The 43,612-nt window shown below is 73.9% G+C and carries 30 protein-coding genes; 10 read left to right on the top strand and 20 right to left on the bottom strand.

What is annotated here, in order from left to right:
- Positions 1-51: 51 nt before the first annotated feature.
- The 5 genes from sucD to ACFWU6_RS25960 all read right to left on the bottom strand — a co-directional run bounded on the left by sucD (position 52) and on the right by ACFWU6_RS25960 (position 7,307).
- Positions 52-942: a succinate--CoA ligase subunit alpha gene (gene sucD / locus ACFWU6_RS25980; RefSeq protein WP_383812805.1), complete on the bottom strand. Its 891-nt coding sequence runs from the start codon at positions 940-942 to the stop codon at positions 52-54.
- Positions 943-963: 21 nt separating this feature from the next.
- Positions 964-2,142 carry an ADP-forming succinate--CoA ligase subunit beta gene (gene sucC, locus ACFWU6_RS25975; protein WP_383812807.1) on the bottom strand — a complete coding sequence of 393 codons (1,179 nt, stop codon included), beginning with the start codon at positions 2,140-2,142 and terminating at the stop codon, positions 964-966.
- Between the two features lie 298 nt (positions 2,143-2,440).
- The gene (locus tag ACFWU6_RS25970; RefSeq protein WP_383983346.1) at positions 2,441-3,667 is read right to left on the bottom strand and encodes a VWA domain-containing protein; all 1,227 of its coding nucleotides are present in this window, start codon (positions 3,665-3,667) and stop codon (positions 2,441-2,443) included.
- Positions 3,668-3,897: 230 nt separating this feature from the next.
- Complete coding sequence (locus ACFWU6_RS25965) at positions 3,898-6,204, bottom strand: DUF5682 family protein (RefSeq protein ID WP_383983344.1); 2,307 nt, start codon at positions 6,202-6,204, stop codon at positions 3,898-3,900.
- Positions 6,201-7,307 carry an AAA family ATPase gene (locus ACFWU6_RS25960; protein WP_383983342.1) on the bottom strand — a complete coding sequence of 369 codons (1,107 nt, stop codon included), beginning with the start codon at positions 7,305-7,307 and terminating at the stop codon, positions 6,201-6,203. The genes ACFWU6_RS25965 and ACFWU6_RS25960 overlap by 4 nt, the downstream gene beginning before the upstream one ends.
- A 134-nt stretch (positions 7,308-7,441) precedes the next feature.
- On the opposite strand from ACFWU6_RS25960, the gene ACFWU6_RS25955 reads away from it, so the two are divergent.
- Both ACFWU6_RS25955 and ACFWU6_RS25950 read left to right on the top strand, forming a co-directional pair.
- On the top strand, positions 7,442-8,785 hold the full coding sequence (locus ACFWU6_RS25955; protein WP_383983340.1) for an SWIM zinc finger family protein: 1,344 nt from the start codon (positions 7,442-7,444) through the stop codon (positions 8,783-8,785).
- 298 nt (positions 8,786-9,083) lie between these two features.
- A complete protein-coding gene (locus tag ACFWU6_RS25950; RefSeq protein WP_383983338.1) occupies positions 9,084-10,664 on the top strand; it encodes a DUF5691 domain-containing protein in 1,581 nt (526 codons plus the stop codon).
- Between the two features lie 232 nt (positions 10,665-10,896).
- Here ACFWU6_RS25950 and ACFWU6_RS25945 read toward each other — a convergent pair whose 3' ends face one another.
- Positions 10,897-11,298 carry a cobalamin B12-binding domain-containing protein gene (locus ACFWU6_RS25945; protein ID WP_383812944.1) on the bottom strand — a complete coding sequence of 134 codons (402 nt, stop codon included), beginning with the start codon at positions 11,296-11,298 and terminating at the stop codon, positions 10,897-10,899.
- A gap of 185 nt (positions 11,299-11,483) precedes the next feature.
- Between ACFWU6_RS25945 and ACFWU6_RS25940 the strand changes: the two genes are divergently transcribed.
- Positions 11,484-12,254: an esterase/lipase family protein gene (locus tag ACFWU6_RS25940; protein WP_383983336.1), complete on the top strand. Its 771-nt coding sequence runs from the start codon at positions 11,484-11,486 to the stop codon at positions 12,252-12,254.
- A gap of 223 nt (positions 12,255-12,477) precedes the next feature.
- Positions 12,478-14,037: a M23 family metallopeptidase gene (locus ACFWU6_RS25935; protein ID WP_383983334.1), complete on the top strand. Its 1,560-nt coding sequence runs from the start codon at positions 12,478-12,480 to the stop codon at positions 14,035-14,037.
- A gap of 51 nt (positions 14,038-14,088) precedes the next feature.
- Here the strand turns inward: ACFWU6_RS25935 and ACFWU6_RS25930 are convergent, their stop codons facing one another.
- Entirely contained in the window at positions 14,089-16,740 is a 2,652-nt protein-coding gene (locus tag ACFWU6_RS25930; protein WP_383983332.1) for an ATP-dependent DNA helicase, read from the bottom strand.
- Positions 16,741-17,041: 301 nt separating this feature from the next.
- On the opposite strand from ACFWU6_RS25930, the gene ACFWU6_RS25925 reads away from it, so the two are divergent.
- Complete coding sequence (locus ACFWU6_RS25925; RefSeq protein WP_383983331.1) at positions 17,042-18,121, top strand: NlpC/P60 family protein; 1,080 nt, start codon at positions 17,042-17,044, stop codon at positions 18,119-18,121.
- Between the two features lie 87 nt (positions 18,122-18,208).
- Here ACFWU6_RS25925 and ACFWU6_RS25920 read toward each other — a convergent pair whose 3' ends face one another.
- The 3 genes from ACFWU6_RS25920 to ACFWU6_RS25910 form a co-directional block, all read right to left on the bottom strand.
- A complete protein-coding gene (locus ACFWU6_RS25920) occupies positions 18,209-19,312 on the bottom strand; it encodes an alpha/beta hydrolase (RefSeq protein WP_383983350.1) in 1,104 nt (367 codons plus the stop codon).
- Positions 19,313-19,462: 150 nt separating this feature from the next.
- Positions 19,463-20,155 (bottom strand): LuxR C-terminal-related transcriptional regulator, encoded by a 693-nt coding sequence (locus ACFWU6_RS25915; protein ID WP_383810244.1) that lies wholly within the window; start codon positions 20,153-20,155, stop codon positions 19,463-19,465.
- Positions 20,152-21,453 (bottom strand): PspC domain-containing protein, encoded by a 1,302-nt coding sequence (locus tag ACFWU6_RS25910; RefSeq protein WP_383983329.1) that lies wholly within the window; start codon positions 21,451-21,453, stop codon positions 20,152-20,154. Before ACFWU6_RS25910 ends, ACFWU6_RS25915 begins: the two co-directional genes overlap by 4 nt.
- A gap of 131 nt (positions 21,454-21,584) precedes the next feature.
- Between ACFWU6_RS25910 and ACFWU6_RS25905 the strand changes: the two genes are divergently transcribed.
- Both ACFWU6_RS25905 and ACFWU6_RS25900 read left to right on the top strand, forming a co-directional pair.
- Positions 21,585-22,892 carry a PspC domain-containing protein gene (locus tag ACFWU6_RS25905; RefSeq protein ID WP_383983327.1) on the top strand — a complete coding sequence of 436 codons (1,308 nt, stop codon included), beginning with the start codon at positions 21,585-21,587 and terminating at the stop codon, positions 22,890-22,892.
- Positions 22,879-23,145, top strand: a complete 267-nt coding sequence (locus tag ACFWU6_RS25900) for a hypothetical protein (protein ID WP_383810236.1) — start codon at positions 22,879-22,881, stop codon at positions 23,143-23,145. The genes ACFWU6_RS25905 and ACFWU6_RS25900 overlap by 14 nt, the downstream gene beginning before the upstream one ends.
- Here the strand turns inward: ACFWU6_RS25900 and ACFWU6_RS25895 are convergent.
- The 4 genes from ACFWU6_RS25895 to guaA form a co-directional block, all read right to left on the bottom strand.
- Positions 23,049-23,561, bottom strand: coding sequence for a DoxX family protein (locus ACFWU6_RS25895; protein WP_383983325.1), 513 nt, complete (start codon positions 23,559-23,561; stop codon positions 23,049-23,051). The genes ACFWU6_RS25900 and ACFWU6_RS25895 overlap by 97 nt on opposite strands.
- A gap of 18 nt (positions 23,562-23,579) precedes the next feature.
- Complete coding sequence (locus tag ACFWU6_RS25890; RefSeq protein WP_383810231.1) at positions 23,580-24,836, bottom strand: hypothetical protein; 1,257 nt, start codon at positions 24,834-24,836, stop codon at positions 23,580-23,582.
- A 102-nt stretch (positions 24,837-24,938) separates the two neighbouring features.
- On the bottom strand, positions 24,939-25,778 hold the full coding sequence (locus tag ACFWU6_RS25885; protein WP_383983323.1) for a class II aldolase/adducin family protein: 840 nt from the start codon (positions 25,776-25,778) through the stop codon (positions 24,939-24,941).
- A gap of 116 nt (positions 25,779-25,894) precedes the next feature.
- Positions 25,895-27,481 carry a glutamine-hydrolyzing GMP synthase gene (guaA, locus tag ACFWU6_RS25880; protein WP_383810224.1) on the bottom strand — a complete coding sequence of 529 codons (1,587 nt, stop codon included), beginning with the start codon at positions 27,479-27,481 and terminating at the stop codon, positions 25,895-25,897.
- A 302-nt stretch (positions 27,482-27,783) separates the two neighbouring features.
- Between guaA and ACFWU6_RS25875 the strand changes: the two genes are divergently transcribed.
- Positions 27,784-28,086 (top strand): chorismate mutase, encoded by a 303-nt coding sequence (locus ACFWU6_RS25875; protein WP_383983348.1) that lies wholly within the window; start codon positions 27,784-27,786, stop codon positions 28,084-28,086.
- Positions 28,087-28,489: 403 nt separating this feature from the next.
- On the opposite strand, the gene ACFWU6_RS25870 is transcribed toward ACFWU6_RS25875, so the two are convergent.
- The 6 genes from ACFWU6_RS25870 to ACFWU6_RS25845 all read right to left on the bottom strand — a co-directional run bounded on the left by ACFWU6_RS25870 (position 28,490) and on the right by ACFWU6_RS25845 (position 41,446).
- Positions 28,490-30,340, bottom strand: coding sequence for a GMC oxidoreductase (locus ACFWU6_RS25870; RefSeq protein WP_383983321.1), 1,851 nt, complete (start codon positions 30,338-30,340; stop codon positions 28,490-28,492).
- A 9-nt stretch (positions 30,341-30,349) separates the two neighbouring features.
- On the bottom strand, positions 30,350-31,981 hold the full coding sequence (locus ACFWU6_RS25865) for a succinic semialdehyde dehydrogenase (RefSeq protein WP_383983319.1): 1,632 nt from the start codon (positions 31,979-31,981) through the stop codon (positions 30,350-30,352).
- 103 nt (positions 31,982-32,084) lie between these two features.
- On the bottom strand, positions 32,085-33,800 hold the full coding sequence (locus ACFWU6_RS25860; protein ID WP_383983317.1) for a protein kinase: 1,716 nt from the start codon (positions 33,798-33,800) through the stop codon (positions 32,085-32,087).
- A gap of 125 nt (positions 33,801-33,925) precedes the next feature.
- Positions 33,926-36,940, bottom strand: coding sequence for a protein kinase (locus tag ACFWU6_RS25855; RefSeq protein WP_383983315.1), 3,015 nt, complete (start codon positions 36,938-36,940; stop codon positions 33,926-33,928).
- Positions 36,941-37,016: 76 nt separating this feature from the next.
- Positions 37,017-39,293 carry a serine/threonine-protein kinase gene (locus tag ACFWU6_RS25850; RefSeq protein WP_383810209.1) on the bottom strand — a complete coding sequence of 759 codons (2,277 nt, stop codon included), beginning with the start codon at positions 39,291-39,293 and terminating at the stop codon, positions 37,017-37,019.
- A gap of 446 nt (positions 39,294-39,739) precedes the next feature.
- Entirely contained in the window at positions 39,740-41,446 is a 1,707-nt protein-coding gene (locus ACFWU6_RS25845) for a glycerol-3-phosphate dehydrogenase/oxidase (protein ID WP_383810206.1), read from the bottom strand.
- 256 nt (positions 41,447-41,702) lie between these two features.
- Here ACFWU6_RS25845 and ACFWU6_RS25840 point away from each other — a divergent pair, with 256 nt between their 5' ends.
- Both ACFWU6_RS25840 and ACFWU6_RS25835 read left to right on the top strand, forming a co-directional pair.
- Positions 41,703-42,932, top strand: coding sequence for a nucleotide sugar dehydrogenase (locus tag ACFWU6_RS25840; protein WP_383810203.1), 1,230 nt, complete (start codon positions 41,703-41,705; stop codon positions 42,930-42,932).
- Positions 42,933-43,048: 116 nt separating this feature from the next.
- On the top strand, positions 43,049-43,522 hold the full coding sequence (locus ACFWU6_RS25835; protein ID WP_383810200.1) for a hypothetical protein: 474 nt from the start codon (positions 43,049-43,051) through the stop codon (positions 43,520-43,522).
- Positions 43,523-43,612: the final 90 nt, after the last annotated feature.

Below are 43,612 nucleotides of genomic sequence, written 5' to 3'. Positions count from 1 at the left end.
GCACCCAGGAGGGTGCGGGCCACGCCCGTACGTGCGTACTGCCGGCAGGAACTACTGCGCGGCGTTGAGGATGGCGCGCGCCAGCTCCGCCGTCTCGGTCGGCGTCTTGCCGACCTTGACGCCGGCGGCCTCGAGGGCCTCCTTCTTGGCCTGCGCGGTGCCGGAGGAACCGGAGACGATGGCGCCCGCGTGGCCCATGGTCTTGCCCTCGGGGGCGGTGAAGCCCGCGACGTAACCGACGACCGGCTTGGTGACGTGCTTGGCGATGTAGTCCGCCGCACGCTCCTCGGCGTCGCCGCCGATCTCGCCGATCATGACGATCAGGTCGGTGTCGGGGTCCGCCTCGAAGGCCTCGAGCGCGTCGATGTGCGTGGTGCCGATGACCGGGTCGCCACCGATGCCGACGGCGGAGGAGAAGCCGATGTCGCGCAGCTCGTACATCATCTGGTAGGTCAGCGTGCCGGACTTGGACACGAGACCGATGCGGCCGGGCTTGGTGATGTCGCCCGGGATGATGCCGGCGTTGGACTGGCCGGGGGTGATCAGACCCGGGCAGTTCGGGCCGATGATCCGCGTCTTGTTGCCCTTGGCGGTCGCGTACGACCAGAAGGCGGCGGAGTCGTGCACCGCGATGCCCTCGGTGATGACGACGGCCAGCGGGATCTCGGCGTCGATCGCCTCGACGACGGCGGCCTTGGCGAAGGCCGGCGGGACGAAGAGGACGGACACGTTCGCGCCGGTGGCCTCGATCGCCTCCTTGACCGAGCCGAAGACCGGGACCTCGGTGCCGTCGAAGTCGACGGTGGTGCCGGCCTTGCGCGGGTTGACGCCGCCGACGATGTTCGTGCCGTCAGCCAGCATCAGCTTGGTGTGCTTCATGCCCGTGGCACCGGTCATGCCCTGGACGATGACCTTGCTGTCCTTGTTGAGGAAGATAGCCATGTGAGTCTGTGACCTCTGCCCTTACTTCGCAGCCGCGAGCTCGGCGGCCTTGTCGGCCGCGCCGTCCATGGTGTCCACGCGCTGCACCAGCGGGTGGTTGGCGTCGGAGAGGATCTTGCGACCCAGTTCGGCGTTGTTGCCGTCGAGACGGACGACGAGCGGCTTGGTGACCGCCTCGCCCTTCTCCTCCAGCAGGGCCAGCGCCTGGACGATGCCGTTGGCGACCTCGTCACACGCGGTGATACCACCGAAGACGTTGACGAACACGGACTTGACGTCCGGGTCACCGAGGATGATCTCGAGACCGTTGGCCATGACGGCGGCGGAGGCGCCACCGCCGATGTCCAGGAAGTTGGCGGGCTTGACGCCGCCGTGGTTCTCACCGGCGTACGCGACCACGTCGAGGGTGCTCATGACGAGACCCGCGCCGTTGCCGATGATGCCGACCTCGCCGTCGAGCTTCACGTAGTTGAGGTTCTTCGCCTTGGCGGCGGCCTCGAGCGGGTTCGCGGCCGCGTGGTCCACGAACTCCTCGTGGCCCGGCTGGCGGAACTCGGCGTTCTCGTCGAGCGAGACCTTGCCGTCGAGCGCGATGACGTCGCCGTTGGCGACCTTCGCGAGCGGGTTCACCTCAACGAGCAGCGCGTCCTCGGCGATGAAGGTGTCCCACAGGGTCACGAGGACCTCGGCGACCTTCTCCGCGACCTCGGCCGGGAACTTCGCCTGGGCGACGATCTCGCGGGCCTTCTCGATGGTCACGCCCTCGTTGGCGTTGACCGGGACCTTCGCGAGGGCCTCGGGGGTCTTCTCCGCGACCTCCTCGATGTCCATGCCGCCCTGCACCGAGGCCATGGCCAGGAAGGTGCGGTTGGTGCGGTCGAGGAGGTACGAGACGTAGTACTCCTCCAGGATCTCGGGAGCGGTCTCGGCGATCATCACCTTGTGGACCGTGTGGCCCTTGATGTCCATGCCGAGGATGTCCGTCGCCCGGGCGACGGCCTCGTCCGGGGTCGCCGCCAGCTTCACGCCGCCGGCCTTGCCTCGGCCGCCGACCTTCACCTGCGCCTTGACGACCGACTTGCCGCCCAGCCGCTCGGTGGCCTCGCGAGCCGCCTCAGGCGTGTCGATGACTTCACCGGCCAGCACCGGTACACCGTGCTTGGCGAAGAGGTCCCTCGCCTGGTACTCGAACAGGTCCACGCGCGTCCGTCCCTTGTCTTCAAAGATTCGCAGTGATTCGCGGTTTTCTGCTATCTGCGTGGGCGTGCCGCGGAGGGCAACGTGACGGCGCTGTCACAAGGAAGGCGCACACGGTGACCGTGGACGCGGCATGTCCGTCCCGCAGGTTATCCCCGTGGGACGTGGGTCCCTAAATCGCAGATCACACCTGAGCGGTGATACCTGTCACAGATCGCCTCACGGTTGAGCTGGAACTTCGTGTGATCTGCCGATTCCGCACGGTCGCGGCGGACGGCGTCGCGACGCCGCCGGTACGCCGTCAGGGCACGGGCAGCGGGCGCTTCTCCAGCGCCGCGGCCATCACCTCCGGGAACAGGTCGGGGGTGCAGGCGAAGGCGGGGGCGCCGAGCGCGGCGAGGGCCGCGGCGTGCTCCCGGTCGTAGGCGGGGGCCCCCTCGTCGGACAGCGCGAGCAGCGTCACGAACTCGACTCCGGAGCCCTTCATCGCGGCCACCCGGCCCAGCATCTCGTTGTGGATGCCGCCCTCGTAGAGGTCGCTGATCAGGACGACCACGGTGTCCGCGGGACGGGTGATCTTCGACTGGCAGTAGGCGAGGGCCCGGTTGATGTCGGTGCCGCCGCCCAGCTGGGTGCCGAAGAGGACGTCCACCGGGTCGTCGAGCTGGTCCGTCAGGTCCACGACCGCGGTGTCGAAGACGACGAGGCGGGTGGCGATCGAGCGCATGGAGGCGAGGACCGCTCCGAAGACGGAGGCGTAGACGACCGACGCCGCCATCGAACCCGACTGGTCGATGCAGAGGATCACCTCCTTCTTGACGGACTGCGCCGCCCGGCCGTATCCGATCAGGCGCTCGGGCACGACGGTGCGGTGTTCGGGCAGGTAGTTCTTGAGGTTGGCCCGGATCGTGCGGTTCCAGTCGATGTCGTGGTGGCGGGGTCGGCTGACCCGGGCGGAACGGTCCAGGGCTCCCGTGAGGGTGGCCCGGGTACGGGCCGCGAGCCGCTGCTCCAACCGGCGGACCACGGTGCGGACCACGGCCCTCGCGGTCTCCCGGGTGGTCTCGGGCATCGCCTTGTTCAGGGAGAGCAGGGTGCCGACCAGATGGACGTCCGGCTCGACGGCCTCCAGCATCTCCGGCTCCAGAAGCAGCGCGGAGAGGCCGAGCCGTTCGATCGCGTCGCGCTGCATGACCTGGACGACGGACGTCGGGAAGTACGTACGGATGTCCCCGAGCCAACGGGCCACCTGCGGGGCGGACCCGCCGAGTCCGGCCGACCGCTCCCCCGCGGCCTTGCGGGTGGAGCCGGCGCCCCCGCCGTAGAGCGCCCCGAGGGCGGCGTCCATGCCCGCGTCCCGCCCGGTGAGCGTGCAGCCGGTGCCGTCCGCCTCGCCCCCGCCGAGCACCAGCCGCCACCGCCGCAGCCGCTCCCCCGCGTCCCGGCCGCCCGCGGCTCCGGCGGTCGCTTCCCGCCCGTCGCCCGCCGCCGCGCCCCGCACCACCGTGCCGCCGTCCGTACCGGTCATCTGCCCGTCCCCCTGCCTTCGTCGCTCGTCGTGTCCGCGGCCCGCACAGCCGCTCTTCCCTGCACCCGACCCCTGCCGGAATCCGCTCCCGCCCCCGTACCCCCCTCACCCCGCCCCGTCCCCGCGCCCCCAGGCCGCCGCCCCCCGCGGCGAGCCGTACCGCCAACAGCCGCGCCGCAGCCGCTCGGTGCCCGGCTTCGGCCGGCGGGCCGGCGGGGTCGTGGTCGTTGTCAGGTCGGTGCCGAGGCCAGCTCGGGCTCGCCCGGCGGCATCGCGGCGCCGAGCAGCAGTCGGACCAGGGCCACCACCGCGTCGGCCCGGGCCGGGTCCAGCTCCGGGGCGAAGCCCTCGGGGGCCGCGCCCGGGCCGGTCGGCGAGGCCGGGCCGCCCGGGCCGCGCCGGACCAGCTCGCCCAGGGTCCGCTTCACGCCCGGCTCGTACGCCCCGAACGTGCGGCGCAGCAGCGGCAGTACGTCCGTGAAGGCCCGCTCCGGCACCCCCGTCAGCCAGGCGTCGATCAGCCCGAGCAGCCGGTCGTCGTGGACCAGCAGCGTCCCGCCGCCGCTGCCGCCGCCCGCGAAACCCTCGATCCAGCCGGCCGCGTCGGCCGGGGCGGCCGCCGGCGACAGCGCGAGGCCCATCAGCCGGGCGGTCTCCCCGGCGGGCAGCCGTCCCTCGTCGAGCAGCAGCCGGGCCGCCCGCCCTCGTATGAGGCCCGGAACGGTGTCCCGGCCGGCGAGCGTCCGCAGCACCGCGGACCAGCGCTCCCGGAGCCCCTCGTCCGCGTCGGCCAGCAGCCCGACGGCCCCGTGCACGCCGTCCACGTGGCCGCGCAGCTCCGCCGCCGCGTCGGCGTCCAGACCGGTCGCGCAGGCGGGCGGCAGCGCGACGCATATCCGCTCGGCGAGCCCGGCCGCCACCGTGCCGAGCGCCGCCGCGTCCGTGCCGCGGACATCGCCGTACCGCAGCGAACGGGCCAGCGCCGGCAGCGCCTCGGCCAGCCGTGCCACGTCGGTGTCCAGCGCGGCGCGGTCCGCGAGGGCGCGCAGCACCGCGGGCAGTGCCCCGGAGAGCCCGGCGAGCAGGCACCGCTCGGCCAGCGCCGTGACCTCGCCCAGCTCCGCGGCGCCCGCCGCGTCCGCCTCGGCCCGTGCGGTCGCCGCCGCGAGGACGGTGGTGCCCCAGATCCCGGCCTCGGCGACCCGTACCGACAGCTCGGGCTCCCAGCGCAGCCGCCAGGTCTCCCGGAAGGTGCCGGTGCCGCCCCTCGACGCGGTGGGCGTGCCCCACTCGATGCCGAGGAGCCGCAGCCGGTGCAGCAGGAGGGACTTGGCGGTGTCGGTGTCCTTGCGCAGGTCGAGCTCCAGCTCCCGGTCCTGCGGCTCCGCCTTGAGCCGCAGGGAGCGCTGCCGCCGGGTCAGGTCGCGCATCAGCGGGACGACGGGCGCCGCGTCCGGAACCTCGCCGAGGACGTCGCCGACGACCAGCCGGTCCATGATCAGCGCGAGGGGCACGTCGGAACCGTCGCACATGACCGCCCGGACGGCCTCCAGGGTCTCGGTGAGCCCGGCCAGCGGCCGGCCGCGCAGCGCGGCCAGGGTGTCGGCCAGCCGGACCGCCTCGATGACGTGTGCCGGGGAGACCTGCCGGTCCTCCTCCCGGAGCAGGCCGGCGACCTTGGTCAGCCAGCGCTCCACGGGGCGGTCGGGGGCCGCGAAGAGGTGGGCGTACCAGCCGGGCGAGGCGATCCCGGCGCCGTACCCGCCGGCCCGCGCGAGCCTGCGGTGGGTCCACGGCACCCAGGTCGTCTCCACCTTGACCTTGGGCAGGCCGGTGAGCAGCGCGCGGTCGGCGGCGACGGTGGTCCCGGCCCGCAGCGCAGGGACGTGCCAGGCCCCGCACACCACGGCGTAGGCGTCGCCGAACTCCCGGCGGGCGGCCCGCATCCGCTGCCTCATGTACGCCTCGCGGACCACGTCTCGGGGGTGGCCCCCGTCGCCGTACGCCTCGCGCAGGGCGCCCATCGCCTCCGCGAGCGCCTCGAACGCGCCGAGCGGGTCCCGCCGCTCCCCCGGAGCGGCGCCCCGGTGTTCGACGACGTCCTCCCACCAGCGCTCGGGGTCGTCGTACCCGGCGGTCTCCGCGAGCACCGCGAGCGGGTCCAGGCGCACGGAGTCCCCCGCGTCCGGGTCCTGCCCCCCGGCGGCGGCCAGCGAGTGCGCGGCCGGGAGGTCGATGAACCGCACCGGTACGCCCGCCCCCCGGGCCCAGCGAATGGCCACCCACTCCGGGGAGAAGTCGGCCAGCGGCCAGAAGGCGGCCCGGCCGGGGTCGTCGGCGGCGTGCGCGAGCAGGGCGACGGGCGGCCGCATCCCCGGGTCGTCGGCCAGCTCCAGCAGGGCGTCCCCTTCGGGCGGTCCCTCGACGAGCACCGCCTCCGGGGCGGCGGCGTCGAGGGCGGCCCGCACGGCGCGGGCCGAGCCCGGCCCGTGGTGCCGTACGCCCAGCAGCAGCGGCCCCCGCGCGGCCGTACTCATCCGGTCACCTCCCGGCAGGCGCGGTAGAAGTCCTTCCACCCGTCGCGCTCGCGGACCACGGCCTCCAGGTACTCCTGCCAGACGACCTTGTCGGCGGCCGGGTCGCGGACGACGGCACCCACGATCCCGGCGGCCACGTCGGAGGGGCGCAGCACGCCGTCGCCGAAGTGCGCGGCCAGGGCCAGTCCGCCGGTGACGACCGATATGGCCTCGGCGGTGGAGAGGGTTCCACTGGGGGACTTGACCTTCGTCCGGCCGTCGTCGGTGACCCCGTCGCGCAGTTCCCGGAAGACGGTGACGACGCGGCGGATCTCCTCCAGGCCCTCGGGTGCGGTGGGCAGGTCGAGGGCGCGGCCCATCTGGTCGACGCGGCGGGCGACGATGTCGACCTCGGCGTCGGCCGTCGCGGGCAGCGGGAGCACGACGGTGTTGAAGCGGCGCCGCAGCGCGCTGGACAGTTCGTTGACCCCGCGGTCGCGGTCGTTGGCGGTGGCGATGAGGTTGAACCCGCGGACGGCTTGGACCTCTTGGCCGAGCTCCGGTATCGGGAGGGTCTTCTCGGACAGGATGGTGATCAGGCTGTCCTGGACGTCGGCGGGGATGCGGGTGAGCTCCTCGACGCGGGCGGTCGCCCCGTCGGCCATGGCGCGCATGAGGGGGCTGGGGACCAGGGCTTCGCGGCTGGGCCCGTGGGCGAGGAGGCGGGCGTAGTTCCAGCCGTAGCGGACGGCCTCCTCGGGGGTGCCGGCGGTTCCCTGGACGAGGAGGGTGGAGTCCCCGCTGACGGCTGCGGCGAGGTGTTCGGACACCCAGGTCTTCGCGGTGCCGGGGACGCCGAGCAGGAGCAGGGCGCGGTCGGTCGCCAGTGTGGTGACGGCGACCTCGACGATGCGGCGGGGGCCGACGTACTTGGGGGTGACGACCGTGCCGTCGGGGAGTTCACCGCCGAGCAGGTAGGTGGAGACGGCCCACGGGGAGAGCTTCCAGCGGGCCGGTCGGGGCCGGTCGTCGGCCGCTTCCAGGGCTTTCAGTTCGTGGGCGAAGGCGTCTTCGGCGTGCGGTCGCAGCACCTCGGCGTGCGTGTTCTTCCCGGTCATGGTCATGCTCCCCCTCCAATGCTCGGCAGCCGTTCCCGACTGCTGGTTCCACGGTGCACCACCCCACTGACAACGCCCCCCGTCCACAGCGTTCTTGCAGGTCAGATCGATTGTCAGTGGGGGTCCGTACGGTGGTTCACATGACTGAGCAGGGGGTCCGCTGGACGGCGGAACAGGTACTGGCCCTGGCTCCTGACGATGCCTCACGCAAGGCGGGGGGACGACTCGGCGGGGCGGGTCCGTGGTCGGAGATCGGAGGTTCCGCTTCCGGTTCTCTCTGGGGGTTGTGCAAGGGCAGCGGCAGCAAGCCGTACCGGACGGTCGTGGACCTGACGGGACCGGCGTACAAGTGCTCGTGTCCGAGCCGGAAGTTCCCGTGCAAGCACGCGCTGGGACTGCTGCTGCTCTGGTCGTCCGACGGGGCGGGAGAGCCCGGGGAGGCGCCGGATTGGGCCGCGGACTGGCTCGCGGAGCGCGCGGCGAGGGCAGCGCGTCCGCCCGCCGGGGCGGACCGGCCGGCGGACGGGGAGGGGGCCCGTCGGCGGGCGGCGAAACGGGCGGCCCGGATCGGCGCGGGTGTCACCGAGCTGGAGCGGCGCCTCGGCGACCTGCTGCGCGGGGGCCTGGCGGGTCAGGAGCAGGCCGGCTACGCGGTGTGGGAGGAGACCGCGGCCCGGATGGTCGACGCACAGGCGCCGGGACTGGCCTCCCGGGTGCGGGAGTTGGGGACGATACCCAGTTGCGGCCCCGGCTGGCCCGCCAGGATGCTGGAGGAGGCGGCGCTGCTGCACCTGCTGGACCGGGCCTGGCTGGGGGTGGAAGGGCTGCCGGAAGGGCTGGCGGCGACCGTGCGCAGCCGGGTGGGACTGCCGGCCTCCGGGGAGGGGGAGGCCGTACGGGACCACTGGCTGGTGCTGGCCCAGTACGACTCGGTGTCGCCGGACGGCCGGCTCACCACCCGCCGGACATGGCTGCGCGGGACGGGGAGCGGGCGGCCCGCCATGGTGCTGGACTTCGGTCCTCCGGGGCGGCCGCCGGGGCTGGCGCTGCCGGTCGGCCTGGCGCTGGAGGCGGAAGTCCGCTTCCGGCCCGGGACGGCGGGGCTGCGGGCGGACCTCGGTGAGCGGTTCGGCGCGGCGGCTCCGTGCGCGGAGGTGCCGGCCGGGGTGGGCACGGGGGCGGCACTGGAGGCGTACGGAGCGGCGCTGCGGGAGGACCCGTGGCTGGAGTCGTGGCCGGTGGTGCTGGGTCCGGTGGTGCCCGTGCCGGGGGAGCTCGGCTGGCAACTGGCGGACGCGGACGGCGCGTACGCCCTGCCGGTGCCCCTCACGGGGCCGGGCAGCCGTTCCCGCGGGGGGCTGTGGCAGCTGGCCGCACTGTCGGGCGGGGGCCCGGTGACGGTGTTCGGCGAATGCGGCCACCGGGGTTTCACCCCGCTGACCGCCTGGCAGCCGGGCTCGACCGAGCCGGTCCCGCTGGGCTAGGCGGCCGGGACGACAAGGAGAGATCGCAGGGGGCCTGGGGGCCCGTGTGCCGCCACCCGAGGGCGGCGGGAAGGAGAGCGGGACGCGGCGCGGGGGCGCCGTCCGGGGAGGGCACGGCGGCGCGGGGGCGCCGGCGTGTGGAGACGAGAAAGCCGGGGGGCTTTTGTGAACGACAACCACGCCAGCTGAGCTGACGGACAGACGGACAGGCAGACGGACGGACGACGGGGACACCGACGGCTCCGGTCCCGCGGAGGGGGCGGGACCGGAGCACCGGTACACGAGAGGGAGGGGTCCGATGGAGAAGCCGGACGAGGGGTACGGGGAGTGGGATGAGCTGGTCGGTGCCGCGTTGCTGGGCACCGAGCGGCGGCGGGGCGGGGGCCCCGCCGGTTCGCCCGCGACCCTGCTGGACGCGGCCGCCGTGCACGCCGTACGGCGCCGGGCCGGGCTGCGGCCGGCCGAGGCGGCCGCCCGGCCCGAGCCCGCACCCCGGGACCCCCGGCCGGAGCCGCCGGAGGCGGCGCGGCGGCGGCTCGCGCAGCTCCTGGCCGACCGGACCGCCGGGGGCGGGTCGGGCCGCCGGGGGGCGAGCCCGGACCTCACCGAGCTGCTGCCCCAGTGGCTGGCCGCGGCCGGGCGGCACGGCTACCGCTCACCGGCCGCGCTGGTCCCGGCGCTGCTGGACGCCGCCCGGGCCCGCACGGACCTGCGGCCGCAGGCACTGGCCCTGGCCGGGACCCGGGGGCTGTGGCTGGCCCGGCTGAATCCGGACTGGCGCTTCGCCCTGCGCGGCGGGGCGGGCGGCGCGGGCGAACTGCCGACCGCGACCGACCGGGCGGGGGTGGAACGGCTGTGGCAGGAGGGGCTGTTCGCGGAGCGGGTGGCGCTGCTGGGCGCCGTACGGGCCCACGAACCGGCGGCGGCGCTGGGGCTGCTGTCGGCGACCTGGGCCACCGAGCGGGCCGAGGACCGGCTGATGTTCCTCGACTCGCTGAGGGCGGGGCTGTCCGAGGGCGACGAGCCGTTCCTGGAGGCGGCCCTGGGCGACCGCAGCCGCAATGTCCGGGCGACGGCCGCCGAAATGCTGTCGGCGCTTCCGCGGTCGGCGCTGGCCGGGAGGATGGCGGAGCGGGCCCTGGCCTGCGTGGGACCCGAGGGGTTCACCCCGCCGGCCGAGTGTGACGCCGGGATGCTGCGGGACGGCGTGGTCAAGCGGCCGCCCGCCGGCCGGGGGGAACGGGCGTGGTGGCTGGGCCAGGTGGTGGAGGCGGCGCCGCTGTCGTGCTGGTCGGAGCGGTTCGGGGGGCTCGGCCCGGCCCAGATCGTGGCGCTGCCGGTGGTCGGGGGTGACGCCTGGGCGGAGGAACTGCACGCGGCGTGGTGCCGGGCGGCGGTGCGCCAGCGTGACGCCCCGTGGTCGCGGGCCCTGCTCGGCCCGCCGTCCGCGCCGCCCGCGGCGGGGCCGGGGACGGCCTCCATGGCGGAGCGGGCGAAACTGCTGGAGACCCTCCCCGACGGGGAACGCGCCGAGTGGGTCGCGGAGTTCATACGGGCCCACGGCCTGTCGGAGGCCTTCCAGCTGCTCGGGGTGTGCCTGGTGCCGTGGGCCGGCACGCTGGGCCGGGCGGTGGTGGACGCGCTGGACGCGGCCCGGGAGGCGGGCAGCTACCCGTGGAGCTTCAGCGGGGTGATGGGCCTGGCGGAGCGGTGCCTGGACCCGGCCGAAGCCGGCCTGCTGGAGGCGTTGACCGCCTCCGCGGAGGACCCGCCGGACGCCTCGCCGGGCGCCGCGACGTACTGGTCGGAGGCCTTCCAGCGCCTCGCGGCCACGCTGCGGCTCCGCGGCACGATGCTGTCGGAACTCACCCCGGCCTGACGCCCGCGGACCGGCCCGCCCCCACCGACCGCTCGCGCGCCGCCGCGGGGCCCGAGAACGGGACGCGCGCCAGGCGCAGCCCGCCTTGCCGGCCTGCCCCGCCCCGGTACCCCGGGCGGGGCAGGCCGTGATCGCCCGGCGCCGGACGGCCGGCAGGCGGAACAGGCCGGCCGGCAGGCGCAATCGTGCGCGTGAGGGCGCGGCCTCGTCGAGGGCTCCTGGCGGACGGGGGCTACTGGCGGACGTGGGCGCGGACCCACTCCACGATCGACGTCGTCGTCGCGCCCGGGGTGAAGATCTCGGCCACGCCCTTGGCCTTGAGGGGGGCGATGTCGTCCTCCGGGATGATCCCGCCGCCGAAGACCTGGATGTCCTCCGCCTCGCGCTCCTTCAACAGCTCCAGCACCCGCGCGAACAGGGTGTTGTGCGCGCCGGAGAGGATCGAGAGGCCGATCGCGTCGGCGTCCTCCTGGATGGCGGTGTCCACGATCTGCTCGGGGGTCTGGTGGAGGCCGGTGTAGATGACCTCCATGCCCGCGTCCCGCAGCGCCCTGGCGATCACCTTGGCACCGCGGTCGTGGCCGTCGAGACCCGGCTTGGCCACCACCACACGGATCGGACCGGTCACACCCATCGCACTGCCTCCCGAGTGAACGAACGTTAAGTACAGCATCGCGCACGCCACCGTTTCGCGGTCAACCGGGAGGGGGAAATCACACGGGGGACGGCGTTGATTCACCGGCCGCGCCACCGCGCCGACAGCCGAACGGCACGGGGGCGCGGCCGGCGTCGTCCCGAGAGGCTCAGGGGAGGCCCTCGATGGCGCTGTTCCTGCCCGTGTCCGGCGCCGCGCTCCGAGCGGGCGCGCTCGAGGTGGTCGTGCTGGGCGGGCACCTCCTGCTGTACCCCAGCGGAGTCCGCCAGGAGAAGGTCGCCGCCGCACCGCCCGCGACGCGGCCGCCCGTGCTGCTCCTCCACGGTTTCACCGACAACCGGTCCGTTTTCGTGCTGCTGCGCCGCGCCCTCGGGGCGGACGGCCTGCGGCACGTGGAGGCGTACAACTACTCGCCCTTCACCCGCGACCTGCGCGTCACAGCCCGCCATCTCGCCCGGCGCGTCGAGGAACTGCGGGAGCGCACCGGCCAGGAGCGGGTGGACCTGGTCGGGCACAGCCTCGGCGGACTGATCGGGCGCTACTACGTCCAGCGGCTCGGCGGCGACGCCCTCGTCCGGACACTGGTCACGCTCGGTACACCGCACTGCGGCACCCGCGCCGCGCCTTTCATGAACGCGCACCCGCTGGTGCGGCAGATGCGTCCGGGCTCGGAGGTGTTGGCCGAGCTGGCCGAGCCCGCGCCCGGCTGCGCCACCCGGTGCGTGGCGTTCTGGAGCCGGTTCGACAGGGTCATGTCCCCCGCCGAGGCGGCACGGATCGAGCACCCGGACCTCCTCGCGGAGAACGTGCAGGTCACCGGTATAGGCCATCTCGCGCTTCCGGCCCACCCCGCGGTGATCGCGGCCGTCCGGCGCACCCTGGACGGACCCGTTCCGGCCGCGGTCGCGAGCACCGAGACCGCTGCCGTCGCGTAGCCGAACACCGACATCCAGTCGAACGGATTTCGAACTCAAGGCCAAGGCCGCGTCTTTCAGCGACCGAAAGGCGGCCGAATGCCCGGTTCCGGAGATTCCGAACCCCGGTGAAGATTGTCCTGGCGAGTAACCGCCGGGTACAGTCGCGCCACTGCTCTCCTCCGGGGAACCTCTGATTCCCCGGCCACCCAGGCCCCCCACTGCCGAGGCGAAAGAGAAGTTGGTGAACGACCGCCCCCCGTCGGGCCAGTACCCGGATGCCGGGTACGACGGCCTCAACACCACCACTCTCGCTGGTGACTCCCCCTATGTTTCCTATGAAACGCAGGGTCAAGGCGTCAACTACGCAGCCTACGGCTCCTATGAGACCAGCTCGTACGACACCGGCTCGTACGACAGCACCGCGTGGACCTCGCAAGACCCGTACCTCTCCACGATCCCGGCCCAGGGCATCCCCGAGGACACCACGGGCCAGTGGGACGCGAACGCCTGGAACACTCCGGGCACGGACTCCTCCGGCTACACCGCCGATCACCAGCAGCCCACCGCCTTCGGCTACGACGCCTGCGCCGAGCAGACCGGCCACTGGGCGGTGCCGGGCTACGGCACCACCGTCGGCCCGGAGACCGGTGCGTACGACGCCACCGCCTGGAACACCGCCGCGCAGACCCCGGCCCCCGCCGGTTCCGAGACCGCCTACACCTACGCGTACGCGCCGGAGTACGGCCAGGGGTACGGGCACGAGCAGCAGGCCGCGCAGCAGGAATACGCGCAGGAGTACACCTACGCGGCCGCCTCCGACGACTACGCCTACGAGACCGCGGAGCCCGGCGGCGACGCCGACCGCGCGGCCGAGCCCGCGGAGTACAGCGAGACCGCCGTCTTCGAGGTCCTCTCCGACGAGACGCCCCGGGTGCACGACCTCCCCACCCAGGCCATGCCGGTGACCCCCTCGGCCCCGCGCTCCGCGCGCCGGGGCAACCCCAAGGCAGCCCCGAAGGCCGACCCGAAGGCGGCAGCGGTCGTCGTGAGCCGCCGCCGCACCCCGGCGAAGACGAAGGCGAAGCGTTCCGCCCTGCTGACCGTGGCCGTCCCCTCCGCCTGCGTGATGGGCGTCGCGGGCGTCGCCGCCGCCTCCGTCGGCGGCCTCACCGACACGGACAAGCCGGCCGAGGACACCACCACCATGGCCGCGCCCGACCCGGCCTCGGTGAAGCCGCTCGCCGCGAACACCAAGCTCGACACGCAGCTGGCGGCGCTCAGCGCCGACGCCGGCGATTTCGCGGACCGCGCGAGCCGCACGCAGGAGCGCATCGACCTGCGCCAGCGCCAGGACGAGGAGAAGAAGAGGAAGGCGGAGGAGGCCGCGGCCAAGGAAGCCGCCCGCCCCAAGTTCGCGCTCCCCGTCGTGCAGCAGGGACTGAGCGCCAGCTACGGACAGGCCGGCGGCATGTGGATGTCCGTGCACACCGGCATCGACTTCCCGGTCTCCTACGGGACCCCGGTCATGGCCGCCACCGACGGCACCGTGCGCACGCAGTACAACAGCGCCTACGGGAACATGGCCATATTGACCTCGCCCGACGGAACCGAGACCTGGTACTGCCACCTCAGCAGCACCAAGATCCGGGGCGGCAAGGTCAAGGCCGGCGAGGTCATCGCCTACTCCGGCAACTCCGGCAACTCCACCGGTCCGCACCTCCACTTCGAGGTGCGGCCCGGCGGCGGGTCCTCGGTCGACCCCCTGCCGTGGTTCCGCAGCCACGGCCTGGACCCCACGTAACCCCCACCGCTCGGCACCCCCACCGCTCGGCGGCGGGGGGCGCCCCGCGTCCTAGAGCTTCTGCACCGGCGCGTAGCGCAGCAGCAGCCGCTTCGGCTTGTCGTCCCCGAAGTCGATGGTGGCCTGCGCGTCGGCGCCCGCTCCCTTGACCTCCATGACGGTGCCGAGCCCGAACTGGTCGTGCGTGACCCGGTCCCCGACCACCAGCGCGATGACCGGCTTGTCGGTGGCCCGGCGCGTGGCGAAGCCGGAGGGGCCCGCCGCGGCACGGCGCGACGAGGACAGGAACGACTCGGGCGAGGTGCCGAAGGTCGTCTTGCCGCCGCCGGAACCCGAACCGTAGCCCGAACCCGAACCGTAGCCCGAGCCCGAGCTGCGCATCGGGCCCGCCGGCTTCTGCGAGGCTCCGGTGCGCTTCCACTGCAGGTACTCGGCCGGGATCTCCTCCAGGAACCGCGACGGCGGGTTGTACGAGGGGGTCCCCCACGCACTGCGCATGGAGGAGCGGGTCAGGTACAGCCGCTCCCGCGCGCGCGTGATGCCGACGTACGCCAGGCGGCGCTCCTCCTCCAGCTCCTTGGTCTGGCCCAGCGCGCGCATGTGCGGGAAGACCCCGTCCTCCATGCCGGTCAGGAAGACCACCGGGAACTCCAGGCCCTTGGCGGTGTGCAGCGTCATGAGCGTGATGACGCCCGAGCCGTCCGTCTCCTCGTCCGGGATCTGGTCGGAGTCGGCGACGAGCGCGACCTGCTCCAGGAACTGGGCGAGGGTCCCGGGCCCGGCCGCGGCAGCCGCAGCGGCCTCCGCCTCAGCAGCGGTCGCGGCCGCCGTCGCCGTGCCCTCGGCGTCGGCAGCCGCTTCGCCCTCCGCTGCCGCGGTGGCCGCCTCGGCCGCCGCCGCCTCACGCGCCTGCTCGAACTCCAGGGCCACGGCCGCCAGTTCCTGGAGGTTCTCGATCCGCGTCTCGTCCTGCGGGTCGGTCGAGGCCTGGAGCTCGGCGAGGTAGCCCGTACGCTCCAGCACCGCCTGCAGCACCACCGCCGGGCCCGCGCCCGAGTCGACGATCGTGCGCAGCTCCTCCATCAGCACGTTGAAGCGCTTCACCGCGTTGGTCGAGCGCGCCGCCATGCCGAAGGCCTCGTCCACGCGCCGCAGGGCCTGCGGAAAGGTGATCTTCTCGCGCATCGCGAGGGCGTCGATCATCGCCTCGGCGCGCTCGCCGATGCCGCGCTTGGGGACGTTCAGAATCCGGCGGAGCGGGACGTTGTCCTCCGGGTTGGCGAGGACGCGCAGGTACGCGAGGACGTCGCGGACCTCCTTGCGCTCGTAGAAGCGCACACCGCCGACGACCTTGTAGGGCAGGCCGACCCGGATGAAGATCTCCTCGAACACGCGGGACTGGGCGTTCGTCCGGTAGAAGATCGCGACGTCGCCCGCCTTGGCGTCGCCGGCGTCCGTCAGCCGGTCGATCTCGTCCGCGACGAACTGCGCCTCGTCGTGCTCGGTGTCCGCCACGTAGCCGGTGATCACGGAGCCGGTGCCGGCGTCGGTCCACAGGTTCTTGGCGCGGCGGTTCTCATTGCGCTCGATGACCGCGTTGGCGGCGGAGAGGATCGTCTGCGTGGAGCGGTAGTTCTGCTCCAGCAGGATCGTCGTCGCGTCCGGGTAGTCCTCCTCGAACTGGAGGATGTTGCGGATCGTCGCACCGCGGAAGGCGTAGATCGACTGGTCCGCGTCACCCACCACGCACAGCTCGGCGGGCGGCAGGTCCGGGTACCCGGTGCCGACCAGCTCGCGCACGAGCGTGTACTGGGCGTGGTTGGTGTCCTGGTACTCGTCGACGAGGACGTGCCGGAAGCGGCGCCGGTAGTGCTCGGCGACGTCCGGGAACGCCTGGAGGAGGTGGACCGTGGTCATGATGATGTCGTCGAAGTCGAGGGCGTTGGCCTCGCGCAGCCGCCCCTGGTACATCGCGTACGCCTGGGCCAGGGTCTTCTCGAAGCCTCCCCCGGACTCCGTCTGGGAGGCGCCCCCTGCGACCTGGTCGGCGAAGGCCTCCTCGTCGATCAGCTCGTTCTTGAGGTTCGAGACCTTGGCGTTGAAGGCCTTCGGCGGGAACTTCTTCGGGTCCAGGTCCAGGTCGCGGCAGACGAGCGCCATCAGCCGCTTGGAGTCGGCCGCGTCGTAGATCGAGAAGGAGGACGTGAATCCCAGGCGCTTGGACTCGCGGCGCAGGATGCGCACGCACGCGCTGTGGAAGGTGGACACCCACATGGCGTTGGCGCGGGGGCCGACCAGGCCCTCGACGCGCTCCCTCATCTCGCCGGCGGCCTTGTTGGTGAAGGTGATCGCCAGGATCTGCCCGGGGTGGACGTTCCGCGCGGACAGCAGGTGCCCGATGCGGTGGGTCAGCACCCTGGTCTTGCCTGAGCCGGCGCCGGCCACGATGAGCAGCGGGGACCCCGCGTGCACGACGGCGGCCTTCTGCTCCGTGTTGAGGCCCTCGAGGAGCGTCGCCGGGTCGATGACGGGCCTGGGGGCGCCGTCCCGGTAGTACGCGTCCCCGCTCATGGGCGTGTCGAAGCGGCCCCCGAAGAGATCGTCCGCGCCCGTTTCCGGAGCGGGGTGATCCTCGGGCGGCGGGGGGACCTCGTCGGAGGGGGTGAGGTCCGCCAGGAAACTGTCGTCAAAGAGGCTGCTCATCGCCCTCCGAGTCTAGGGGGCGGGACCGACAACCGGTCCCGGGCCCGGAAAACTTCGTGATCCTCGCCCTCGTCCGCGTCAAGCGCGACGAGGAACGGGTGGACAAGGCGCTGTTCGGGGCGGTCGGTGGACCGACCGTGGTCAATATCGTCATCGCCGCCCTCTGGTCCTGATCCACTCCGGTCCGCCGCAGCCATATCCGGTCGCATCGGAGCACTTGCGATCATCTCGACATCTCTCCGTTACCTGCGGGTCTAGCGTCCTCCTCCAAGCACCGACAGAGGAAGGACGTGAGGCCCTCGTGGCCAGTCACCGAAAGCCCAGGCAGCGCCCGTTCTCCGGCGGCACCGTACGGACCGCCGCCACCCTCGCCCTCGCGGGCGCTGCCACCGCCACCGCGCTCGAAGGCACCTCCCAGGCCGACCCCCGCCCCGACCCCGCCCGGGTGGAGGCCGAGGTGGACCGGCTCTACGAGGAGGCCGAGGCGGCGACCGAGCGGTACAACGGGGCGAAGCAGCAGGCCGACGAGGTCGAGCGGGCGCTGACCGGGCTGCGCGAGGAGACCGCCCGCAAGGCCGACCGGCTCAACACGGCGCGCAGCGCCCTCGGCACCCTCGCCGCCACCCAGTACCGCAGCGGTTCCCTGGGCACCGCCGTGCGGCTCGCCCTCGCGGCGGACCCGCAGGAGTACCTCGCGCAGGCGTCGTTCATCGCCCGCGCCGGGGACCGCAACGCCGCGGGGATCACCGCCGTGCGCCGCCGGCTCGACGAGGTCGGGAAGCTGCGGGACCAGGCGGCCGGACGGCTCGCCGAGCTCCGCACCCGCCGGGACGAACTGGCGGGGCACAAGGCGCAGGCCGAGGCCAAGCTCACCGCCGCCAAGCGGCTGCTGGCGAAGCTCACCGCCGAGGAGCGCGCCGCCTACGAGGCCCGGACCGCCGCCGCGGCCCCCGCGCCCGGCGCCGCCGCGGACGACGCCCGGGGCGCCGCCGCCCCGGCTGCGCGGCGCAAGGCTCCGGCGCCGGCCGACGGCTCGCGCGCCGCACGCGCCGTGGCCTTCGCGTACGGCGCGATCGGGAAGCCGTACGTCTGGGGGGCGACCGGGCCGGGCGCCTTCGACTGCTCGGGGCTGACCCAGGCGGCGTGGCGGTCGGCCGGGGTGTCCCTCCCCCGCACCACCTACACGCAGATCAACACCGGACAGCGCGTCTCGCGCGGCCAACTGGCCCCCGGCGACCTGGTCTTCTTCTACTCCGGGATCACACACGTGGGCCTCTACATCGGCAACGGCCAGATGATCCACGCCCCGCGGCCCGGCTCGACGGTCCGGGTGGCCCCGCTCGACTCGATGCCCTGGGCCGGCGCCTCGCGCCCCGCCTAGCCGCGGTCCCGCCCGGCCCCGCTCCCCCGGCGGCCCGCAGCCGCCGTCCGGAGCCCGCCGTCCGCAGCCCGCCGCCCGCCGCCCTCGCTACGGCGCCTTGACCTGCGTGCTCAGCCAGCCGAAGGTCTGCGGGAGCTGCTTCGACCAGGACTCCAGGTTGTGGCCGCCGGCCACCTTCTCCGCGTGCACCGCGGTCGGGCTCAGCGCCGCGGCCTTGAGGTCCATCCCGGACAGGTAGCCGTCCTGCTGGGCGCCCGACATCCACAGCGAGACCGGCGGCGGCGTCGGCGCGGCCTTGAGCAGGTTCACCAGGTTGTGGGTGCGGCGCAGCTCCGGGTCCTGGCCGACCAGGGAGGACGGCTCCTGACCCGGGTCGTTGTAGCCGGACAGCGAGACGGCCGCGGAGTAGCGGTCGGGGTGGGCGATGGCCAGCTTGGCGGCGCAGTAGGCGCCGGCCGAGTAGCCGGCCACGCCCCAGGTGCGCGCCTCGTCCGAGGCCCGGAAGTTGTCGACGACCATCTTGCGGACGTCGACGCTGAACCAGCTGTCCGCGTTGACCTTGCCGGGGAGGTTGGCACAGCCGGTGTCCCCGTTGCCCAGGAGCATGGCGCGCGGCGAGACGAGGATGAACGGCTGGACCTTGCCGCTCTTCATCAGCGGCTCCAGCACCTCGTGCGCCTTGAGCCCCTGGAACCAGGACTTGCCCGTTCCGGGTATGCCGGGGATCAGCTCGACCACCGGGAACTTCCTGTCCTTGTACGCCGGGTCGTCGTACTGCGGCGGCAGCCACACCATGACGTCGCCCCTGACCCCGGAGACCTTGCCGTCGAGCTCGGTCTTCTGGACCCGCCCCCCGAGCCCGTCGACGGGCTGGAAGTGCTGGCGGACCTTCGGCGCCTCGGCGATCCTCTTGCCGCCGAGGCCGTCCGGGCCGAGGTCGGGGGCGGCGGTGACGTACTTCCCCGTGCCGAACAGGTCGCCCCAGGAGGCGTAGAAGTTCATGTCGCGGTTGAGTCCCACGAACACCAGCGCGACGGCGGTGGCCTGGGCGAAGACGACCATCGAGCAGCGGGTGGCGAGGCGTACGACGGCAGGGCCGCGCACCTTGCTCCACACGGCGAGCGGCAGGAGGACGGCGGCCGCGGTCAGCGCTACCACCGTCACGAAGAGGGGCGTCCCCGTCAGGCTCATCACGCCACACAAGAGTACGGCGCCCCGTCCGCCGGTTGCCCCCGGCCCCTGCGGCATGGGTCACACGTCCCGCACGCACACCGGGCGTACGGGACGGAGCCGCACGGATCAGACCAGGCGGCGGGCGGATCAGACCAGGCGGCCTGTGGATCAGACCAGGCGGCGGGCGGTCGCCCAGCGGGTCAGCTCGTGCCGGTTCGACAGCTGGAGCTTGCGGAGCACCGCCGAGACGTGCGACTCGACCGTCTTCACCGAGATGAACAGCTGCTTGGCGATCTCCTTGTACGCGTATCCGCGCGCGATCAGCCGCAGCACCTCGCGCTCCCGCTGCGTGAGCCGGTCCATGTCCTCGTCCACCGGCGGGGCGTCCGTGGAGGCGAAGGCGTCGAGGACGAAGCCCGCCAGCCGCGGCGAGAACACCGCGTCTCCGTCCTGCACCCGGAAGACCGAGTCCACCAGGTCGGCGCCGGTGATGGTCTTGGTGACGTAGCCGCGCGCGCCGCCCCGGATGACGCCGATGACGTCCTCGGCGGCGTCGGACACCGACAGGGCCAGGAACCGCACCGGGTTCTCGGCCGCCGCCATCAGGGGGGCGCAGCGCCGCAGCACCTCCACCCCGCCGCCGCCGGGCAGGTGGACGTCGAGCAGGACCACCTCGGGCCGGGTGGCCGTGATGACGGTGACGGCCTGGTCCACGTCGGCCGCCTCCCCGACCACCTCGACGCCGGTCCGGTCGGTCTCGCCGATCTCGGCCTGCACGCCGGCGCGGAACATCCGGTGGTCGTCGACGAGCACCACCCGGACGCGCCTGGTCTCTCCCGCGGGTGCGTTCTCCTCGGTCATGCTGCGTTCGCCGCCCTCTCCATCTCCAGCTCGACTTCCGTGCCGCCGTCGGGCGCGGACCGCAGCCGTGCGGTCCCGCCGTTGCGCTGCATCCGGCCGATGATCGATTCTCGTACGCCCATGCGGTCGTCGGGTACCGCGTCGAGGTCGAAGCCCGGCCCGCGGTCCCGTACGGACACGAACACCGTCCGTCCCTCGACCTCGGCGTAGACCTGTACCGGCCCGCCGTCGCCACCGTACTTGGCCGCGTTGACCATCGCCTCGCGCGCGGCCTGGACCTGCGCCGCCAGCCCCTCGTCGAGCGGGCAGTCGCCGACGACGACGACCTCGATCGGGACCCCGTGGTGGTCCTCCACCTCCGCTGCGGTCTTCTTCACTGCCTCCGCCAGGGTGGCGGGCTCCTCGGCCTCGTCCTTGCCGGTGCCCTCGGGCTTGTAGAGCCAGTTCCGCAGCTCGCGCTCCTGGGCCCGGGCCAGGCGGCGCACCTCGCCCGCGTCCTCCGCGCCCCGCTGGATCAGGGTGAGGGTGTGCAGCACCGAGTCGTGCACGTGGGCGGCGACCTCGGCCCGCTCCTGGGCGCGGATGCGCATCAGCCGCTCCTCGGAGAGGTCCTGGGTCATCCGGATCAGCCAGGGCCCGGCCAGCAGGGCGACCCCGACGAGGACGGCGAGGGTGGCGGTGAGGACGTTGCCCAGCTGGGCGGCGGAGCCCCGCACGACGATGAAGACGGTCAGCCCGACGCAGACCAGGACGACGCCCGCGAGCGCCCGGGCGGTCTGCAGGAGGCGTCCGTGCCGGCCGGCGGCCGCGTTCCAGTGGGCCCGGCGGGCGTTGTCGGCCTGCCGCCACACGAGGACCACCCCGGCCCCGACCAGCAGCGTCGGCCACACGTAGCGGCCGGACTCACCGCCGAGCTGGACCTTGGAGACGAAGATCCCGGCGCCGATGAACAGTGCGATCAGGGCGGCGATCTGCCCCCGGTCGGGTGTGCGCAGCCGGCGGCTCCCGTCGGCGAGCGTCTCGAAGAAGGTGCGGTTCCCGGCGCGGCCGCCGATGCCGAGCGGGACGAACACCCAGAAGGCCGCGTACAGCAGGACGCCGAGGCCGTCCCCGAACATGAACAGCCCGAGGAAGGCGAGCCGGACCCAGATCACGGGCAGCCCGAGGTGCCCGGCGAGCCCGCGCGCGACGCCGCCGAGCATCCGGCCGTCGGCGCTGCGGTAGAGCTTGCGCTGCGGCGCGGACTCGGGCGGGGGCTCCGGTGCGTGCGGGGTGCGGGGTGCGGCGGCTACGGGCATGCCACCGATGGTCACACGCGCGCGGGCGCCGCGGCATCAGGGCGTCCCCCCACTTGTGTGCGGGGGATATCAGGGTTGCGCCAGGGTCGGGCCCGGTGCCGCGGGCCGTCCGGGCCCGTCACCATGGACCCATGACCGAAGTACACGACTCCCCGCCCGCGGATCACGCGGTCCCGCAGGCACCGGCGGACCGGCCGCCCCTGCGCCGCGCCAAGCGCGACAAGGTGCTCGCGGGCGTGTGCGGGGGGCTGGGCCGGTACTTCGACCTGGACCCGGTGGTCTTCCGGATCTGCCTGGGCGTCCTCGCGGTCACCGGCGGCGTCGGCCTGATCTTCTACGGTTTCGCCTGGCTGCTGCTCCCGCCGGAGGGCGAGGAGGAGAGCGAGGCGAAGAAGCTGCTGACGGGACACGTCGAAGGGGCGACCCTGGCGGCGGTGTTCGCCGCCCTGGTGGGCTGCGCGCTGTTCCTGTCGATGCTGGACAACGGCGAGATGGCGGTCTTCTCGGTGCTGGCCGTGCTGGCACTGGGCGGGGCCTCGTACTGGTCGCAGCGGCGCCGGGTGTCCGCGGCCCCCGAGGCGCAGGCCCCCGCCTCGCAGCGGCCGGCGCACGCGCCCGCCCCGCCGGAGACGAAGGCGCCGCCCGCCCCCGGCGGCCCCTCATGGTGGCGGGACCCGCTGGTCAAGGACGGCACCACCGGCCCGGTCGGCGCGACGGGGTACCTGTGGGGGCCCGACGACGAGGCCGGCGCCGGTCCGGGCAGCACCCCGGCGGCTCCGGCCGCGCCCCTCGCCGCGAGCAGTCCGCGCGGCGGCATCGGGGGGCGGACGTTCGTGCTGGCGCTGCTGGCGGGGGCGGGCTCCGCCGCCGCCGTCTGGGAGGACGGGCCGCTCGGCCACGCCCTGCAGATCGGGCTCGCCTCGGCGCTGGCCGTCTTCGGCCTGGGCCTCGCCGTCAGCTCGGTCAAGGGGCGTACGGGCTTCGGCACCATCGTGCTCGCGGTGCTCACGGCCGGGCTGCTGGCGGGGGCGTCCGCGCTGCCCCGCGAGATCGGCACCGACTGGCGGCGGACCGAGTGGCGGCCGGCCGCGGTGGCCGACGTACGGCCCTCGTACGAGGCGGGCACCGGGCTGGCCACCTTGGACCTGAGCCGTCTGGACGTGCCGAAGGGCGCCACCGTGTCGGTCAGCGCCTCGCTGAAGGCGGGCCGGCTCAAGGTGATCGTGCCGCGGGAGGTGACGGCCGAGGCGGACGTCTCGGTCCGGCTGGGCGACATCCACATGCCCGGGGAGACCAGCCGGGACTTCCGGGTCCGCGGCGGCGGCGAGACCCAGGCGGCGACGCTGCCGCCCGCCGCCGGCACCGAGGCCGGCGGCACGATCGAGCTGCACCTGGACACGGGTGTGGGACAGGTGGAGGTGGCCCGTGCGGCGTCATGAGTTCCAGCCCGGACGGCTCCTGGCGGGGCTGGTCCTGATCACGGCGGGCGTGCTCTACCTGCTCGACGCGACCGGCGGGGCCGACCTGCCGTGGTTCCTGGTCATCCCGATGACCGTGGGCGGGCTCTCCCTGGCCGCGGTGCTCGGGCTGGTGACCTACGCCGTGCGCAGGGACCGGCGCGACCGGATCAGCGCGTCCAGCGACCAGGAGGACGCCCCGGCGAGGACCAGCGGGGTCCAGGCCATCAGGTAGACCAGGTCGTTGCCGTAGTAGTACGGGGTCACCGCCCAGGACACGGTGAGCCACAGGCTGAGCGAGATCAGGGCTCCGCCGACGGCCGCGACACGGGTCAGCAGCCCGGCGAGGACCCCGAGGCCGACCAGCAGCTCCCCGACGGCGATGGCCGTACCGAAGCCGACGGGGGACCTCAGCGCGAGGTCCACCATGGCGGGGACGGCGGAGCCGTCGCGCACCGCGCGCATCTGGTCGCCGATGGACCCGTCGCCGGCGGCGGCGAGGAACGCGGGGTCGGTCAGCTTGTCCAGGCCGGCGTAGACGAAGGTCGCGCCGAGGAAGATCCGCAGGGGCAGCAGCGCGTACGCGGCCGCGCGCTCCTTCAGCGGGGAGGGTTTCGACGGGGCGGCGTCAAGTACATCGGTTCGAGTCACGCGACATGTGTACCCCGATCACTCGGCCACGTCGACGGTACAGCGGTTGGATTCCACTCCTGCGGCGGTGACCACCTGGACGTCGACGCGGCCCGGTTCCACTTCCGCCGGGACGGGCACCGTCAGCACGGCGTCCGAGGGGTTGCTGAACCCGCCCGCCACCGGGACCAGCGGCACGTGCACGTGGACGGCGCCGATCCGCACCACCAGCCGGGCCAGCATCTCGGGGGTCTGCCCCCCGGGCGGCACGAAGCCCACGCCGCGGATCTCGATGTCGTCCCCGGGGCGGACGGCCGCGTCCAGGTCCCCCGGCTCGCGCCTGCGCACCACCGACAGCACCAGCGGGCGGCTGCCCTCCGCGTACTTGGCCGCCAGGTAGACGGCGGCCGACAGCGCCACCAGCAGGGCCAGCGCCCACGGCAGCCGCGGCAGCCGGTCCGGGAAGCGGGCCAGCGACACGGCCGCGTAGGCGAACACCACCGTCGAGACGAGCACGTACTGCGCGTCGGGGAAGCTGCCGCGTCCCGCGTCGTCGGTCAGCAGGTCCGCGCCGCGCGGCCGGTCGGCGGGCAGCTTCTGCAGCCGCTGGCCCATGATCCGTACGGAGACCACCCGGCGCACGAGCACGGCGACCGCCGAGGTCAGCGCGACCACCGCCAGCAGCGGCAGCGCCGCCCGGAGCGCGAGCCCCGCGTAGAGGGCCTCCCGTTCGGGACCTGGCGCCGAGGCGGCCAGCCGCAGCGCGGGCAGCAGCGCGGCGAAGGCGGTCAGCACCACCCAGGCGGTCGGGACGGCCTTCGAGGTCGACAGCCGGTTGTCCTCGCCGACGATCGGGGCCAGCAGCCCGCCGCGCACGGATTGGGCCCGGGCCGCGACGGTGAGGAGCCCGGCGAGCGCCAGGGCCGCGAGCAGCCCGGCGGTGCGGGCGGTGGACCAGCCGGTGCCCAGCGCGGTGCCGACCTGGACCACGAGCAGGACCCCGGCCGCGATCCACACGGCGAGCACGGCCCGCCGGGAGAACAGGTACAGCCAGGAGTTGCCGGCCTCCCGTCCCCGGTCGGCGACGGTGCGGGCCGACAGGGTCAGCTCGTCGGAGACCCACTGCCGGGAGGCGCCGAGGGAGTGGGCGACCGCGGACGGCACGCCCTGTCCCGCGGCGAACTCGTCGCGCTTCTCCAGGAAGGCGGCGACGGCCCGCCGGTGGCCCTCCCGTGCGCAGTCCTCGCAGGTACAGGCGGTGGTATGGGTACTTCGGGAGATCTCTTGGACAGCCACGTGCGTGCCGCCTCTCTGAACTACGGTGCGATGCCTGCGAATTGTGCACCACTGCGGCAGTGCTCCGGATTGCGCACGATGTCAGAGCAGGTGATTAACGGTTCATGATGTTGACGCCATCGGCCCGGCGGCCGTCTCCCGCAGCGGCTGGTAGTTCACCCAGGCGGCCAGATCGGACCCGAACCGCTCGCGCATGAGGACGGCTCCGCGGTGGTCGATGAGCACCGGTTTCCCCGCCGCCCGCGCGACCAGCTGCACCTGCGCCGCCCGCTCCGCGGCGATGAACCACCAGACCGCGGCGTCCACCGAGTCCCCCACCGTCAGCAGCCCCCGGTTGCGCAGGATCAGCGCCTTGTAGGGGCCCAGCGCCCGTCCGATCCGGTGCGGGTCCTCGGCGCCGGGGAACTCGTCGAGCAGCGCGTGGTCCTCGTAGAAGGCGCAGGCCTCCTGGGTGATCGGGGCGAGCAGCTCGCCGAGGGCCGCCAGCGCCCTGCCGTACGGGCCCTGCGTGCGCACGACGGCCACCGCCCCGGGCCGTTCGCGGTGGACCGCGGCGTGCACGGCGAAGGCCAGCTCGTTGACCCTGCGCTCCCCCTGGCGGACCCGGCCGTCCCCGTCGACCAGCAGCAGGTCCTCGGGGGTCAGCCGGGCGAAGGCCCGCCCGAAGGGGTTCACCCAGTAGCAGTCCTCGAACTCCGGGTCCCGCACGCTGACGTGTCCGGCCACCCCGTCCTCGTACCCGAGCCCGCCCAGCAGCCGCAGCGCCTCGGCGAGCCGCTCCCTGCGGTGCGCACGGACCTGTGCGGCGGTGGCGTGGACGGGCGGCATGTCGAAGCGCAGCCGCTCCACCGGCACGGGAGCCGGCGCCCGGGGCGGCACGGGAGGGGGCGCGGCCGCGGGGGCGCCCGCGCCGGCGGTCAGGGCTTCGGACTGGTCCGGCATGGCGCCTCCTTCGGTTCGCGGCGCAAGGTACCCCCGCCCCCGCGAAGTGGCCAGAGAAAGGGCGAAGCCGCCGCTCCGGGAAGGAGCGGCGGCTTCGCCTCGCGCACGGGTGGGGGCTACTCCCACTCGATGGTGCCCGGGGGCTTGCTCGTGCAGTCGAGGACCACGCGGTTCACGTCCGCGACCTCGTTGGTGATCCGGGTGGAGATCTTGGCGAGCACCTCGTACGGCATGCGCGTCCAGTCCGCGGTCATCGCGTCCTCGGAGGAGACGGGGCGCAGCACGATCGGGTGCCCGTAGGTGCGGCCGTCGCCCTGGACGCCGACGCTGCGGACGTCCGCGAGCAGGACGACCGGGCACTGCCAGATCTCCCGGTCGAGACCGGCGGCGGTGAGCTCGTGGCGGGCGATGGCGTCGGCCTCGCGCAGCAGGTCCAGGCGCTCCTTGGTGACCTCGCCGACGATGCGGATGCCGAGGCCGGGGCCCGGGAAGGGCTGGCGCTGGACGATCTCGTCCGGGAGGCCGAGCTCCTGGCCGACCATCCGGACCTCGTCCTTGAACAGCTGGCGCAGCGGCTCGACGAGCTCGAACTCGATGTCGTCGGGGAGGCCGCCCACGTTGTGGTGGGACTTGATGTTGGCGGTGCCGGTGCCGCCGCCGGACTCGACGACGTCCGGGTACAGGGTGCCCTGCACCAGGAAGGCGACCGCGGGGCCGTCCTCCTGGAGGATCTCCAGCTGGGCCTGCTCGAAGACGCGGATGAACTCGCGGCCGATGATCTTGCGCTTGGCCTCCGGGTCGGAGACGCCGGCGAGCGCGTTCAGGAAGCGCTCCTGGGCGTCGACGACCTTCAGCTGCACGCCCGTGGCGGCGACGAAGTCCTTTTCGACCTGCTCGGTCTCGCCCTTGCGCATCAGCCCGTGGTCGACGTAGACGCAGGTCAGCTGGGAGCCGATGGCCTTCTGCACGAGGGCCGCGGCGACCGCCGAGTCCACGCCGCCGGAGAGGCCGCAGATGGCGCGCTTGTCGCCGACCTGCTCGCGGATGGCCGCGACCTGCTCCTCGACGATGTTGCCGGTGGTCCAGGTGGGGGCCAGGCCGGCGCCGCGGTAGAGGAAGTGCTCCAGGATCTGCTGGCCGTGCGTGGAGTGCATGACCTCGGGGTGGTACTGGACCCCGTACAGCCGCTTCTCGTCGTTCTCGAAGGCCGCGACGGGGACCACGTCGGTCGACGCGGTGACGTGGAAGCCCTCGGGAGCCGCGGAGCAGGCGTCGCCGTGGGACATCCACACCGACTGGCTGTCGGGGGTGCCCTCGAAGAGGGTGGAGCCGGACCTGGAGACGGCCAGCGGGGTGCGGCCGTACTCGCGGGCGCCGGTGTTGTCGACCTGGCCGCCGAGGGTGACCGCCATCAGCTGGAATCCGTAGCACATGCCGAAGACGGGGACGCCGGCCTCGAACAGGGCGCGGTCTATGGCGGGCGCACCCTCCTCGTACACGGAGGACGGGCCGCCGGAGAGGATGATCGCCTTGGGGTCCTTGGCCAGCATCTCGGCCACCGGCATCGTGCTGGGGACGATCTCGCTGTAGACCCGTGCCTCGCGGACTCGGCGGGCGATGAGCTGGGCGTACTGGGCGCCGAAGTCGACGACGAGAACCGTGTCCGGGGCGCTGTCGTGGGCGGCGGAGGGTGCTTCTGGCACGGGGCGGCCTTCCGGCGGAAGAGGTGGCTGTTTTGTCGATTCTAACGGGGGAGCAGGGGGCGTCTTCGTCTCACCATCCGAACCCGCTTGGCCGGGACGGGGGCGGAAGGCCATAATCCCTTCCATGCGCGAGCAGCTGAGCTTCCTCTTTACCTATGGCACCGGTCGGTCCGGTCGCCATGGGTCCTCGTGATGCTCGCTTGAGCCGCTGACTTCCCAGAGCGCCCCGGTCCGACAGGACCGGGGCGCTCCGGCGTTCCCGCTCCTGTCGCCCCCGTCCACAGGAGAACGCCATGACGACCATGACTGCCACGACGGCGACTGCCACGACCATGACTGCCACGACCGCGAAGACCACCGCCCCCGAGCAGCTGATCGCCGACTCCCGCCGCCGCATCGACGCCCTCGACGACCGGATCATCGGGCTGATCCAGGAGCGGATGGCCGTCTCCGCGGTCATCCAGGAGACGCGCCTGTCCTCCGGCGGCCGCCGGGTGCACCTGTCCCGCGAGATGGAGGTGCTCTCGCACTGGAGCGGTGCTCTCGGGAAGCCCGGCACCACCCTGGCGATGACCCTGTTGGAGCTCTGCCGGGGCCGCGTCTGACCGGGGCGGCCGGGCTCCGTGACGCCTGTTCGTCACTCGTCCGGACCGTGACCGGCCCGACGGCCCTTCGTTGGTGGGGGTGTCCGCGCCAGCCAGGCGCGGGACCGCACCACCACGCGTGGCTCCGCCGGAGCGATGAGACGTGGGCCCCGTGGGGCGTACGTCGTGGGACCTCGCTCCTCGCGTGACCGGACGGCAGGGGACAGCAGCCCGGTCACTTCGTGGAGGACGGCCGGCCCGGGGGACGCCCCGGGCCGGCCGTTCTTCTTGCGCGCCGCCGCCCTGTGACGGACGACACACCCCTCCCGCGCGGATTCCGGTACAACCATCAGGGTTGAACACCTGTCACCTATGTACCTCGGTGGGTACCGCGCTCGGAGGGGGAGCGCGGTACCCACCGACGTCATTCGGCCGGTTCCGCCGTGCGCGGCGGCAGCTCGGGGACCGCGAGGAACGGCAGCCGCAGCGCGCCGAAGGCCTCCTCGGGCACCGCCGGGCGGGCCGGTTCCACCGCCGCGAGGCGGACGTACGCCGCGCCCTGCTCGGGCCGCTGGTCCTCCTCGCCCTTGTTGGGCCAGTACGACATCGCCCGCTCCGCCTGCGCCGTGATCGTCAGCGACGGGTTGACCCCGAGGTTGGCGGAGACGGCCGAGCCGTCCACCACCGAGATGCCCGGGTGGCCGTAGAGCCGGTGGTACGGGTCCACCACGCCCTCCTCCGCCGAGGCGCCGATGGGGCAGCCGCCGAGGAAGTGCGCGGTGAGCGGGGTCCCCATCAGCTCGCCGACGTTGCTGCCCGCGAAGCCGTTGATCTCCTCGGCGAGCAGGGTCGCGGCGCGGGTGGCCTCCGCGATCTGGACCGGGTTCGGGGCGCCGTGGCCCTGGCGGGCGGTGAGCAGGCCCTTCCCGATCCCGCCGGGCTTGCGGTAGGTCGTCAGGGAGTTGTCCAGCGACTGCATGACCAGGCCGATGATGGTCCGCTCCGACCAGCGCCGGTTGGACAGCGAGCGCGCCAGCTGGAGCGGGTGCCGGGCGGTCCGCCCCAGCCAGGCCCGGACCCGGTGCGGGGCGAAGGGGACCTGGAGGACGGTCATGAACCCCATCGCGTTGGAGCCCTTGCCGTAGCGGACCGGTTCGATGTGGGTGTCGGCGTTGGGGTGCACCGAGGAGGTGATCGCCACGCCGCGGGTGAAGTCGGCCCGGCCCTCCCCGCCGTGCCGCTTGCGGTAGCGGCGGTCGGAGGTCTGTGCGCCGACCAGGCCTTCGGAGTTGGTCCGGGTCAGCTCGCCGAGCCGCCCGGACAGCCGCGGCAGCTCGCCCCGGTCCCGCATCGTGTGCAGCAGGGTCTGGGTGCCGTACGTGCCCGCCGCGACGACCACGTACCGGGCGCGCAGCACCTTCGAGCGGCCGGAGCGACGGCCGTCGGTGGGCACCGTGCGGATGCGGTGGCCGCCCCCGGGGTGTTCGGAGAGGGCGGTGACCGTGGTCATCGGGTGGATGACGGCGCCGGCGCGCTCGGCGAGGTGGAGGTAGTTCTCGTTCAGGGTGTTCTTCGCGCCGTGCCGGCAGCCGGTCATGCACTCGCCGCACTCGCTGCACGCCGTGCGGGCGGGGCCGGCGCCGCCGAAGTACGGGTCGGCGACCTCTTCGCCGGGCCGGGCCTTCGCGTGCCCGTCGGCGTCCTCGCCGTCGCCGAAGAAGACGCCGACCGGCGCCATGTGGAAGGAGTCCGCCACGCCCATCTTCTCGGCGGCCGCCTTCAGGTGGACGTCGGAGGGGGTCACGGTCGGGTTGAGGCGCACTCCGAGCATCCGCCTGGCCTGGTCGTAGTACGGGGCGAGCTCGTCCCGCCAGTCCGTGATGCCCGCCCACTGCCGGTCCTCGAAGAAGGCGGCGGGCGGCACGTACAGGGTGTTGGCGTAGTTGAGCGAGCCGCCGCCCACCCCGGCGCCCGCGAGCACCATCACGTTGCCGAGCAGGTGGATGCGCTGGATGCCGTACAGCCCGAGGGCCGGGGCCCAGAGGTAGTTGCGCAGGTCCCAGCTGTTCTTCGGCAGGCTCTCGCGGGTGAAGCGGCGACCGGCCTCCAGGACGCCGACCCGGTACCCCTTCTCGGTCAGGCGCAGGGCCGAGACCGCGCCGCCGAAGCCCGATCCGATGACGACGACGTCGTAGTCGTAGGCCGGGTCGTCCCTGGCGTCCCTGCCGTCCCTGCCGTGCTCGTGCTGGTGCTCGTGCTGGTGCTCGTTCGACACGGCTGGCCCCTAACGCAGTCGGAGTGCCTTCATGACCTTGAGGCTGCGGGTCATGAACGCCGCGTACTTCTCGTCGTCCATGCCCAGCGAGGGCGCCATCGGCAGGAGCCGCTGGTGGGCGACGGTCTGGGCCTCGGTGTACTTCAGGATGCCCTCGGAGCCGTGGCGGCGGCCGAGGCCGGATGCCTTCATACCGCCCATGGGCGCCTGGGCGCTGCCGTAGGCCGGGGCGTAGCCCTCGTTGATGTTGACGGTGCCGGTGCACAGGCGGGCGGCGACGGCGTGGCCGCGCCGGGAGTCCTTGGTCCAGACGCTGGAGTTGAGGCCGTAGGGGGTGGCGTTGGCCTGGGCCACGACCTCGTCCTCGTCGGTGAAGCGGTAGAGGGAGACGACCGGTCCGAAGGTCTCCTCCCCGCACACCGCCATCGGCGCCTCGACGCCGTCGAGGATGGTGGGCTCGTAGAAGAGGGGGCCTATGTCGGGGCGGGCGGTGCCGCCCGCGACGAGGACGGCCCCCTTGGCGACCGCCTCGTCCACGTGCCGCTGTACCGTCTCCAGCTGGCGTTCGCCGGCCAGTGAGCCCATGTCGGCCCCGTAGGCGAGGGAGCTGCCCAGCCGCATGGCCCTGGTACGGGCGGCGAAGCGCTCGACGAAGGCGTCGGCTATCGAGGCGTGGACGTAGAGCCGCTCGATGGAGATGCACAGCTGCCCGGCGGAGGAGAAGCAGGCGCGGACGGCCCCCGCGGCGGCCTTCTCCACGTCGGCGTCGTGCAGGACGAGCATGGCGTTCTTGCCGCCGAGTTCGAGGGAGACCCCGATGAGGCGGTCGGCCGCCCCCCGGGCGACCTCTCGGCCCGTGCGGGTGGAGCCGGTGAAGGAGACGTAGTCGGCGTGCCGGACCACCTCGGGACCGACGACGGGGCCCTCGCCGAGGACGATCTGGAAGACCTCGGCGGGCAGGCCGGCCTCGATCAGCAGGTCACGGGCCCACAGGGCGGTGAGCGCGGTCTCGGTGTCGGGCTTCATCACGAGCGCGTTGCCGGAGACGAAGGCGGGCAGCGCGTCGCCGACCGAAAGCTCCAGGGGGTAGTTCCATGGCGCGATCTGGCCGACGACTCCGCGCGGCTGGCGCAGTTCGGTGACCTTGGTCAGGGTGGGCACGGCCCCGGTGTGGCCCTTGGGCCGCAGGTACGAGGGCGCCTTGCGGCCGTAGTGCCGGGCGGCGATGGCGACCGCCTGGACCTCTTCGTGGGCGTGCAGCCGGGCCTTGCCGGTCTCCAGCTGTATGAGGTCGAGCACCTCGGCCTGCCGGGCGAGGACCAGGTCGTGGAAGCGGAGCAGCACGGCGGCGCGCCGGCGCACCGGGACGGCGGCCCAGGCAGGCTGGGCCGCGCGGGCGCGGTCGAAGGCCTCCGCGACGTCCTCGGGGCTGGACTCGGGGAGCTCGGCCAGCCTCTCCCCGGTGAAGGGGGTGTGGTTGGCGGTCCGGCCGGAGCCGATCACCCCGCGGGTGAGCCGGGCGACCAGGTCGGGGGTCACCACGTCGGCGGCGGTGCGGACGCCCGCCGGGGCGGGGGCGACCGGATTGGTGGGCTGCGGTGCGGTCCGGAGGAGGGCGGCGGGGGCCTGCGAGTCCGTCATGGCGGTGAGCGTATTGCGCGCGCGAGCCTTTGGGTACCCGCGGGTAACCAGTTTTTGCCTTTTCCGCCAGTGATCGCTGGCAGGATCGCGCGGATCGGCGGGATCAGTTCCCGGCGGGGGGCGGCTCCCAGCCGCTGAGCACGATGTCGAACTGCTGCTGGGTGGTGCTCCAGTCGGCGGCGGGGCTCGACATGTAGACCGCGTACTCGGTGTCGTCCGGAGCGATGTACATCTGCTCGATGGCCCGGCGCGGTCCGGGGTGCGCCACCTTCTCGGTCCACGTGAACTCCCAGCGCGCGGCCCGGACGCTGTCCCGGAAGGTGTTCTGGTTCAGCCGCAGCCTCTGGTAGTCCGTCCGCTTCTGCACCTGCTTCTCCAGGTCGAGCAGGTGCGCGTACGGGTTCACGTGGTCCGGGCTGGGATCGGCGGCGATCCTGATGAAGTGCTTCCCGTTGTCCGGGGTGTAGTCGATCTGGTCGCCGTCCATCTGGCGCGTCCACCCCTCGGGGACGAACAGCGTGAACCCCGCCGGGTCGGTGACCCTGCTCCAGCCCGCCGGCGGTGTCGCCTTCGGCTTCCCGTCGCCGCCCGGCTCCGGCCGGTCGGAGGCGCTCGCGTTCTTGTCCGCGCCGCCGCCCTTCTCCGCGTCGCCGGTGTACTTGAGGACCCCGAAGACACCGCCGCCGCCGAGCAGCGCCGCCACCAGGGCCACCGCCGCGGCGCGCCTGACACGGCCCGCGGCGGGCTCGCGGCCGGCGGGGGCGCCGCCCGGCTCCCGGAGGGCGGCCGTCGGTGCGACGTCCCCGGGCGGCGCGGTCGGGGCGTGCCGCGCCGCCGGGACCTGCCCGCCCTCCGAGGCCCCGGCGGTCCGGCCGGACGGCGGGGCGTGCCGGTCGGCGGCGTCCGGCGCGTCGTGGCCGTCCCGGGCCGAGGCCAGCTCCTCCGTGGTCACCGGGCGCGTGGGCACGTACGCCTGCGCCGCCTTCGGCTCCCGGCCCTCCATCGCCTCCATCAGCATCCGCTCGGCCTCCATGGCCGAGGGCCGCTCGGCCGGATCCTTGCGCAGCAGGGCCGTGATGACCGGACCCAGCGCCCCGGACTGGCGCTGCGGCGGCGGCTCGTCGTTGACCACGGCCTGGAGGCTGGAGATCGGCGAGGTGCGGCGGAACGGCGAGCGGGCCTCGACGGCCGTGTACAGGGTGGCGCCCAGCGACCACAGGTCGGAGGCGGGGTCGGGGGCCCCGCCGGTGACCCGTTCGGGAGCCAGGTAGTCGATGGAGCCGACGATCTCGCCGGTGCGCGTGATGGACGAGTCGCCCTCGATCGCGGCGATCCCGAAGTCCGTGAGCAGGACCCGGCCGTCCTTGGCGAGCAGCACGTTGCCGGGCTTCACGTCGCGGTGCAGGACGCCGACGGCGTGGGCGGCGCGCAGCGCGCCCAGGACGTGCAGCCCGATCCTGGCCGCCTCGCGGGGCTCGATCCGCCCCGCCGCCTTGGCCGCCTCGGCCAGCGAGGGGCCGTCGATGTACTCCATGACGATCCACGGGCGGTCGTCGTGCTCCAGCACGTCGTGCACGGTGACCACCGCCGGGTGCTGGATGCGGGCCGCGGCCCGCGCCTCCTTCTGCGTCCGGGCGTGCAGGACGTCCCGGTCGGCCTGGGCCACGTACAGACCCGCCGTCAGTTCCTTGACGGCGACGCTCCTGTGGAGCAGCTCGTCATGTGCGCGCCATACCTTGCCCATGCCGCCGCGGCCGATCGGCTCGATGAGTCGGTACCGGCCCGCGAGCACGGCGCCCCCACCTGTCTGCTGTTCCACGAAACCCCGCCGCTCTCCGCACTTCAGGCCAGATTACGGAGCACACGGCCCCTGCGCGTACCGCCCGGGCGGCTGGAGACACCACTGTGACGCAATCGCCGTACTGATCGACCGTCAGCGGCGCCTCAACCGCCCGCCCGGTAACTCGCCGTGGCCTTCTCGAAGACCTCGGTGACCTTGCTCTGCTCGTCCTCCGGACCGGTGACGAGGACGACGTGGTAGCTGCCGCCGAGCGCGACGACGAAATTGCGGGCGAAGACGTTGCGGCCGGTGCCGTCGATCCAGGTGTACCGGGCGGTGACGCGCAGCTGCTGACCCACCGTGGTCTTCTTGATGTCCCCGACCGAGGACCAGGTGGAGCTGCGGTAGGGGTTGAGCTCCGGCTCCTTGTCCTTCTGGTAGGTCTGCGGGTCCGGGTTCCCCTCGACCTTGTCGCGGCCGGGGACCACGGTGAGGACGAACTGGCCCTGGGTGAAGCGCACCTGACCGGCCTCGTTGATGCCGTTGCGGTCCCAGCCGTCGGGCACGGCGATCTGGAAGTGCTCCGGGTCCTGCTGCACGGTGTAGCCGGACGGCGCAGGGAGGGGGGCCGCCGTCGCCGGCGGTGTGGTCGTCTGGGGCGCCGGCTTCGACTCCGGTGTCCCGCTGGGGGTCTGGGACGGGCTCGGGCTCTGCTTCTGCGGCGCCGGCGCGGGGCCGGCCCGGTCGGGCCCCGGCGCGCGGGGCATGAACAGCATGGCGTACCCCACCGCCCCGGCCAGCAGCACCAGGACGCCCAGGAGCAGACTGCGGCCGAGCGCGCGGGGCTTGCGGGGGGCCGCGGGATTGCGGTGCCGCCCGTGGAGTTCACCCCGGCGGCGTACGGCCGGCAGCCGCGCGGGGTCCGGTTCGGGCATCGGGAGCAGGTGGAAGCCCGCGTCCGGCTCGGGGGCGGACCGCACCAGCGAGCGCAGCCAGCCGCGCAGCTCCTCGAAGTCGGGCCGCTCCGTGGGGTCCTGGCGCAGCAGCGACTCCACGATCGGGCGCAGCGCGCCGCACTCCTCGGCGAAGGCGGGGGGCTCGGCGCACACCATCTCGACCAGCTCGGCGACGCTGTCCTCGGGGTAGGGGGCGTGCCCCTGGACGGCCCGGTACAGCAGGGCGCCGAGCGCCCAGAGGTCGGTGGCCGGGCCCACGGGGGCGGCCAGCTGCCAGTGCCCCTGGACGGGGCCGGCCTGCTCGGGGGCCCAGCGCTCGGTGACGGCCCCGACGACGGCCATCCGCGTCTGCCGGGCCCGCTCGGCGTCCAGCCCGGTACGCGGACCGTCCCAGCCGGCGGTGCTCGGACCCGGCGCGTGCGGGGCTGGTGCGTGCGGGTCTGGTGCGTGCGGGTGGTGCGGTGCCGTCGGGCTCAGCGCGTCCGGCCGTACCGGCGCGGAGGGCTCCGGTCCGGAGGGTGCCGGTCCGGGGCGGCGCGCGACGGCCGCTCCCGGGCCCTGCGGGGCCTCGGCCTGCCGGTACCCCTGGGGCAGGGCCAGCTGCGCGGGCAGCGGGGTCTCCTGGTGCGGCGGGGGCAGGGGCCGCGCGTGGGCCTGCGGGTCGCCGGCGTACGGCTGTGCCGGGACGCCGGGCCGGAGGGCCGGGTCCTGCGCGGGCTCGGGCCGCGGGGCCGCCAGGGACTGCGGTTCCGGTGCGGGCGGGAGGGCCTGCCGGCGGGGGGTCGCACCGTGCCAGGGGGCGGGGGCGCCGCTGCCGGTACCGTCGTCCGGCCCCGCACCCGCCCCCGCACCCGTGGGCGTCCCCGGACCGGCGTCCGGTCCTCCGTACGGGTACGAGTACCCCTGCGGCAGGTTCGACCCCTCGGGCCGCGGTTGCGGAACGGCCTTGCGCTGCTCGGTGACCCGGGCGGCGGCGGCCTGCGCCCCGGCCCGGTAGGCGGCGATGGCCCCGGCCCGTGCGACGGCCTTCGGGTCGGGCCGCTCGGCCCGCTCCTCCGGGCGTCCGGGGGTGATGTGGTCGTTGTAGCGCGGCCCGGTGTCGTACCCCGGGGCCACCAGCGGCGCGTACCCGGCATCGGGCATCGGCCCGGGAGACGGCGCCGGGGACGGTTCGGCGGCCCGGAAGCCCGCGTCGTGCTCGGCGCTCCCCCCGAACTCCGCGTCCGCGTCGGGGCGCAGACCCGGGGCAGGACGCAGACCCGCCTCAGGGCCAAGGCCCGAATCCGAGCGCAGACCCGCCTCGGGGCGCAAGCCCGGGTCCGGGTCCGGGCCCGTCATGGCGGTCCAGGCGCCGCCGGCGCGGGGGTGACGCCCGGCCTCCGGCCGTCCCGCGTGTCCCGCTGGGTACGGCCCGGCCGCCGGGCCCCGGTCCGCTCCCGGGACCGCGGCGCGCCCGGCACCGGCACCGGCTTCCAGGCCGGGGCCGGGGTATGGCTCCGGGGGGTGGCTCCCGCCGCCCCAGCCCGCGGGGCCGGGGCCTGGGCCGGCACCGGCACCGGGGTACGGGCCGGGGTCCAGGCCGGGCCCGGGGTACGGCTCCGGGGGGTGGCTCCCGCCGCCCCAGCCCGCGTCAGCGCTGTCGGTGCCGCGCGGGACGGGGTCGTAGCCGCACAGGGCCTCCTCCGCCGCGCCCGCCGCCAGCCCGGTCAGCACGACTCGCCCGTCGTCGCAGACCAGCACCGTCCGGACGGTGATGTTCCGGTGGGTCCAGCCGTGCGCGTGCAGCACGCGCAGCGCGGTCAGCACGTCCGACGCCACTTCCGCCGCCCGGTAGGGACTCAGCGGCTCGTCCGCGATCAGCGCGGCCAGCGGCCTGGCCGGGACCAGTTCGCTGACGATCCACAGCGACCCGCCCTCGGAGAACACGTCGAAGACCTGGTCCAGCCGGGGGTGGTCCGGAATCGCGGCCGCCGCCTGCGCCGCCTCGATGGCGCGCCGGACGGCCGGCAGGTCCGCGGCACCGCCGCGTCCGGCGGCCGGGGCGGCGCGGTGGCCGTCGAGCAGCTCCGCGTCCACGACCTCGGGCAACGGCACCTGCCGTACCAGGACTTCTTGGCCGCTGCGCGTGTCGAAGGCCCTGGTCTCCACCAGCTCGTACTCGTCCGACGGAGGCAGCGGCAGGCGGTAGCGGTGGGCCAGAATCCGGCCCGCGTACTCCTCCACGTCGCCTCCCCCGAGTGCGCCGGGCCCCTGTGACCCGCTGACACGATACGACGCGCGGGCCGCCCGCGTCCCGAGGTCAGCCGACCGGCTGGAAGGTCGCGTAGGCCGTGTTGCGCATCTGCGTGCACTCGGCGCCGTCCCACTGGTCGGCGGCGCAACTGATCATGATCGCGTAACCGTGCTTCGCATCCATCTTGAAGCCCCGGTTGAGCACGCGGACCTTGATGCCCTGCTGCTCCCGCTCGAACTCCCAGTCCGCGACGGTCGGATACCCCCGGTAGTCCACCGAGTCCACCCGGATGTGCCGGTACTTCTCGCTGCTGGCGGCGGTGCCCGCGACGGAGGCGAGCCACGCGGCCTTGGCGTCGTTGCCCGGTTTCGAGGTGAAGTCGACCTGAATGCGCGGGAATCCGCCGTCGCGGCTGTATATGCCGCCGGAGTTCTGGCCCGCCGTGCCCGTCCGGTGGAAGCCCGCGGGCATCGCCATCGAGAAGTGGAACCCGGGCTCGGTCAGCTGGGCGTACCCCGCGGGGAGGCTGCCGTCCCCGCCACCCGGATTGCCGCCCTGGCCCTGGCCCTGATCCTGACCTTGCCCCTGCCCTTGGCCCTGATCGGTGCCGGGAGTCTGGCCCTGGCCTTGGCCCTGACCCTGACCCTGCGCGGCCCCGCCGGCGGGATCGCCGCCCGGCTGGCCCGTGTGGGGCGAGGCGGGCGGGGAGCCCTGCGGGTCGGCGCGGCCCGGGGAGGGGCTGGCGGACGCGGCCGGGGTGGGCTTGTCGCCGCCCTTGCCCTCGGCCTTGCGGCCGTCCTTGTCGTCGCCGCTGACCATGTATCCGATGAGGGAGCCGACCGCCGCCAGCACCACGACCACCGCGACGATCGCGAGCACGATCGTGCGGCGCGGGACGACATCGGTGAGCGGCGCCGCGACCGGCGCCGACTTCGGCTGCCTGGCCCCAGGCCCGGTCCCGGTCGCGGGTCCGGGCGCTTCCGCGGCCGTGGCCGTGGCCGCCGCCGTGACGGCCGCCGCCTTGCGGGCCGACTTCAGCGCGGCGCGGGCCCGCTCGCGCTGCTCGCGCTCGCGCTGCTCGCGCTCCTTCTTCGCCGCCTTCTCGGCGGTCTTGGCCGCCTTTTCGGCCGCGGCCGTCTCGGCGGCCTGCTTGGCGTCCGCCAGCGATATCTGCCGGGTCTCCTCGGCGGTCGGGGAGGCGGGGGGAGCCGGCTCGGGCTCGGGGGCCTCGACGACGGCGGTCAGCATGGCCCGTGCCCGGACGTCGTCGAGCCGGTGGGCCGGGTCCTTGGCGAGCAGGCCGTAGATGACCTCGGTGAGCGGGCCCGCGTTCTTGGGCGGGTCCACCGGCTCGGTCATCACCGCGGTCAGGGTCGCGAGCGCGGAGCCCTTGTCGTACGGGGGCACGCCTTCGACCGAGGCGTAGAGCAGGCCTCCGAGCGACCACAGGTCTGCGGGCGGGCCGGGCTTGTGGCCGCGGGCCCGCTCCGGGGAGATGTACGAGGGTGCGCCGACCAGCATCCCGGTGGAGGTGACGGAGGGGTCGCCCTCGACCTGTGCGATGCCGAAGTCGGTGAGGACGACGCGGCCGCCGTTGCCGGCGATGAGCACGTTGGACGGCTTCACGTCCCGGTGCAGGATGCCCTGGCGGTGCGCGGCCCGGAGCACGTCGAGCACGGCGAGGCCGACCTCCGCGGCCCGACGGGGCGTCAAGGGGCCGTTGTCCCGGATGAACTCGGCGAGCGACGGCCCTTCGATGAGCTCCATGACGATCCAGGGGCGGCCGTCCTCGTCGACCACGTCGTAGACCGTGACCGCGCCTCCGCTGCGGATGCGGGCGATCGCCTTGGCCTCGCGGAGCGTGCGGGTGATGAGCCGGCGCTTCTCGTCCTCGTCGACCCCGGTGCTGAAGCGGAGCTCCTTGACGGCGACGGTGCGGCCCAGGATCTCGTCCTCGGCGCGCCAGACGGTACCCATCCCGCCCTTGCCGAGCACGGCGCCCAGCCGGTACCGCCCGGCCAGCAACCGTCCTTCGTCCTTGCCCCCGGCGCCCGTCGGGCCGGAGCCCCTCTTCGCTTCCTCGGGTCCGTCGGAGGCCGCGGCCGTCCCGGCCGCCGTCCCCTTCGCGAACCGCGACTTCACCACCGGCGGCGCGGCGTCCTCCACCACGGGGGTGGCCACCGGCGTCGCGGCGTCCTCCACCACGGGCTTCGCGGCCGGTTGCGGCTTCGGGTCCTTCGCCGACCGCGGCTTCGAGGCCGGCGTCGCGGCGTCCTCCACCACGGGCTTCGCCGCAGGCGCCACCGCATCCGCCGCCGACTCGGCGGCGGGCTCCGGCTTCACGCCCCCGGACTTCCCCGAAGCCGAAGCCGGGTCCGAATCCGGGGCCGGGGTCGAAGCCGAAGCCGGGTCCGCATCCGAGGCCGGGGCCGGGGCCGAGCCCGAGCCCGGGTCGGCAGCCGCGACGGTCGGCGCGTCCTTCGTCAAACGCGGCTTGGCCGCAGGCGATCCGGCGTCCCCGCCCGACCCCCCCGAAGCACCGTCCTCACCTTTCGCCGCAGGCGTCACGGCATCCTCCACCACGGGCTTCGCCGCGGCCGGCCCGGTAGGCGCTGCGTCGGTGTGCTCCGGCTTCGACATGCGTCCCCTCTGCGATCGTGCCGCCGGCTCCAGCGGCGCGGGCAGCGGCCGGGGTCCGCGGTAACCCGCCCCGGCAAGCCCCTCATTGTTCCTCACTCCGCAACGGACGGACCCCCCGGGTCTGCGGTTCCCCTTTCCGGATGCCGGAGTTACAACGGAACGATGTCGGGCGCCCCCAGACGCGCCGCGTCGGCGGTCTGGTCGTCGGGCTGTCGCTGCGATTCCCGTTCCGCCTGTACCCGTTTTTCGTAGTGCTCCACTTCCTTCTCGACCTGTTCCTCGTCCCATCCCAACACCGGCGCCATCAACTCGGCGCACTCGCGCGCCGACCGCGTCCCGCGGTCGAAGGTCTCGATCGAGATCCGCGTCCGCCGCGTCAGCACGTCGTCCAGGTGGCGCGCGCCCTCGTGCGAGGCGGCGTACACGATCTCCGCCCGGAGGTAGTCGTCCGCCCCCGACAGCGGTTCGGCCAGGCCCGGGTCACGCGCGATCAGGTCCAGCAGCTCCTCCGCCAGGGACCCGTACCGGTTCAGCAGGTGCTCCACCCGGACCACGTGCAGCCCGGTCCGTGCCGCGATCCGGGCCCGACCGTTCCACAGCGCCCGGTACCCCTCCGCCCCCACCAGCGGCACGTCCTCCGTCACGCACTCGGCGACCCGCTGGTCCAGCGCGTGCACGGCCTCGTCGACGGCGTCCTTCGCCATCACCCGGTACGTCGTGTACTTGCCGCCGGCGACGACCACCAGCCCCGGCACCGGGTGCGCGACCGTGTGCTCCCGGGAGAGCTTGCTCGTCGCGTCGGACTCCCCGGCCAGCAGCGGGCGCAGCCCCGCGTACACCCCCTGGACGTCGTCGCGCGTCAGCGGCACCGCGAGCACCGAGTTCACGTGCTCCAGCAGGTAGTCGATGTCCGCGCTGGACGCCGCCGGGTGCGCCTTGTCGAGGTCCCAGTCGGTGTCCGTGGTGCCCACGATCCAGTGCCGCCCCCACGGGATGACGAACAGCACCGACTTCTCCGTCCGCAGGATCAGCCCGGTGCTCGAATGGATGCGGTCCTTCGGGACCACGAGGTGGATGCCCTTGGACGCCCGGACGTGGAACTGTCCGCGCTCCCCGATCAGCGCCTGGGTGTCGTCCGTCCACACCCCCGTGGCATTGACGACCTGCTTCGCGCGGATCTCGTACTCGCCGCCGCCCTCGACGTCCTGCACCCGGGCGCCGACCACCCGCTCGCCCTCGCGCAGGAAGCCGACCACCCTCGCCCGATTGGCGCAGTGCGCCCCGTACGCGGCGGCGGTGCGCACCAGCGTGGCGACGTACCGCGCGTCGTCCATCTGGGCGTCGTAGTACTGGAGGGCCCCCACGAGCGCGTCCTTGCGCAGGGCCGGGGCCACCCGCAGGGCCCGCTTGCGCGACAGGTGCCGGTGCGTGGGCAGGCCGCGCCCGTGCCCGCCGGAGAAGGACATGGCGTCGTACAGGGCGACGCCCGAACCGGCGTACAGCCGCTCCCAGCCCTTGTGCTGCAAGGGGTACAGGAAGGGCACCGGCTTCACCAGGTGCGGAGCGAGCCGCTCCAGCAGCAGGCCGCGCTCCTTCAGCGCCTCCCGCACGAGGGCGAAGTCGAGCATCTCCAGGTACCTGAGGCCGCCGTGGATCAGCTTGCTCGACCGGCTGGAGGTCCCGGACGCCCAGTCCCGCGCCTCCACCAGGCCCGTCGAGAGGCCTCTGGTCACCGCGTCGAGCGCGGTGCCCGCGCCCACCACGCCCGCGCCGACGACCAGCACGTCCAGCTCCCGCTCCGCCATCCGGGCGAGGGCTTCGGCGCGCTGCACCGGTCCCAGTGTCGCTGTCCTCACGGCTGCCTCCCGTTGGTGCGGGTCTACCCCGCTTCGTGCGGGTGATCCCGCTCACACCACCCGTTCATGATTCTGACCGCCCCTCCCCACATCAGCCACCGCCTGTGGACAACACAAGAACGGCCCGCGCCTCAGAATGCGACATATCTGTCATATATACGCCTAGTCTGACATTGCGCCAGCTCCCCTCCAGTTCCCCCTGTCCACAGGGCTTGCGCACGCATCCCCCTCATGTCAGGGAAGGGACCGCACCCCCATGCCCGCAGATCTCGCCGTCATCGGACTCGGCCATCTCGGCCTCCCCCTCGCCCAGGCGGCCGTCGCCGCCGGTATCGAGACGGTCGGCTACGACAGCGGTCCGGTCACGGACTCCACCCTCACTGCGGCCGAGGTCCGCCGCATGTCGGCGGCCGGCTTCCGGGTCGCCACCGACCCGGCCGAACTCGGCCGGGTCCGCACCGCCGTCATCTGCGCGCCCACCCAGCTCGGCGCCGACCGCGCACTCGACCTCGCCGCCGTCGGCGAGGCCGGCCGCGCCCTCGCCGCCCGGCTGCGCGCGCACACCACCGTGATCCTCGAATCGGCCGTCCATCCGGGCGTCACCGAGGACTACCTCCGCCCGATCCTCGAAGAGGGCTCCGGGCTGCGGGCCGGCCGGGACTTCCACCTGGCCTACTCCCCCAGCCGCCTCGACCCGGGCAACCGCACGCACGGCATCTCCAACACCCCCAAGGTCATCGGCGGCCTCACCCCCGCCTGCACCGAGTCCGCGCACGCCTTCTACGCCCGGCTCGCCGAGAAGGTGGTCCGCGCCCGCGGCCTGCGCGAGGCCGAGACCGTACAGCTCCTGGAAACCAACTACCGGCACGTCAACATCGCCCTCATGAACGAGATGGCGGTCCTCTGCCACGACCTCGGCGTCGACCTCTGGGACGTCATCCGCTGCGCCGAGACCAAGCCGTACGGCTTCCAGGCCTTCCGCCCCGGCCCCGGAGTCGGCGGCCACGGCGTCCCCCTGGACCCGAACTACCTCCCCCACACCACCCGCACCCCGGGCCACCCCCTGCGCATGGTCGGCCTGGCCCAGGAGATCAACAACCGGATGCCGCAATACGTCATCCAGCGCTCCGCCACCCTGCTGAACGAGCACGGCAAGTCCGCCCGCGGCGCCCGCGTCCTGCTCCTCGGCGTCACCTACAAGCCCGACCTCGCCGACCAGGAGGGCTCCCCGGCCCGCGAGATCGCCAGCCGCCTCATCGACCTGGGCGCGCTGATCAGCTACCACGACCCCTACATCACGGGATGGCGCGTCCGGGACCAGCCGGTCCCCCGCGCGGAGTCCCTGTACGAGGCCGCGGCCAACGCCGACCTGACCATCCTGCTCCAGCACCACCGCACCTACGACCTGCAAGGACTGGCGGTGAAGGCCCAGTTGCTGCTGGACACCCGCGGTGCCAGCCCGGCGGGCGCCGCGCACCGCCTCTGAGGCCGCGCAAACCCCCCTGTGGATGTCCGGGACGGGTGCTAGCCTGCGGCGTCACTTATCTCGCACTTATGGCCTACGGGCACGCGTGCGCCCGAATTCCCTGGGGGGGATTTCCCATGGCTCAGAACTTCCAGCCGCCCGCACCCGACTCCTACACCGCGGCCCCCGCCCCGGCCCCGGTCCGCGCGGGCAACATCGGCCTCGGCATCGCCGCCGCCGTCGTCACGGCCCTGGTCGCGGCGGGCGCGTACGGCGGCATCATGAACGCCATCGACCGCCAGGTCGGCTACGCCGCGGTCGCCGTCGGCCTCCTCGTCGGCCTCGTCGCGGGCAAGGTCGGCGGCAGGAACCCGGTCCTGCCCGTGGTCGCCGCCGTGCTGTCGATCGGCGCCGTCTACCTCGGCCAGCTGTTCTTCATCGCCCTCGCGCTCTCCGACTTCGCCCACGTCGGCCTCGCCGACATCCTGGGCGACCCGGGCATCGGCGGCCTGAACGACATCTGGAAGGAGGCGTCCGAGCCCATGGACTACCTCTTCCTCGGCATCGGCGGCTTCGTCGCCTTCGGCGCCGCCAAGAAGGTCACCGACTGACCTCGGCGCCCCGCGTACGCCGGAGGGGCGGGGCCCCCGGGCGGGGGGCCGCCCCCCCCGGGGCGGGGCGGGGGGGGGGGAACGGGCGGT

The sequence above is a fragment of the Streptomyces sp. NPDC058674 genome, assembly GCF_042716505.1.
In the GTDB taxonomy this organism is placed as follows: Bacteria; Actinomycetota; Actinomycetes; order Streptomycetales; family Streptomycetaceae; genus Streptomyces.
The sequence above is the reverse complement of the archived record's forward strand: the minus strand, read 5'-3'. Positions and strand labels throughout refer to the sequence as shown.

Coding starts and splice junctions, on each gene's coding strand:
- sucD (WP_383812805.1), bottom strand. CDS start 942: ATGGCTATCTTCCTCAACAAGGACAGCAAGGTCATCGTCCAGGGCATG.
- ACFWU6_RS25970 (WP_383983346.1), bottom strand. CDS start 3,667: ATGACCGGTACGGACGGCGGCACGGTGGTGCGGGGCGCGGCGGCGGGC.
- ACFWU6_RS25965 (WP_383983344.1), bottom strand. CDS start 6,204: ATGAGTACGGCCGCGCGGGGGCCGCTGCTGCTGGGCGTACGGCACCAC.
- ACFWU6_RS25960 (WP_383983342.1), bottom strand. CDS start 7,307: ATGACCATGACCGGGAAGAACACGCACGCCGAGGTGCTGCGACCGCAC.
- ACFWU6_RS25955 (WP_383983340.1), top strand. CDS start 7,442: ATGACTGAGCAGGGGGTCCGCTGGACGGCGGAACAGGTACTGGCCCTG.
- ACFWU6_RS25950 (WP_383983338.1), top strand. CDS start 9,084: ATGGAGAAGCCGGACGAGGGGTACGGGGAGTGGGATGAGCTGGTCGGT.
- ACFWU6_RS25945 (WP_383812944.1), bottom strand. CDS start 11,298: ATGGGTGTGACCGGTCCGATCCGTGTGGTGGTGGCCAAGCCGGGTCTC.
- ACFWU6_RS25940 (WP_383983336.1), top strand. CDS start 11,484: ATGGCGCTGTTCCTGCCCGTGTCCGGCGCCGCGCTCCGAGCGGGCGCG.
- ACFWU6_RS25930 (WP_383983332.1), bottom strand. CDS start 16,740: ATGAGCAGCCTCTTTGACGACAGTTTCCTGGCGGACCTCACCCCCTCC.
- ACFWU6_RS25920 (WP_383983350.1), bottom strand. CDS start 19,312: ATGAGCCTGACGGGGACGCCCCTCTTCGTGACGGTGGTAGCGCTGACC.
- ACFWU6_RS25915 (WP_383810244.1), bottom strand. CDS start 20,155: ATGACCGAGGAGAACGCACCCGCGGGAGAGACCAGGCGCGTCCGGGTG.
- ACFWU6_RS25910 (WP_383983329.1), bottom strand. CDS start 21,453: ATGCCCGTAGCCGCCGCACCCCGCACCCCGCACGCACCGGAGCCCCCG.
- ACFWU6_RS25905 (WP_383983327.1), top strand. CDS start 21,585: ATGACCGAAGTACACGACTCCCCGCCCGCGGATCACGCGGTCCCGCAG.
- ACFWU6_RS25885 (WP_383983323.1), bottom strand. CDS start 25,778: ATGCCGGACCAGTCCGAAGCCCTGACCGCCGGCGCGGGCGCCCCCGCG.
- ACFWU6_RS25875 (WP_383983348.1), top strand. CDS start 27,784: ATGACTGCCACGACGGCGACTGCCACGACCATGACTGCCACGACCGCG.
- ACFWU6_RS25865 (WP_383983319.1), bottom strand. CDS start 31,981: ATGACGGACTCGCAGGCCCCCGCCGCCCTCCTCCGGACCGCACCGCAG.
- ACFWU6_RS25840 (WP_383810203.1), top strand. CDS start 41,703: ATGCCCGCAGATCTCGCCGTCATCGGACTCGGCCATCTCGGCCTCCCC.
- ACFWU6_RS25835 (WP_383810200.1), top strand. CDS start 43,049: ATGGCTCAGAACTTCCAGCCGCCCGCACCCGACTCCTACACCGCGGCC.